36 protein-coding genes, 1 tRNA gene and 1 riboswitch (2 of these 38 only partly in view) are annotated in these 57,671 nt (G+C 38.7%); of the genes, 16 read left to right on the top strand and 21 right to left on the bottom strand.

Annotated elements, in window-relative coordinates; genetic code table 11:
* From ACMFKV_RS02230 to ACMFKV_RS02195, 8 genes are all read right to left on the bottom strand, one after another.
* Positions 1-994, bottom strand: partial view of an autotransporter outer membrane beta-barrel domain-containing protein gene (locus tag ACMFKV_RS02230; protein WP_413154406.1) — the 5' portion only. It extends 1,781 nt beyond the left edge of the window; only the first 994 of its 2,775 coding nucleotides appear in the window; it begins with the start codon at positions 992-994; the stop codon falls past the left edge of the window.
* Positions 995-1,437: 443 nt separating this feature from the next.
* Positions 1,438-1,713 (bottom strand): autotransporter outer membrane beta-barrel domain-containing protein, encoded by a 276-nt coding sequence (locus tag ACMFKV_RS02225; RefSeq protein WP_413154405.1) that lies wholly within the window; start codon positions 1,711-1,713, stop codon positions 1,438-1,440.
* A 181-nt stretch (positions 1,714-1,894) separates the two neighbouring features.
* The gene (locus tag ACMFKV_RS02220; RefSeq protein WP_413154404.1) at positions 1,895-4,210 is read right to left on the bottom strand and encodes an autotransporter outer membrane beta-barrel domain-containing protein; all 2,316 of its coding nucleotides are present in this window, start codon (positions 4,208-4,210) and stop codon (positions 1,895-1,897) included.
* 1,176 nt (positions 4,211-5,386) lie between these two features.
* Positions 5,387-5,460, bottom strand: a tRNA-Gln gene (locus tag ACMFKV_RS02215).
* Between the two features lie 87 nt (positions 5,461-5,547).
* Entirely contained in the window at positions 5,548-6,306 is a 759-nt protein-coding gene (locus ACMFKV_RS02210) for an iron ABC transporter ATP-binding protein (RefSeq protein WP_336288112.1), read from the bottom strand.
* Entirely contained in the window at positions 6,303-7,253 is a 951-nt protein-coding gene (locus tag ACMFKV_RS02205; protein WP_336288111.1) for an iron chelate uptake ABC transporter family permease subunit, read from the bottom strand. The genes ACMFKV_RS02210 and ACMFKV_RS02205 overlap by 4 nt, the downstream gene beginning before the upstream one ends.
* The gene (locus ACMFKV_RS02200) at positions 7,246-8,202 is read right to left on the bottom strand and encodes an ABC transporter permease (RefSeq protein WP_336288110.1); all 957 of its coding nucleotides are present in this window, start codon (positions 8,200-8,202) and stop codon (positions 7,246-7,248) included. The genes ACMFKV_RS02205 and ACMFKV_RS02200 overlap by 8 nt, the downstream gene beginning before the upstream one ends.
* A gap of 96 nt (positions 8,203-8,298) precedes the next feature.
* On the bottom strand, positions 8,299-9,234 hold the full coding sequence (locus ACMFKV_RS02195) for a siderophore ABC transporter substrate-binding protein (protein ID WP_413154403.1): 936 nt from the start codon (positions 9,232-9,234) through the stop codon (positions 8,299-8,301).
* Between the two features lie 222 nt (positions 9,235-9,456).
* Here ACMFKV_RS02195 and ACMFKV_RS02190 point away from each other — a divergent pair, with 222 nt between their 5' ends.
* The 5 genes from ACMFKV_RS02190 to ACMFKV_RS02170 all read left to right on the top strand — a co-directional run bounded on the left by ACMFKV_RS02190 (position 9,457) and on the right by ACMFKV_RS02170 (position 29,512).
* Positions 9,457-20,178 (top strand): autotransporter outer membrane beta-barrel domain-containing protein, encoded by a 10,722-nt coding sequence (locus tag ACMFKV_RS02190; protein ID WP_413154402.1) that lies wholly within the window; start codon positions 9,457-9,459, stop codon positions 20,176-20,178.
* A 713-nt stretch (positions 20,179-20,891) separates the two neighbouring features.
* Positions 20,892-24,119, top strand: a complete 3,228-nt coding sequence (locus ACMFKV_RS02185; protein WP_413154453.1) for an autotransporter outer membrane beta-barrel domain-containing protein — start codon at positions 20,892-20,894, stop codon at positions 24,117-24,119.
* A 371-nt stretch (positions 24,120-24,490) separates the two neighbouring features.
* Positions 24,491-28,147: an autotransporter outer membrane beta-barrel domain-containing protein gene (locus ACMFKV_RS02180; protein WP_413154401.1), complete on the top strand. Its 3,657-nt coding sequence runs from the start codon at positions 24,491-24,493 to the stop codon at positions 28,145-28,147.
* 200 nt (positions 28,148-28,347) lie between these two features.
* The gene (locus tag ACMFKV_RS02175) at positions 28,348-28,683 is read left to right on the top strand and encodes a hypothetical protein (protein WP_336288105.1); all 336 of its coding nucleotides are present in this window, start codon (positions 28,348-28,350) and stop codon (positions 28,681-28,683) included.
* A 499-nt stretch (positions 28,684-29,182) separates the two neighbouring features.
* Positions 29,183-29,512, top strand: a complete 330-nt coding sequence (locus tag ACMFKV_RS02170) for a hypothetical protein (RefSeq protein ID WP_413154400.1) — start codon at positions 29,183-29,185, stop codon at positions 29,510-29,512.
* 226 nt (positions 29,513-29,738) lie between these two features.
* Here the strand turns inward: ACMFKV_RS02170 and ACMFKV_RS02165 are convergent, their stop codons facing one another.
* From ACMFKV_RS02165 to ACMFKV_RS02155, 3 genes are read right to left on the bottom strand one after another with little or no spacing between them, the layout of a single operon-like run.
* Positions 29,739-30,710 (bottom strand): WD40 repeat domain-containing protein, encoded by a 972-nt coding sequence (locus tag ACMFKV_RS02165; protein WP_413154452.1) that lies wholly within the window; start codon positions 30,708-30,710, stop codon positions 29,739-29,741.
* 10 nt (positions 30,711-30,720) lie between these two features.
* Complete coding sequence (locus ACMFKV_RS02160; protein WP_336288103.1) at positions 30,721-31,749, bottom strand: CobW family GTP-binding protein; 1,029 nt, start codon at positions 31,747-31,749, stop codon at positions 30,721-30,723.
* Positions 31,750-31,760: 11 nt separating this feature from the next.
* The gene (locus ACMFKV_RS02155) at positions 31,761-32,504 is read right to left on the bottom strand and encodes a creatininase family protein (protein ID WP_336288102.1); all 744 of its coding nucleotides are present in this window, start codon (positions 32,502-32,504) and stop codon (positions 31,761-31,763) included.
* 1,468 nt (positions 32,505-33,972) lie between these two features.
* On the opposite strand from ACMFKV_RS02155, the gene ACMFKV_RS02150 reads away from it, so the two are divergent.
* A complete protein-coding gene (locus ACMFKV_RS02150; protein WP_336288101.1) occupies positions 33,973-34,311 on the top strand; it encodes a hypothetical protein in 339 nt (112 codons plus the stop codon).
* A 269-nt stretch (positions 34,312-34,580) separates the two neighbouring features.
* Here the strand turns inward: ACMFKV_RS02150 and ACMFKV_RS02145 are convergent, their stop codons facing one another.
* Positions 34,581-35,912 carry an NAD(P)H-dependent oxidoreductase gene (locus tag ACMFKV_RS02145; protein ID WP_413154399.1) on the bottom strand — a complete coding sequence of 444 codons (1,332 nt, stop codon included), beginning with the start codon at positions 35,910-35,912 and terminating at the stop codon, positions 34,581-34,583.
* Between the two features lie 181 nt (positions 35,913-36,093).
* On the opposite strand from ACMFKV_RS02145, the gene ACMFKV_RS02140 reads away from it, so the two are divergent.
* Positions 36,094-36,582, top strand: coding sequence for a MaoC family dehydratase (locus ACMFKV_RS02140; RefSeq protein ID WP_336288099.1), 489 nt, complete (start codon positions 36,094-36,096; stop codon positions 36,580-36,582).
* Here the strand turns inward: ACMFKV_RS02140 and ACMFKV_RS02135 are convergent.
* From ACMFKV_RS02135 to ACMFKV_RS02125, 3 genes are read right to left on the bottom strand one after another with little or no spacing between them, the layout of a single operon-like run.
* Positions 36,579-37,238: a methionine ABC transporter permease gene (locus ACMFKV_RS02135; protein WP_413154398.1), complete on the bottom strand. Its 660-nt coding sequence runs from the start codon at positions 37,236-37,238 to the stop codon at positions 36,579-36,581. The genes ACMFKV_RS02140 and ACMFKV_RS02135 overlap by 4 nt on opposite strands.
* Positions 37,231-38,265 (bottom strand): methionine ABC transporter ATP-binding protein, encoded by a 1,035-nt coding sequence (locus ACMFKV_RS02130; protein WP_413154397.1) that lies wholly within the window; start codon positions 38,263-38,265, stop codon positions 37,231-37,233. Before ACMFKV_RS02130 ends, ACMFKV_RS02135 begins: the two co-directional genes overlap by 8 nt.
* Before the next feature lie 6 nt (positions 38,266-38,271).
* Positions 38,272-39,090 (bottom strand): MetQ/NlpA family ABC transporter substrate-binding protein, encoded by an 819-nt coding sequence (locus ACMFKV_RS02125; protein WP_413154396.1) that lies wholly within the window; start codon positions 39,088-39,090, stop codon positions 38,272-38,274.
* Positions 39,091-39,605: 515 nt separating this feature from the next.
* On the opposite strand from ACMFKV_RS02125, the gene ACMFKV_RS02120 reads away from it, so the two are divergent.
* On the top strand, positions 39,606-40,235 hold the full coding sequence (locus tag ACMFKV_RS02120) for an SH3 domain-containing protein (RefSeq protein WP_336288095.1): 630 nt from the start codon (positions 39,606-39,608) through the stop codon (positions 40,233-40,235).
* 75 nt (positions 40,236-40,310) lie between these two features.
* On the opposite strand, the gene ACMFKV_RS02115 is transcribed toward ACMFKV_RS02120, so the two are convergent.
* From ACMFKV_RS02115 to ACMFKV_RS02105, 3 genes are all read right to left on the bottom strand, one after another.
* Positions 40,311-41,342, bottom strand: coding sequence for an aspartate-semialdehyde dehydrogenase (locus ACMFKV_RS02115; protein WP_413154395.1), 1,032 nt, complete (start codon positions 41,340-41,342; stop codon positions 40,311-40,313).
* Between the two features lie 591 nt (positions 41,343-41,933).
* Positions 41,934-42,140: a Trm112 family protein gene (locus tag ACMFKV_RS02110; protein WP_336288093.1), complete on the bottom strand. Its 207-nt coding sequence runs from the start codon at positions 42,138-42,140 to the stop codon at positions 41,934-41,936.
* A 13-nt stretch (positions 42,141-42,153) separates the two neighbouring features.
* Positions 42,154-42,816 carry an LON peptidase substrate-binding domain-containing protein gene (locus tag ACMFKV_RS02105; protein ID WP_336288092.1) on the bottom strand — a complete coding sequence of 221 codons (663 nt, stop codon included), beginning with the start codon at positions 42,814-42,816 and terminating at the stop codon, positions 42,154-42,156.
* 436 nt (positions 42,817-43,252) lie between these two features.
* Positions 43,253-43,352, top strand: a riboswitch (glycine riboswitch).
* A 138-nt stretch (positions 43,353-43,490) separates the two neighbouring features.
* Between ACMFKV_RS02105 and gcvT the strand changes: the two genes are divergently transcribed.
* Genes gcvT through gcvP form a run of 3 tightly spaced genes read left to right on the top strand, consistent with a single transcriptional unit; the run spans position 43,491 to position 47,786 of the window.
* A complete protein-coding gene (gene gcvT / locus ACMFKV_RS02100) occupies positions 43,491-44,609 on the top strand; it encodes a glycine cleavage system aminomethyltransferase GcvT (RefSeq protein WP_413154394.1) in 1,119 nt (372 codons plus the stop codon).
* A gap of 6 nt (positions 44,610-44,615) precedes the next feature.
* Positions 44,616-44,984: a glycine cleavage system protein GcvH gene (gene gcvH / locus ACMFKV_RS02095; RefSeq protein WP_336288090.1), complete on the top strand. Its 369-nt coding sequence runs from the start codon at positions 44,616-44,618 to the stop codon at positions 44,982-44,984.
* Between the two features lie 6 nt (positions 44,985-44,990).
* Complete coding sequence (gene gcvP, locus ACMFKV_RS02090) at positions 44,991-47,786, top strand: aminomethyl-transferring glycine dehydrogenase (RefSeq protein ID WP_413154393.1); 2,796 nt, start codon at positions 44,991-44,993, stop codon at positions 47,784-47,786.
* Positions 47,787-48,090: 304 nt separating this feature from the next.
* Here gcvP and alr read toward each other — a convergent pair whose 3' ends face one another.
* A complete protein-coding gene (gene alr / locus ACMFKV_RS02085; RefSeq protein WP_413154392.1) occupies positions 48,091-49,212 on the bottom strand; it encodes an alanine racemase in 1,122 nt (373 codons plus the stop codon).
* A gap of 722 nt (positions 49,213-49,934) precedes the next feature.
* Here alr and ACMFKV_RS02080 point away from each other — a divergent pair.
* The 5 genes from ACMFKV_RS02080 (at position 49,935) to ACMFKV_RS02060 (ending at position 54,841) form a co-directional block, all read left to right on the top strand.
* Positions 49,935-50,765, top strand: a complete 831-nt coding sequence (locus ACMFKV_RS02080; protein WP_413154391.1) for a ferredoxin--NADP reductase — start codon at positions 49,935-49,937, stop codon at positions 50,763-50,765.
* Between the two features lie 87 nt (positions 50,766-50,852).
* The gene (locus tag ACMFKV_RS02075) at positions 50,853-51,089 is read left to right on the top strand and encodes a hypothetical protein (protein ID WP_336288086.1); all 237 of its coding nucleotides are present in this window, start codon (positions 50,853-50,855) and stop codon (positions 51,087-51,089) included.
* A 399-nt stretch (positions 51,090-51,488) separates the two neighbouring features.
* Positions 51,489-52,406, top strand: coding sequence for an oxygen-dependent tRNA uridine(34) hydroxylase TrhO (gene trhO, locus ACMFKV_RS02070; RefSeq protein WP_413154390.1), 918 nt, complete (start codon positions 51,489-51,491; stop codon positions 52,404-52,406).
* A 672-nt stretch (positions 52,407-53,078) separates the two neighbouring features.
* Positions 53,079-54,212 carry a type III PLP-dependent enzyme gene (locus ACMFKV_RS02065; RefSeq protein WP_336288180.1) on the top strand — a complete coding sequence of 378 codons (1,134 nt, stop codon included), beginning with the start codon at positions 53,079-53,081 and terminating at the stop codon, positions 54,210-54,212.
* A 44-nt stretch (positions 54,213-54,256) separates the two neighbouring features.
* Entirely contained in the window at positions 54,257-54,841 is a 585-nt protein-coding gene (locus ACMFKV_RS02060; protein ID WP_336288083.1) for a GNAT family N-acetyltransferase, read from the top strand.
* A gap of 843 nt (positions 54,842-55,684) precedes the next feature.
* Here the strand turns inward: ACMFKV_RS02060 and ACMFKV_RS02055 are convergent.
* On the bottom strand, positions 55,685-57,256 hold the full coding sequence (locus ACMFKV_RS02055) for a DHA2 family efflux MFS transporter permease subunit (RefSeq protein ID WP_413154389.1): 1,572 nt from the start codon (positions 57,254-57,256) through the stop codon (positions 55,685-55,687).
* Between the two features lie 35 nt (positions 57,257-57,291).
* On the bottom strand, positions 57,292-57,671 hold the end of the coding sequence (locus ACMFKV_RS02050; protein WP_336288081.1) for an HlyD family secretion protein. 703 nt of this gene lie beyond the right edge of the window; the window shows 380 of its 1,083 coding nt (coding positions 704-1,083); its start codon lies off the right edge, out of view; the stop codon is at positions 57,292-57,294.

Genomic DNA, 57,671 nt, shown 5'->3' with positions numbered 1-57,671 from the left:
AATCCTTAAGGTCAACTGCACCATCTGCCAGTGTTGCATAAATACCAATACCATTTTCAACAACAAGTTTCGTATTGATTAGTCCCACTTTATTGGTCACAGTTTCTTTTGGAGGGGCACCTTCAGCATTTTGTGCATTTTGGTTTCTGAAATTATAAAAACGGTCTCGGAAAACCATACCACGAGCGTGGTGACTTCCTGTAACAGTTATAGTCGAATCTTTAAGATTGATAGTACCTTGTGCGTTTAGCAAACCAGTTACTGGAGATGATACAGTAATACCTGCACCATCAATATTTCCACCATCTATTGCACTTAGTGCAACAAAACCTGAGCTTACAGTTCCATTTATTATCTTTATTGCTGAATTTTCTCCCTGTGCATGTACAGCAAAAAAACGGTTGTAAACTTTAACATTATGATGAGTTACAGTTTCACCATTTACAGATTCAATCGCAGATTGTGCACTCTCAGCTTGTGGAGGATTCGTTTGATTTGGATCATCTTGCTTAATGGGTTTATCCTCTTTTTGGTCAGCTCCTTCAGGCTTTACAGGTTTTTCAGACATATTTTTTTTAGGTATGGAATCTGCGAGATCTGGACGTTTTCTAGGCTTAGCTCTTGAAGAATCCGTAGATGCAGGTGAAGAGTCCGTAGGTGCAGATTCCGTATCTAGAGGAGATGTCTCTCCTGTTTCTGGAGTTGAGGAAGTTTCAGATTCAACAAATATATAAAATGGAGGATGAGAACCTGTAATTTCAATTGCATGCTCTCTAGAAGATCCAGTCGTTGTACTTTCTGACACAGGTTGTATATTGCTTGGAGGTTTAGTCACAGATACACGCGATGCAGGCTTTTCCTCTTTTTCATCCGATGCTAAAGTTGCAGTTATAGATGATGGTGATGTCGTCGTTTCATTAAGGGCATAAGACAGGCTGGAATAGGAGAAACAAAGAACTCCAGAAACGGTGGATAATAAGAAGCTTTTTTTCATAAAATATATTCCTAAACACTTATCCCCCTCTCTTTAATAAAAGATCTAAAAAAGATTTAATACATTATGTATTTTTGTAAAGAGCAAAGCAAATTACATTTTAGTGCTTCATATAGCTGCCTTGCTTTTGTTTTAAAGAGATTGGTCAAGATTTTTTTTTAGAAACGATAGGTATTTTCACCAGAAAATTTGATCTAGATATGCTCGCTTTTTGAAGTTTATGATGATCGTTAACATCACCATGAAGTGCGGTATTCTGAGTGAATTTGCATAAATACCAAGTTTACACTCAATCGAGTAAGCGAAAAGTATCACCAATCTTGATTGTGTTTTTATCATTGAAATCTTTGGCTACCTTCAATTTTTCATAAAAGGAAACAGTACGTTCTTTTCATCAGAAATCATCGTTTGTGCTAAACGCCTGTCATTATGTATAAGACCCATTATGTATCTAACCATTGATGAGAGATACCCATATTCACTTCAAAGTTATCAATGTCGTCAATAACATCAAATATTAAGTGCTGATAAATAAGTTGTGCTTGTGGTTCAAAGATCAACTCTTCAGTATTTGTTAGCAATTTTTTACCAATGGTGGCAGATACGCCGAATATTTTCGTATTCTCCACCTTTGCGGTATTTTCGATGAGATTTGCTGAGATATTTTCTGCCAAGGTGCTATAAGCAAAGAGCGTATTTATATATACATCCATTATCATATTGGATTTTGCTCTATGCAGTGAGCAACCATTTATCAAGCGTACTTTTTTTAGAGCCTTTCATATCCTCTGGGAGAAAAGCGTATTTTAAAGCTTTTAAGATATTGTACATTTCAAAAAAAGCAAAGCAGCCCATATGGACTGCTTTGTTTTCATTTTAAAGATATTGATTAAGATTTTTTTAGAAACGGTAACGTATTCCGCCAGAAAAATTGATCCCAGATGCACCAGCTTTTTGAAGCTTATGACGATAGCTGACATCACCATGAAGTGCGATATTATGAGTAAATTGTGCACGAATACCAAGCCCACCTTCAATTGAAGAGCCCATAGAATCTAAGCGGAGAGTATCAGCAACCTTGATTGTGTTTTTATCACTAAAAGCTTTGAGCACGTTCAATTTTCCATAGAAAGAAACAGTACGGTTCTTTTCATCAGAAATCATCGTTTGTGTTAAACGTCCACCAAAACGTACTACCCATTGATGAGGGGTACCCATATCCACTTCAAAGTTATCAATATCATCAATAATATTAAACATTAAACGCTGATAAATAAGTTGCGCTTGTGGCTCAAAGACCAATCCTTCAGTTCCGGTTGCCAATTTTTTACCAATGGTGGCAGATGCACCGAACATTTTTGTATTTTCTACCTTTGCGGTATTTCCTATAAGATCTGTGGTGATATTTCCTTGCAAGGTGCCATAAGAAAGGAGCGCATTTATATACACGTCATTATCATATTGGATTTTGCTGTATGCAGTGAGCGACCATTTATCAAGCGTACTTTTCCCAGAACCTTCCATATCTTTTGGGGTAAAAGCAAGTTTGCTGTATGTTCCCAAAAGACCAAAATTTGTAAAGATATTTTGACCTTCCATTGCAGCCAATACAATACCTGCTTGTAATGCCGCATAGCAAACATCAGCACCGTAGCCATATTGTAATGGCGTGCGGTTGGATGATAATGTGACTTTATTGCCATAGGAGGAAAATAAAACTCCTCTCTTTTTATTATTTCTTGCTTCAGATGCGGTTGTTTGCATATCATCTAATAACGCGTTTTGATTACTTACATCAGTAAATCCCGCAGAAAATATAGCATTAGGCATCACTAAATAGCTTGCTACTTGTGGCACAAAAGCCTTAATTTTTGCATCAGGATCAAGAGTGACACTTTGTAAACGGAAGTCCCAAAAATCCTCATTTTCTCCCAAGAGACTTTGCTCAATATCCGCTTTTCCATGGCTTGATGTTGGTCCAAAGGCATTGAGCGTATATTTATAAGGTGAACCCTTCATTGTGGCGTAACCATTTACCAACTTGAAGCTGGTTTCATTTGCTTCCCCAGACACTTGAATGAGCGAAAGACCACGCGTATTTACAGGAATAACGCCTTCTGCTTGTTTATCTTCACCATTTAAAAAACTTTTCAAATGAATTGTTGTATTGCCTGATACATTACCGTGAATGAGAAGCCGATCAGCTTTTTGCTCTTCTTTTGCTGCACCATCGCTCCATTTAAGATTGAAATAAACATTTGCATTGCCAGTTGCATTATAAACATTTTGCGTATCAGGTTCTTGATGCTCATCTGCTAACCCTGGTATTTGTAATGCTGGAAGTATAAGCGCATCAGCTTTTTGCTCTTGCTTCCCTATATACAGGGTTTGATATTGACCTTCTGTCGGTTCGTTAAACATGATAGTACTATCGTTGAGATTAAGTACTGAAATGTTGGAGTGGGCTCTTTCATCAATGCTGCGCAGCGCATAGCTGAACATGTTGAGATCATTATCTACCTCGCCTTCACTAATTTTTAAAAACCAGTGACTGTCATTGTTCAAAGTCAAAATTGTTTTCTTATCTGATGATGTTTTTGCTTTTCCTTTTAAAACTGAATGGTCGGCAGTTAATACAAGAGTTGAGGAAATAGGCAAAAAGGATGAGCTTACATTTTTCAATAACATATCAGCATCAATTTCTGAATTTTTCAGATGGACACTACCACCTGCTGCTTCTCCTAAAATACCGATACCATCCACAATAGAAATTTTTGTATTGGTAAGTGTTGCCTCACTTTTCTTATCTCCTGTTCCTTTTACAAGAGAGATACCATAGCCTTTATGATCGCCTTTAACTGTTACGACAGAATCTTCAAGGTTAATTGTAGAGCTTCCGATTTGTAAACCCACTTGCAATGCTGTTATATCCATTTTTTTAGCATCAATGAGCGCGCCGTTTGATGCGCTAAATGCAGCAAATCCTGAAAAGACCTTCCCTTTTTCAATTGTGAGTACTGATTGTTGACCATCTACAATTACTGCAAAAAAACCATCGCGAATACTAACATTATTGAGAGTTTGATGCGTTTCTCCTTTCGCATTAACATTAACTTGCGCGTGCTCAACAAGGGGAGTATTTGCATAAGCCAAACTAAAATGAGAGAAAATCAAAGTTCCAGCAACTGTACATAATAAAAAACTTTTCTTATACATAAGATATACCCTTAATGTTGATATGTTCTCCATGCTCATTCCATCTCGTTGATGGCGCAAGTAACCGAAACGGCTTTTAATCTATAGTGTGTTTTTTGTAAAGATCAAAACAAGGCATTTTGTAGAATTTGATACTTCAAATATATACTTCAGAGAGTTTTTAGAAACAGCAATGCAATACACTGAGAAGTTAATGCTAAAGACACTGATTTTGGGGAGTTATCGTCGATAAATGGTAGAATATGTGGGCAATATTGGCACTACGTAAAAAACAGCAATTAAATTTCACATATTTTTTAAATTATTTTTTATCATTTTATCTTATTTGATAGCATTCTCATTTGACAAATTATTAAATCTCATATAGACACAAATTCGAACATGAATTTGTACATTATGTATCTTTTATGTAAAGCGTGAAGTTGCGGATTTTGTCATTTTTTACCTCTTGTTATATCCTTTTATGAGAAGGACGCAACTTTACGCACATAAAGGATATTTTGTATTTCAATTTATAAAATAATGATACACATGTTACAGGTAGTAATGGGGGAGATGTGTGCCAAGTAAATCTATAAGGCACCATTGAAATAGGGGAGGGCATTTGCTTCACTCATTGTGAAGTGCAGTATTTTGAGATAACTGCGCATTTATTTCTCTGAGAAATTTCATAAAATCAAGATGGAAGGCATTTTAAAGAGCTGCTGGAGTGGATTATTGTGGTTCTTGATACATTATCATCAATAAGAAGTTGGTCAATTTTTTGTTTTTTGCGTTTTTTTGAGAAAATGCGTAATGACATGTGCGGCTAATGCAAAACTCACGGTTTGACACATGAGAGCGTTTTTGCATTAAAAATGATATAGCATTGCTTTCATTTCAGGAAATGGATGGGAAGTGGTTGGCAGTGAAGGGGGCAAAACTCCCAGAGAAATTGGAGAGTGACCATACAGTAAAAGAATAGAAAAAGAGTAGAGCCAAAAACGTTCAAATTTTCACTATAATCACTAATAGGTAATAGCGCAAAGGGTTTTGTTAGTGAATATTCTACAATAACAATAGATAAGGGGAGGAGTTGCAAGTCGTGTAGAAATTTACTCGAGTCAGAAACCAAAAGTTGCTTTAAAAAACACGAATATTGATGGGTCAGTAAATAATAGCGTATTGATTGAAGATTGGCTGGGGAACCTGGATTCGAACCAAGATTGACGGAGTCAGAGTCCGCTGTTCTACCATTAAACTATTCCCCAGCAAGTAGACGTTGCCATTTTTAGCAGATTTTATAGTGCACGCAAGCGCAAAAAAGAGTTTTTGTTATGATGAGAATTAAGAAAAATTCATTGATAATAAAGGGCAATTGGTACGCCTTGGATTGTTTGTATCTGAATATCTATATCATAAATATCTTTAAGAATTTCTGGCTGCATAATTTCTTTTGGTGTTCCACAATAAGCTGCTTTACCATTTTTGAGTGCAACGATCATATTTGAATAAGATGATGCGAAATTAATATCATGCATGACAATGAGAATGGTCTTTTTAAGTTCATCGGCTGTGCGGCGTAATTGCTTCATCATGGAAACGGAGTGTTTCATGTCAAGATTGTTCAATGGTTCGTCCAACAGAAGATAATCGGGATCTTGGCAGATAACCATTGCGATAAAAGCGCGCTGTCTTTGTCCTCCAGATAGTTCATCCAAAAAGCGGTCTTTTAAGTCTTGTAAGCCGAAATATCGAAGTGCACTATCAATAAATTGTTTATCTTCGTTGTTATAGCGACCTTTGGAATAAGGATAGCGACCGAAACTTACTAAATCATGCACAGTGAGACGAACGGATAAAGGGTTATCTTGACGCAAAAGTGAAAGCTTTTGAGCCAAAATATCGTGAGGCATTTTGTAAATGTCAAAGCCGTCGATACTAATTGTACCATGATGACTTGGTAGAAGACGTCTTATCATCATTAAAAGGGTTGATTTTCCAGAACCATTGGAACCAATGAGAGAAATGATCCCCCCTTTGGGGAGATGAAGGCATAAATTATCGATAATCAATCTCGCTCCATAGGCTTTGGAAAGGTGGCTAATTTCAATCATTTTAGTTTTCCCTTCATCAGTAAAGTTAAGAAGAAGATCCCACCACAAAATTCAATAATGAAACTTAAGCGTCCTGCCATATTGAAAATTTGTTCTAAAATAAATTGTCCACCAACTAAACAAATGATAGCCAGTAATATTGCAATCGGCACGACAACACTGTGTTTTGCTTGAGGAGAAAGTTCATAGGCTAGATTAGCAACTAACAGTCCAAAAAAGGTGACAGGTCCTACAAGTGTTGTGGAAATGGATACAAGAATAGAGACAAAAATAAGAATAATTGTAGCACTTTTATGATAATCTACTCCAAGGTTGAGCGCCGTCTCGCGTCCAAGAGCGAGAATATCAAGAAGGCGATGCAAGCGCCAACTAACCAAACTTACGATGAAAACAATGATTGTGGCAAGGCTTATTAATGATGTATTAAATTTATTAAAATTTGCAAACATGATGTCTGTTAAATTCATCATTTGATCTGGATTTAACTGTAATTGCATAAACATGCGTAAGCTAAAGAAAAAGCCGCCAAAAATAACACCAATCAAGAGTGTTAAGTGGAGTCCTTTTAGATTGCCTGAAAACAGCCAGCGAAAAAGGCTTATTGCAAAGATAATGAGAATGAAAGCTTCAAGAATTAACTGTCCTTCTTCATTTAAAAAGGGTAAAGCAAGAGAGCCGAGAAAATAAAGCGTGACAGTTTTGATTAAAATATAAAGCTGATCAAATCCCATAATAGAAGGAGTAAGAAGGCGATTGTTAACGATTGTTTGAAATAAAACAGTCGAAACTGCAATGGTATATGCAATGAGAAGCAGTGAAACAAGTTTCGTTAGACGGAATGTCCATGTATAAATATTGATATTCCATGTCATATAAAGACTGATGACTGTGCACGCCATTATGATAAGAGTTGTCAGTACAAGTATTGTTGCTTTCTTTTTACCCAAGATGCTTTCTCCAGCGTAAAAGAAGCATAATGAAAATAAAGCTTCCGATAATTCCCATCATGGTGCTGATAGGAATTTCAAGAGAATGATGGATTATTCGTCCCAAAAGATCACAGATCAAGACCAGCCCTGCACCACTGATTGCTACCCAAGGAGCTGTATGACGCATATTATCACCCATGAAACTTGAAACAAGGTTTGGAATAATCAGCCCAACGAAGGGAATTCGACCGACTGTACAAATTACAGCGGCGGTGATTGATGCGACAATAAAAAGACCAAAAAACATGACTGTACGATAATTTAGTCCGAGATTGTTGGTTAAATCTTCTCCAAGACCTGCAACTGTGAAGCGATCAGCAGTGAAATAGGCAAGAATACATAGGGGAAGAGACAGCCATAAAAGCTCATAATTTCCATCAAGAATCATTGCAAAACTGCCAAATAAATAGGCTTGAAGAGAAGGGAGAAGCATTTCATAGTCAGCAATAGCGTTGGTTAGAGAACCAAGAACATAGCCCAGCATAATCCCAGTGAGTGGTACAATGAGGACAGATTTTAGCGGAATTTGGCGCAATAAAAGCATAAAAAACAATGCACCAACCATGGCAAAAATTGTTGCGACAACCATTTTCCCTAAAACAGGGATATCAGGGAGGAAAATCATGACAAAAAGAATGCCAAGAGATGCGGATTCAACGGTTCCAGCAGTTGAGGGTTCAACAAAGCGATTGCGTGTAAGCAATTGCATAATCATGCCTGAGAGTGCAAGTGCTGCACCTACCAAAAGTACAGCAACGGTACGGGGAAGGCGTGTTTGCCAGAAAATAAGCCATGCGTGGGGATCACCTGATAAAAGATGAGAAGGTGTGACGTCAGAATAACCAACAAAAATACTCAAAATTGACAGCGAAATAAGAACTGTTATGGCTATCCAGTAATTTTTCACGTTGAATCATTTCTTAAACAAAAAAGAGTAGAGATCATTTATGAAAAAACTCCACTCTTAAATTTGACTGTATGACAAATAAGTTAATTTGTGCGCTTATTTGCTTTTTGTAAAGGCTTCATTGATTTGCTGAGTTGCTTCGTTAAGCCCAGTAAGACCGCCACCTGCTCGATACCAGCTCCAAGAATCCAAATAAATGATTTGGCTTTTTTTCCCAGCTGTTGTACGCTGAACAAGTTCATTGTTGAGCAGTTGTGCTGCAGATTGTCCTTCTCGTCCAATTGCTGCATCTCGGTCAATAACCAATAACCAATCAGGATTGGTTTCGAGAATAAATTCAGGGGAAATGAGTTGTCCATGTTTTTGCACAGTGAGTTTATCAGTTGCAGGGGCAATTCCAAATTGAGAGTGCAAGATATCAAAACGTGATTTAGAACCCAAAGCACTTATTTTTCCACCAGAGGTCATCAATATGAGTCCCGTACCTTTTCCTTGGGTATTTTGACGAACGGTCGCTAAATTTTCCTTGAGTTTCGCAATCTCTTCTTCTGCTTCCTTTTCTTTGCCAAAAATTTTTCCAAGAAGAATCATATTGCGTTCAATATCTTCAAGAGAATTTTGGTTTTTAACGGTTAAATCAATAGTTGGAGCAATTTTAGATAAATCTTTATATTTGGTTTGAGTCCGCGAAGAAATGATAATCAAATCGGGTTGAAGTGCGGCAATTTTCTCATAATCTGGTTCAAAAATAGTACCAATTTTTTCATATTGTGCATTATCAAATTGTTGTAAGTACACAGGCTTTTTCCCTTCAGGGACACCAGCAACTGTTTTGATACCAAGACGATTCATATTATCAAGTGATGCAAGGTCAAACACAACAACCTTTTGAGGCGAAGTGGGAACAGTGGCAATGCCTGAGACATGTTCTACTGTTATAGTTGAATTAGCACTCACACTTGCCCATGAAAATGTTGCAAAGCTCATTGCAACAATTAAGACGGAAACTATCCGTTTCAGATATTTGACCATGATTACTACATCCTTTTATCTTGGAAATATTACAGGGAGTTTCTCTGTTTAAATAATTTAATTTAGGCATTTTTATGCACAATACGATAAATTAATAAAAAACATTATGTTGTAATATTGTTTATCTTATGTTACGAATTCGTATTATGTCTCGTTTTGTACTTAAATTTATGTTTTTGCAAACCATTGTTTTTGCAATTTTTTATTGGGAAAGTTAGATCTATGATTAATGTGTTGAAGAATCATACGCGTTTGTGCGCTATCACAACAAGTGTTTTCTTTTTCTTACAAGGGGTGAATGCTGGTATAGGGAAACCTTCAGGTGGAGAAGGGTATCCGCAGGTCTGTTATCCTTTTTCGGCAAATATCAAGCCTCGCTCTTGTCAGCAACATGTTGTGCGAGATGGTAAAAACGGTGTAGAATATACGTTAGAGGAATCTCAGTTTCAGATAGATGGGAGCAATGCGGCTACTAACGCGGGTACTAGTGCTGCTATAAGTGTGGGGGTCAGTTTTTCGGATCAACCATCGACGACGCGCCTTAATCTTCAATCGCAGACTCAAAAATATTCTCACATGTATTATGTTCGGCCTGTAAAGGATTCAGATGAGGCATATTTTATAGCAAAAGGCGTGTCTATTACTGGTGAAAATTTCACTGTGAATGCGGAAGATGTTAAGCAAGGTAATCTATCTTCTTTTAAGGGTGTTGCTGTGCAAGCGGGTGCAAGATCATATATTACTTTAGAGAAAAGTGGTGAGACTCCGTCAAAGATTGATGGTTTCCTAGTTGGGCTTAAAGCTATAGAAGGTGGGAAAATCACGATAAAAGATGGAGCGATTGGTGCTCTTGCTGTGGGTGCGAGTACTACGGGTGCGTCATCATCTATTGAGTTGCAAGATACAGTGATTAATATGAAGAATACAGACGCTGTAATCGGTCTTTTGGGAGAGAGCGGTGCAATAACAATGAGCGGTGGGTCGATTTCTGCGGGCGCGGCAACGGGAGTAGGAGCACAATCAAATGCAGGAGCGACCATTACTTTAACTGGCACAGAGATTCAAATGAGGGGCAAGACATCTGATGTTGCTCTTATGAGTGCGGGTGGTGCAATAAACATGACAAATGGGTCAATTGCTGCAAAGAACAGGGCGGTTTTAGCGTCGAATGCAGGATCAATCATTACTTTAAGTGGCACAAAGGTTCAAGAAGGGGGTGATGCGGGTGATGTTGGTCTTGAGAGTAAGGCGGCCGGTCAAATAAGCATGACAAATGGGTCAATTGCTGCAAAGGAAAAAGGGGCTAAAGTGTCGGGTGCAGGAGCGACCATTACTTTAACTGGCACGCAGATTCAAATGGGGGGCAATACGAGCAGTGCAGATGCCATTGGTTTAGAGGGTGAACAGGGTAACATAACAATGACAAATGGGTCGATTGTTGCAAAGAAGGTGGGGGCTAAAACGTTGACAGGTGCAACCATTACTTTAACTGGCACAAAGGTTCAAGAAGGGACAGATGCGGGTGATGTTGGTCTTGAGAGTGCGGGCGGCACAATAACAATGACAAATGGGTCAATTGCTGCAAAGAAGGTAGGGGTTAAAACGTCGGATGATGCAAATGTTACGTTAAACAATGTACAGATTCAGATGGGGGGCAGTACAAGCGATTCAGGTGCTATTGGTCTTGAAAATGAGAGCGGCAGAATAACAGTGACAGATGGGTCGGTTGTTGCAAAGGGAGTAGGGGCTAAAACATCCAGTGGAAACGCAACCATTATTTTAACTGGCACAAAGGTTCAAGAAGGGGACGATGCGGGTAATGTTGGTCTTGAGAGCGCGGGCGGTCAAATAAATATGACCAATGGGTCAATTGCTGCAAAGGAGGTAGGGGCTAAAACGTCAGTTGCAGAAGCGACCATTACTTTAACGGGCACGCAGATTCAAATGGGGGGCAATACGAGCAGTGCAGATGCCATTGGTCTTGAGAGTGCGCGCGGTAAAATAAATATGACAAATGGGTCAATTGCTGCGAAGAAGGTAGGGGTTAAAACGTCAGTTGTAGGGGCAACTATTTCTTTAACTGGTACAAAGGTTCAAGAAGGGGCAAATGCGGGTGATGTTGGTCTTGAGAGTGTGGGCGGTCAAATAGCCATGACCAATGGGTCAATTACTGCAAAGAAGACGGGAGCTAAAGTATCAGGTGAAGACGCGGTTATTACTTTAACCGGTACACAGATTGAAATGAGCAAACACGCAGGTTCCGTTGGTCTTTTAGGTGAGGAAGGGGGTGTAATAAATGTGCAAGGTGGAACGATTTCTGCAGATAATATAGGAGTTAACACATCGGACGATGGTACAAAAATTATTTTAAATAACGTACGGATTCAAAAAGGGGATGGTGCAGGTAAGTATGGTCTTATGAATGCGGGCGGCCAAATAAATATGATCAATGGGTCAATTGCTGTAAAGAATGTAGGGGTTTTCTCGTCGGGGGTATCGGACAAAAATGCGGAAATTACTTTAAATGGCACACAGATTGAAATGGGGCAATACGCAAATTCCGTTGCTCTTGCCAGTGCAAATCGCGGTAACATAAGCGTAACAGGTGGGAAGATTTCTGCAGGTAAGGTAGGAGCTAAAACGTCAGCTGCAGGAGCAATTATTACGTTAAGTGATACACAGATTGAAATGGATCAACAGCACGCAAATTCCATTGGTCTAGAGAGTGTGGGTGGTACAATAACAGTAACAGGTGGAGGGGTTTCTGCAGGTAAGATAGGCGCTAAGACGTCAGCTGCAGAAGCAACTATTACGTTAAGTGATACACAGATTCAAATGGTTGAACATGCAGATTCCATTGGTCTTAAGAGTGATGGCGGTCAAATAAACATGACAAAAGGGGCAATTACTGCAAAGAAAGTAGGGGCTCAATCGTCGGCTGCAGGAGCAACTATTACGTTAAGTGGTACACAGATTCAAATGGGTCAATATGAAGATTCTACTGGTCTTATCAGTGAGGGTGGTGGTGCAATAACGATGACAGGTGGGGAGATTTCTGCGAAGAAGATAGGAGCTCAATCATCAGGTCAGGGATCAGAAGTTACTTTAAGTGATATGCAGATTGCGATGGGGGATAGTGCAGATGCTATTGGTCTTATCAGTGAGAGCGGTGGTAAAATAGAGATAACAGGTGGATCAATTTCTGCAGGTAAGATAGGTGTTAAGGCGAAGGATCAGGGGTCAACTGTTATTTTAAAAGCTACGACGCCTGCTGTGCAGGTAAATGTGAGTGCTGTTGGTCTTGAGAGTGAGGGCGGTGGTGCAATAACAATGACAAATGGGGTAGTTTCTGCAGTTGAAGTAGGAGCTCAATCATTGGGTCAAGGATCAGAAGTTACTTTAAGTAGTACACAGATTCAAATGGGGCAACATAAAGATTCTATTGGTCTTAAGAGTAAGGGCGGTAAAATAATAATGGCAGATGGGGAAGTTTCTGCAGGTAAGGTCGGAGCTCAATCATCAGGTCAAGAATCAACAATTACTTTAAGTGGTGCACAAATTACGATGGGGGATAGTGCAGATGCTATTGGTCTTATCAGTGATGGTGGTGGTGCAATAACAATGACAGGTGGGGAGGTTTCTGCGAAGAAGATAGGCGCTCAATCATCAGGTCAAGAATCAAAAATTATTTTAAGTGGTGCACAGATTACGATGGGGGGTAGTGCAAATGCTATTGGTCTTAGCAGTGATAGTGGTGGTGCAATAGATGCTGAATATGGGTCGATTTCTGCAAATAAGGTAGGCGCTCAATCGTCAGGTCAGGGATCGAGAATCTCTTTGCGCGGTATCACGGTTGGTGAGAGGGCTAATGCGGTTGCCATTGGTCTTAAGAGTAGTGATGGCGGTGCAATAGAGATGACAAATGGGTCATCAATTTCTGCAAGTGAAGTAGGCGCTCAATCATCGGGTGCAGATGCATTTATTACTTTAAGTGGCACACAGATTCAAATGGATCAACATGCAGATTCCATTGGTCTTAAGAGCAGTGATGGCGGTGCAATAACAATGACAGGTGGAACAATTTCTGCGCAGAAATTGGGAGCTCAATTGTCGGGTCAGGGATCAGAGATTACTTTAAATGGTACACAGATTCAAATGGAGCGACATGAAAATTCCATTGGTCTTAAGAGTGAGGGCGGAAAACTAACAATGACAAATGGGTCAGTTTCTGCAGGTAAAGTAGGAGCTGAATCGTCAAATGCGGCAGAGATTATTTTGACAGGCACAACGGTTAGTGCAGGGAAAGTTGGAGAAACGACCGGTCTTAAGAGCGCGGGTGGTAAAATAACAATGACAGGTGGGTCGATTTCTGCAACTGATAGGGGAGTTGACGCGCAGGGTAGTGGGTCAGAAGTCACTTTAACAAAGACGAAGATTGGTACTTTAGCAAAGACGGAGATTGATGCTTTAAAGAAGACTGTAAAAAAGGCTGTAGAAAGGACGGAGCTTGTTACTGTAACAAAGATAACAATTGCTGATGAGCCGACGAAGAAGATTGATGTGGAGAAAAATTTCCCTTTAATTGGTATTTATTCTACTTCTGGTACAATCACAGTGACAGATGGGTGGATTTTTGCGAAAGGGACAGGAGTTCAATCAACTCTGCAGTCAAATGTTACTTTAAGCAATACAGTGGTTGATATGGGGGATAATGTAGGCGCAACTGGTATTATAAGTGATAGCTCTACTTTAGCAATGACAGGTGGATTGATTGTCGCAAATGATACAGGAATTAGCGCTGATGATTCAATTGTTACTTTAAATGGTACAATGATTGAGATGGGAGATAATGCAGCTGCGATTGGTATTGTTGGTACAAATTCTACCATAACAATAAAAGATGGGCTGGTTTTGGCAAATAATCTGGGGGTTGCAGCAAAACAAGGGTCAAAGGTTACTTTAATAAGAACAGATGTTGATATGGGTGATGGTGTAGACGGAATTGGTATTCTTGTTGAAACCTCTAAGGTCGAGGAAGTGTATGGCAAGCCGTCAGCTTTAACAATGGAAGGGGGATCAGTTTTTGCAAATAAAGTAGGAATTAAAGCGCTGAATAAGGACGCAACTGTTACTTTAAAAGGCACAGTGATTGAGGGAGGGAACAGTGCAGACACAGTTGGTCTTATTGGTGAAGAGGGCAGTATAATAAAAGTAGATAGGGGAGAGATCTCTGCAAATGGTGTAGGAATTAAAACTCAAGATTCAACTGTTACTTTAAGTGGCACACGAATTAAGATGAAGGACAATGTAAGCGCAAAGGGTCTTGTTAGTGAGAATTCTACCATAACAATGGAAGATGGAGCAATTTTGGCGAAGGGGGTAGGCATTGAGTCGAGTAAAAAATCAACTGTTACTTTAAATGGTACAGAGATTATAATGGAAAGCAATAAAGACTCAATTGGTCTTATCAGTGACGACTCTACTATAGACATGGATCGTGCGTCTATTTTTGCAGATAAGGTAGGAATTGAGTCGCGTCAGAAATCAATAGTTTCTTTAAACGATGTAAAAATTGATATGAGGAAAAATGGGGACTCAATAGGTCTTGTCGGTGACAACTCTACTATAAAAATGGATGATGGGTCGGTTTCTGCTGGTAAGGTAGGGATTCAGTTAAGTAAGATATCAACTCTTACTTTGAGCGGAACAGAGATCCAGATGGGGAAAGATAAAGACTCAACTGGTATTGAGAGTGACAACTCTGTCGTAACAATGGATGGTGGATTCATTTCTGCAAGGGGAGTAGGAATTAAAGCGGATCAGGTGTCGACTGTTACTTTAAATAACGCAGATATCAGGATGATTGATAATGAAGATGCAATCGGTCTTGTTAGTGAAGGCCGCAGTACAGTAACAATGACAAAAGGGAAAATTTCTACTCAAGGGGTAGGAGTTCAATCAGGTCAGGATTCAACTGTTACTTTAAATGGCACAGATATCAGGATGGGCAAAAATAATAAAGGCGCAATTGCTCTTTTGAGTAAGAGTGGCACAATACAAATGACAGGTGGGTCAGTTACTGTGGATGGGGTAGGGGTTCAGTCTGAAGGATCTGAAGGACGTGTTACATTAGACAGAGTTAAAATCGCTAATGCGAGTTACTTTAGTTATGAGCAAAACGATACGCGTTCAGCTTTCCTATTAAAGGATGGTGGTTCTGTTACATTTATTAATGGGAACGTTAATGTTACAGATTTCACTGGGTTGCGTGTAACTGGCGGTAACGGTGATGTTTATAACAGTCTTGATCCGATTGATGCAGAAGGTCCAAAACAGGCTAATATTGAAAAATCAGATATTACAGTGAATGGCCAAGGTTCTTATGGTATGTATTTTGGTGAATTCCAAGCAGATCATTTGAGAGTGCGCAGAGCTGCGCAAGTGCAGGCTCCTGCAAAAAATCTAGGATCCGTTTTGTTAAAAAATGCTACATTTAGGGTTCCAAATGGTACAGCTGTTTATGCTGATAATTTTGCGGGACATGTCTTTTTAAAAGAAGGTGCAATGCTTTCTGGTGAGTTCTTGTTAAAATCTAAAAACGGGTCTGATGTCTTCATTTTGTCTAATGGTTCTTCGATTTTGGGTGGTGCTGATACGGATAGCACTTCTCTAGCCAGAATTCATTTATCTAATTATTCATCATGGTTGTTAACACAAACTGGACAAAACGTTTCATGTTTGAATAATATGAGTGCATGTGTTTCGTCTGTGGATATTGAGAATAGTAATATTCAGTTTTCTGGTGAAACAGGTCAGGGATACAAGTATCAAACACTTTATATTGGAAATGGAACAGGTGGTGTAGTTTATAATGCGCGTGATCGTGCTGTGCTTTATTTAAAAGCGCAACAGGATCTTAGCGGTGTGGGTGACGAACAAGTCATTGATCGACTTTTCATTGATGGTGATGTTTCTGGAACAACTACAGTAAATGTGCAAGGCGTTAAGGGAAGTAAAAGAAGCGGTGCTCAAAATATCCGAAGCGCTTCCAGTGTTTCCGTTATTCAGGTTTCTGGAGCAGCACAGCAAAATTCCTTTAAACTGGGTAGTGAGTATATTACGCTAGGAGATGCTCCTTATTTATATGTTCTTCGTGCTTATGCTCCAACCGATGAAATCGTGCCAGTCGATGCGGGTTTTGTAAAGGTGCGTTTCGATGGTGAAACTGACACAAATAGAAAAATTTGGGATTTCCGCTTAGAGAAGGAAGTGATAAATAATGAAATTGTAATTGCTTCTAGTACTAAGCCTGTGATTCCTAATCCTGCAGACGTACTTTCAACTCCTTCTGCAGATGCACCTGTAGCTTCTGAAACTGCAGCTGCTGGGGGTATTTTGCCTACAGATCCTTATATAATTCCATCTAGCTCTTCTAGCATTATTTCGTTTGATCCAGTTACTGGAGAGAGTATAACTATTGTAAAATTACTTGACTCTGATTCTACGATTTCAGGTTCTGAAGTTGAATATAGCATTGTACCTTCTGTAGATGACGTCGCATATGGTTTAGATACTGGAGAGAGTATAACTATTACAAAATTGCCTGACTCTACGTCTTCAGGTTCTGAAATCGCATATGACATTGCGCCTTCTGTAGATGGAAGTGAAGCAGCTCCTGCTCTGAGCGATAAGGTTACTGAAGATGTTACTCGTAGTGATACAACTGATGCAGCTGCTAAAAAACCTGTTCAAGAAGATGCAACAGCTTCTTCTGTAGAAACTGCTTCTGGTGATCCTACAGTTATTAAGCTTGTTTCTGAGCCTAAGTATCTTCAAAATGGAGATGTATTTAGATATAGTGACGGTTCTAAATTTATTATGAATCTTATTTCTGATGACGTAATTATTAATAATCCGCCTCCTGCTCCTTCTAAAACTGTTACGCATCCCGTTTATTTTGTAAGCGTTCTATCTGATGCGTCTGCGCGTACTGGTGATGCTGATGAAAAACCTAGTAATTCTGCATGCGGTACTGATGCGAATGAAACAATTTCGAAGGGAAATTCTGTTTGGTGTCAAGATGGTAAATCATACACAATAACGGATAAAGTTATTCAAATGAGTGATCATAATCAGCATGTTGTGCGTGTAAAAAGGGCGCAGACAAGTGCTGATGCAGGCAATGGGGAGGAAGTGGATAATAATAAGACAACTGTTACCATGGAAAAAGTGAATATCATTGGTGCAGGTCTTGTATCTGAGAGGCGCGACAGGATTATATTGAAAAAGCTTGTGAGTGCTGTTCTTGCAGAACAAGATGGAGAAGCTATTATAAAGGAATCAAAAATTATGTCTGTTCCAATTGGCGTGGAAGCTCAGTCAGGTGGATCGGTCAAAATGACTGGTGGGATGATTGACGCCCTTTATGTAGGTGCTCTGGCTGATTCTGCATCGTCTATTCGCTTAGAAGATGGTATAGAAATTAATGTAAGAGGACCTTTGGCTGTTGCTGGTCTGAGTAGTAGTAACGGTAGTACCGTGTCAATGAATGAAGGGTTTATTGACTTTACAAATGGGGTAGCGGTAAGGTCAGCATCGGGAGGGCATGCTACATTAAAAGGTGTGAGCATCACTGGAAAGAGAGAAGGTGTAGATCCGAACTCTTCGTCACTTGCTGATGGAGCAGCCATTTTATTAAGTAATGGTGGTTCTATTGATTTTGATCACGGGACTGTCGATACCGATAGCCATGGTTTATGGGTTGTGAATAGTGGTACTGATAGAGCTCAGAATATAGCTACTATTGAAGGTTCAGTTATTGAAGTGAGTGGTGACAAATCTTACGGTATGTATTTAGATGGGGCGTTACAGGAAAACGTCGAGCAGTCAGGTTTAAACAAGATACCAGAAGGAAAAGAGAAAGAAACGCTGGTATTAAATGTTGAAAATGATAGTGTACAAAAAGACGTTAGTGAGCCAAGTACGACGCCAGAAAAAGCAAACCAAGTAGTGTTAGTATCAGAGGCTCAAGGTGATAGTGCTACTAAATCAGTACGGGCGAAGCGAGGTTTGGTATTGCCACAGGAAAATCTTGCAGGTGAAGTAACGACGATTTCATTGAAGGGAACGCGTTTTGAAGCTCAAGATAGTACTGCTGTTTATGGTGATAATTTCAAAGGTCGTATCTCTTTAGAGGAGAAAACAACACTCTCTGGTGATTTACTGTTGAGATCTGAGAATAACTCTGACCTATCGATTTCAGCTAATAACTCTATACTGATAGGGGGAGCTCGTGTTGACAGCAATTCTCATGCTAAGATAGATTTATCTAATGGATCGGAATGGCATTTAACAAAGAGTAAGAAAGCTAGTGACACTGTTTCAAGTATTTCATCTATCAGTCTTAAAGACAGTGCTATTAAGTTTATATCTTCAGCGTCTGAAGGAGGATCACCATATCAAACACTCCGCATTGGCAATGGAAGTGGTACTGTCTATAGTGCGCACGAGAATGCTTCAATTCACTTAAATGCGCGTTTGAACCCTGAAGATTTGAGTAGTGATCAAGTAACAGATCGTCTCTTAATTCATGGTGGTGTTTCTGGACAAACTATAGTGCATGTACACGCTGTTTCAGACAGTGTAGAGCAAAACAAAGAAAGCGCTAAAACTGCTCATGGTGTTTCAATTATTCAGGTTTATGGAACAGCAGAGGCAGATTCTTTCAAATTGAATGGTGATTATGTTGCGTTAGGAAATTCACCTTACCAATATGCTCTTCGTTCTTATGGTCCGACGGCACGCTCACAGACGGTGTACTTTGATGAGAAGTTGGTTGAAGGTGGTAAAGATTTTTGGGATTTCCGTCTAGAAAATCAATTTGTTGATGTGACTGATTCTGCACATGCTTTACCTACACCTTCTGTAGATAATACGTTCGAATCTACACTTCATCCTGAACGTGATGTAAGGTTTAAGGTTGTTCCACAAGTTCCAACTTATCTGCTTACTCCAAATAGCTTATTCCATGTTGGCTTAATGGATATTAGCAATCAAAATAAGCAATTAGAAGCTATGCGGACTGCTTCTAGTGGAATATCGGAAGCTCACGAAAATCCTGCTTTGTTCTTGCGTGGCTATAGTGGTAGTTACCGTTATGCTTCAGATCTATCTAAACTTGAGTATGGTTATGGAGGAGATTTGAGTTATAACGCTGTAGAAGCAGGCATTTTGCTCCAAGAAATCGAGAATGTATATAGCACTGTATCCTTTGGTGTTATGGGAACTTATGGAAAACTTTCTCTGCAACCTTTGGAAGTTGAAAGAAGTCAAGAAAGCGCATTGGATAAATGGTCCGTTACAGCATATGGTAGCATGCAGCATGACGCAGGTTTCTACGTAGATGGTCTTTTATCCTATGGTCTGTTTAAAGGTGATGTTCTCACCCTTGCACGAGGCAAAACTGCAACGTTGAAAGGAAATCCTTTAAGTGTTTCATTGACTGGAGGTCAAGCATTTGTGACAGGATATGAAGGTTTTGTTCTTGATCCACAAGTTCAGGTTGTTTATCAAAATCTTCAGTTTAATGAAGCACGTGATGTTGACAATTTTGACATTAATATGGGCAAGCTTGATCAATGGGTAGTGCGTGTTGGTGGGCGTTTGACTAAAAATCCTACTGGCTTTGAAATTGGAGATGCAAGTGCTGTCTTCTTCTATGGTAAGCTTCATCTTGCTCATAGTTTCGAGAAAAAGCAGTCTGTTCACTTTAAAGATGCTTTCCAGTTGGGTGCCTTTGGTTCTTCTGTAGAAGCTGGATTAGGTATTAATGCTCGATTGTCTCCAAATCTTGCGCTTCATGGAGACTTGATGTATCAGCACAAGCTTACAAAAGCTGGTTTTTCTGGAACTACTTTTTCTGGCGGAATGCGTTATCAGTTCTAATAAGATACAAAATATGCACTTTGAAAAAAGGCAGCACGCTGTGCTGCCTTTTTTGTTCATAACAGTCTGTGCTCTCTTATAAAAAATTCTCACCTTATTTGATACTAACGAAAAAGATTCTCAAAGTTAGCTTTCTTTGGAATTTGTGAGAAAAAGTACTTGGTTGTCGTATCATTTTTTTTGCAATACAGCGCATTTTTTGAAATTTTTTTTTGATATATGACACATTAGCCAGTTTTCTTTTAAAGGGATCTTGAATGGCGGGGGAAGTTTGGTGTTAGTGCTGCCATGTCTTAAAATATTTCGCTTTATGGTAACTTATTTCATCAGTCATTTTCATGAGCCATATGTTTGCTAAAATTTAGTTTTTTAGCATCAGTTTTTCTATTGGTTGAGGCTATCTTTTCTTATTCAGATCTTTGAGTAATTTTGGAAAATTACTAAGGTAAACTACAACTTTAAATTGTACTATTCGTTCCTATTTTCACTTTACACGAGATACAGAATGTATTATACACGTATTGATTGTGTTTAATGATTATTCTCTTATAAGTAGTTATTGTATTGCTAATAGAATTTCAGCTGAGTTTAATTTGAATAATTCATGTTCCAGTCAAGTGAGCGGTAAGCTCATCCTTTTTGTCTTGATATATGAGGATGTTTTGCTGGTGCTTTTGTTTTTAACGGAGGGGAAGGGAAATTTCGATGGAGCTATGATTAAAGTGTTTAGAAATCATGTATATTTATGTACTCTCGCAACGGCTGTTTTTACTTTTTTACAGAGTGGAATAGGGAGTAGCGTGAGCGCAGGGGAAAATGGATCTACTTATGGTGATGCCAACAGTGGTCCTTATGTCATCAAGGTTTATTCTTCTGGCGAAAATGAGGATGGTAGTATCGTCGAAAGTAATATTGTCGAGATTGACTATAATGCCCATGGCAATAATGGTAACGAGAGTAAAAACCTCTATACCATTACAGTTCAGCATCCTAACTATGGTATTGATAGTAATCCTGTCGACTATAATATCGAAAACTACCTTATCAAAACCACCTATAATAGTAGGCCAACAATAATTTATGATAATGATGTTAGCGACTATAATAACTCTCGCGAGAAAGATGATACCTCTACAGCATATACATATTATGTATGCGACACAAGTAACTGTACAAAAAAAGTAGTTCACAATCAAGTTTATAAAATTACTCCGAGCAATGTTTCCACAGTTCCTTCAGGATCTCCTGTTGCTATAACGATAAAGGGAAATGCGGAGAAAGAAAAAGATGATATGGAGATGGGAGATAAAGAAACGAAAGTAAGGGGGAGAAATGTATCTATTATAAGTGAAGTTTTAGAGAAACCTTTTACCCGTGGCGTGTCTGTTTCAGAGGGGGGGAAGGGTATTTTTTCTAATTTAATCATTAAAAACGCAATTCAAGCTCTTTACGCGAGTGGAGGATTTCTTAGGGTAAAAAATGGGGATATTGAGGAGAGCAAAAATGGTGTTCAAGCACTAGGGGAAAAAACGCATATTCTTTTAATCAATACAAAGATTAATACGGATGGTGGACGGACAAGCCTTTACAGCCATGGCGGTTCAAAAATTAGAATGAAAGGTGGATTAATTAATTTTAGGGAGAGCCATGGAGTTCATTCAATAGTGAATGGAGAAGTGAGTCTTAGTGGTGTTGCGATTACTGGAACAGGCAAAAAAAACAATGAAGGTGATCATACGACCTTTCTTTTAGATTATGGTGGGATGGTTAATTTAAGCGGAACTGTCAGTGTTACGGATCTCCATGGCATAAAGATAGAAAACACAATCAACACTCCTAATTCAATTCCATTTTTGGGGAAAAATGTAGGAGGCAATATTGTAACAACCGAAATCAATATTACAGATTCTTTTTTTGAAGTACATGGTAAAGAATCTTACGGTATATATTTTCAAGGAGATGAGCGGTGGAGGAAGCTCGACCTTGGAGAGACTTTGGAGAGGGAAGATTTCCCACATAAATTGCAGTTTGTTAATTTGCATAAGACGATGTTTTCAGTTTCAGGGAGTCCAGCTGTTTATGGTGTTGAAGATTCTTATGGGGTTGTTAGTTTATTGCAGAGCTCTCTTAGTTCAACAGGGGTATTATTAAAAGCTGAGAGAGGTGCTAATTTAATGGTTTTTGTTGATGCTTCTAACCTTGAAGGAGGTTCTTATGTTGATAACGATTCTACTGCTGAATTTTATTTGAACAACGGTTCAGAATGGGTTTTACAACCAAAGAAACAGAGAGATTCATATGAATCTCACACTGCAAAAGATCGTTTATCTGCGTCATTTGTAAGTCTTATGAATGATAGTATTATTCGTTTTAAACAATTAAAATCTACTTCGGATTATGATTATCAGACACTTCACATTGGAAAAGGAGAGGGGCAGGCTTATAGAGCGCAGGATGGTGCACATTTTTATCTTAACGCATATCTGGATGATGGTAGTTCGCTTAATAAGCAACAAACCGATCGTGTTTTGATTCATGGTGATGTTTTTGGAAAAACTGTGGTTCATGTCGCTGCGGTTTCAGGAAGTCCAGGGGGAATCACGGGAAATGGTAATGATAAAGGTTTTTCTATTATTCAGGTTTTTGGAAACGCAGAGCAAGATTCTTTTTTGCTAGATGGTGATTATATCACACTGCATGAGGCGCCTTACCAGTATGAGCTTTATGCCTATGGATCAACATCTGATTTAGGAAATTCCAATCCTGAGCAAAGATTAGTTGATGGTAAAGGGGGATTTTGGGATTATCGCCTTGAAAGTAAATTTGTTGATCCTAAACCTAAGCCAGAACCAAGCCCTAGCCCAGAACCTCCTGCACCTAAGCCTCATCCAAGTCCAGAGCCAGGTCCTAGCCCAAAACCTCCTGCTCCTAAGCCCCACCCAAGTCCAGAGCCAGAACCAAAACCAGAGGTGAAAGCTGTTGTCCCGCAAGTTCCGACTTATCTGCTTTTACCAAATGCTTTATTTCAGACTGGTTTAATGGATATTAGCAATCAAAATAAGCAGTTAGAAATTATGCGGACTGTTTCCACTGGAATGTTGGGAGAAGATGAAAATCCTGCTTTATTTTTGCGCGGTTATGGTGGAAATTACCGTTATGCTTCAGATTTGTCTGCGCGTGAATATGGTTATGGAGGCGATCTTGATTATAATGCTTTAGAAGCAGGCATTTTACTGAAAACAATTGAGAATGCGTACAGTACTGTATCCTTTGGTGTCATAGGGACTTATGGGAGGTTATCTTTACAGCCTCTGGATGTTGAGAAAAGTCAAAAAAGTGCATTTGATAAATGGTCAGCTACAGCGTATGGCAGCATGCAGCATGATGCAGGTTTCTATGTGGATGGTCTTTTATCCTATGGTCTGTTTAAAGGTGATGTTCTCACTCTTGCACGGGGCAAGACTGCAACTTTGAAAGGGCATTCTCTGAATGCTTCGTTGACTGCTGGTCAGACATTTGCAATAGGAGATGAAGGTTTTGTTTTTGATCCGCAAGCTCAGGTTGTTTATCAACATCTTCAGTTTAATAAGACACGTGATATTGATAATTTTGACATTAATATGGGAAAACCCGATCAGTGGGTAATGCGTGTCGGTGGGCGTTTAACTAAGACACTTAGTGCGACTGATGAAGAAGCACGTGTTGTTTCTGTTTATAGCAAGTTACATTTTGCCCATAGTTTCGGGAAGAAACAGTCTATTCACTTTAAAGATGCTTTCCAGTTGGGTGCTTTTGGTTCTTCTGTAGAAGCTGGATTAGGGGTTAATGCTCGATTATCTTCAAAGTTTGCACTTCATGGTGATTTAGCATATCAGCATAAGCTTACAAAGGCTGGTTTTTCTGGAACCACTTTTTCTGGCGGATTGCGCTATCATTTTTAGTCAAATTATATATTTTGACAATTTTAAAAAAGTCACAAGTTATGCTTGTGGCTTTTTTTTAACGGTTTTGTCTTGTTATTATTTTGAAAATAGATATCATACTTTTCTATAATGGTGCCTTTAGTTTTGTTATTTTTGAGAGACTAAAGGAAGCTTTTACGCTTAATATTTTGCAACTTTTATGTTTGCGCTAATTTACTAAAGCTAGTTTTTAAATAATTGCTTTTTTAGTTTTAGTAAGTTTTTCTATCGTTTTTTTAGCATCTTCCCATCATTTTTTTGTGAAAGTTACAAACTTGGATTGCGACTTTTTTCGTAATTTTTTTACTTTAGCTTTACATAAAACACAAAATGGATTAATAAAACACAAAATGAATTATATATGCGCACAGCTTAACCAATTAAGCCAAATGCGTATTTTTGTTTTTAATGCGAAGGGGAAGAAAGTTTGTAGTAGAATTATGATTAAAATATCTAAAAATCATCTACCTTTATGTACTTTTACAACGGTTGTTCTTTTTTTTGTGCACAATGCTAATGTGCAATCTTCTGGGCAGAACAAATTCTCATGTAAAACAAGTGACCCATTTTATAGATGCAATGATGGTGCAGCACACGACATTGCTGATAAAAACTACCTGTTTGTTGATGATAGCACTGATGTAGCCATAGAAGCAGTTGGAGCAGGTACATGGATTAGAGCGAAGGATATAACTGTCAGCCCTGCTACGGGCACAAATGATGACCCAGAAAAAGGTTCTTGGAAAAATGGCGTAAAGATATCAGAGGGAGGAAAAGTTTCTCTCATCAATTCGACTTTAAAGGGTGTATTAATAGGTACGGCTGCTAATTATGGCACGATTGACATGCAAGGCGGATTGATTGATGCAGTCCGCATAGGTGTTAGTGTAGCTGATAAACGATCGGCTGTTATTTTAACTAATACAACAATTCAGACGGGTGCTGATGCGATTAGTCTTTTTAGTCATGGTAATGCGAAAATTGAGATGGTGGCAGGGACAATTAATTTTATAGGTGGCATTGGGGTTCAAACAGGAGGAGAGGGAAAAGTTATTTTAGATGGCGTTTCCATTACCGAAAATGGCACTCAAATGACGAAAACAAGCCATAATAATAAAAGTACAGCTTTTCATATGCTCCAAGGTGATGGTTCTATTGATTTTCAGAAGGGTACAATTAATGTTATCAATGCTCATGGTATTTTATTGGAAGGGATGAATAATCGTGTTGATATTAATGATTCCCATGTTGAAGTGCGCAGTAATGCATTTTATGGCATGCGCTTTTTTTGGGAAGAAGCATATACAGGAAGGTCAAAAACAACTGCGCACGGAAAAGGAACCGTCCATTTGCAAAATACGACTTTTATAGTTCCAGAAAGTACGGTTATTTATAGCACAAATTTTGATAATTTGATTCAATTTTCAAAAGATACAAAAGTTTCTGGAAATGTATTGCTAAAGGCTGAGAAAGGGTCTTCTGTAAAGATTATAGCAGATGCTTCTACCCTTGCAGGTGGGGTTCGTGTTGATGAACATTCTACAGCTGATCTTCATCTAAAAAATGATTCAAAATGGATTTTATCTCGACCAAGACATAAAGATTTACGAGATTCTCATATTATGGGAGTTTCATCTATTTCATCTGTAGATCTTATTAATAGTTCTATTTTTTTTGAAAAGGTCACAACCAACACGGTTCATAATTATCAAACACTTCGCATTGGAAAAGGGGCTGGCAAAGTTTATAAAGGGTCTGGCAAGGTTTATAATGCAGAAGGCAATGCACGCATTTATCTCAATACATATTTGGATGAAGGGGGAAAAATTAGCGATCAAAAAACTGACCGTGTTTTGATTCATGGTAATGTTTTTGGAGAAACGAAAGTACATGTGCAAATTGTTCCAGAAAGTCGAGGGGGATCAACGGGTGTCGGAAATAGCAAAGGTATTTCCATTATTCAGGTTTCGGGAATAGCAAACTCAAATTCTTTTCAACTCAATCGTAATTATGTTGCAGCGAAAAATTCACCTTATCAATATCATCTTGTTGCTTATGGTCCACAATCTACTTTCGGGTCAGCAGATATCAATCAAAAGCTAGTAGATCATGGAGAAGCGTTTTGGGATTTTCGTCTTGAAAGTAAATATGTTCAGCCTATTTCTCGTCCTGACTATGGCTCTTCTTCTGTTTCTGATCCAGTGATACCTATGCACACTCCTAACGAAAATGTTTTTCATTCTGTTACAGAGGTTGATTCTAAGCAAAATCCTGAGACGCTGCATCCCCCTGTCTCCGTTACGCCACCTATTGTTTCTGTTGTGCCTGAACAAAGTTCTCCTGTCACTCCACCTGTTTCCTCTGTTCCTTCTACACCTGAGAAAGATATTGTTCTTTCTACGCCTCAGCCTCATTCTCCTGCTGTTCCTTTTCCTGATTTAGCTATACGAGAAACTGTTCCTCTTGAGCCTAAGCAAGATGTTGTTTTTGTGAAACCTCAGCCTGAATCCACTGTTGTGGCGCCTGTTCCCCCTGTTTTTCGTGTCCCTGAGCAAGCTATTGTTCCTTCCACGCCTCCACCTTATTCTCCTGCTGTTCCTTCTCCTGATTTAACTATACGCGAGACTGTTCCTCCTAAGCCTGAGAAAAATCCTATTGCTGTAAAACCTCAATCTGAATCTACTGTTGTGGCACTTGTTCCTAGCGCACCTGAGCAAGATCCTGCTTCTTCCACACCTCCGCCTCGTTCTCCTGCTGTTCCTTCTTCTGATTTAGCTATACGCGAGACTGTTCCTCCTAAGCCTGAAAAACATCCTATTGCTGTAAAACCTCAATCTGAATCTAGTGTTGTGCCACTTGTTCCTAGCGCACCTGAGCAAGATCCTGCTTCTTTCACGCCTCCACCTCATTCTCCTGTTGTTCTTTCCTCTGATTTAGTTCTGCGTGAAACCATTTCTCCTGAGCCTGAAAAACATCCTATTGCTGTTCCGTTGAAGGTTATTCCTGCTTCCGAAATTATTCCTTGTTGTGAGAAAAATGTGAGAGCTGTTGTTCCACAAGTTCCGACTTATTTGCTTTTGCCAAATAGTTTATTTCATGCTGGTTTGATGGATATTAGCAATCAAAATAAACAATTGGAAACTATGCGAACTTCTTCCAGGGGAATGTTGAACATTGATGAAAATCCTGCTCTTTTTTTGCGTGGTTATGGTAGCAACCACCGTTATGTTTCAAATTTATCTGCACTTGAATATGGTTACGGAGGTAATCTTGATTATAATGCTATAGAGACGGGCATTTTATTGAAAACAATCGAGAGTGCGTACAGTACTACATTTTTTGGTGTTATGGGGAGTTATGGAAAACTTTCTCTGCAGCCTCGGGATGTTGAACAAAGTGAAAAAAGTACATTTGATAAATGGACTGTTACAGCGTATGGTAGCATAGAACATGATGCGGGCTGTTATATAGATGGTCTTTTGTCTTATGGTTTGTTTAGAGGTGATGTTCTCACTTCTGCATGGGGAAAAACAGCAACATTAAGAGGTAAGTCCTTAAGTACTTCATTGACTATTGGTAAAGCATTTATGACAAGAGTTGCTGATGTTGTTTTTGATCCGCAGGTTCAGGTTGTTTATCAAAATCTGCAATTTAATAAGGCGCATGATATTGACGGCTTTGATGTTGAAATGGGCAAACCTGACCACTGGATCATGCGTGTTGGTGGGCGTTTAACAAAGACACTTACTGTAACCGAAGATGCACGTGTTATTTCTTTTTATGGCAAGTTTCATTTTATTCGTGATTTTAGTGATAAGCAATCTGTGCATTTTAAAGATGCTTTTCAATTAGGAGCTTTCGGTTCTTCTTTAGAAGCTGGAGGGGGGGTCTATTCGCAATTGTCTCCCAACATTATACTTCATAGTGATTTGGTCTATCAGCATAATCTTACCAAAGCAGGTTTTTCAGGAGTTCGTTTTTCTGGTGGGTTCAGTTATCGTTTTTAGTTGTATTTTTTCGCAAATCATAAATATAAATCTGATTTTATGCTATTTTTATATTTTATCTTTACATAAATACATAGTGTGCTATAAATTGACATAATTTAATGAATAGAACATAAAGAAACCATATTTTAAAATGTTTATTTGGGTATTTTTAAGTTCTTTTCGTATTTTAAGGGGGGGAGGTAATGTGAGGTGACGCTATGCTTAAAATATTTAGAAAGAACGTGTCTTTAGGTATTTTTGTAGTGGCTATTTGTTCTTTTTTGCAGGTTGCAGGTGCTAATGCAAATTTTAAGAGAGAGTACTCTCAGCAGGCCTCCTTTGTTTCTATGATTGTACAAGAAAGTATTAAGCCAGTGGATATGACAGTTGCTAATGCTTTGGATGAAAGTATTGAACAAACAGAAGGTTTTGTGATTACAAATGTTCATAGAGCAAGCTTGACTGTTGTTATTGCGTGTGGTGTTATTTCTGGTTTACTTTCTAGTTTACTTTGGGAAGCTATAAATTACATATGGACAATTCTGAAACGGTAGTTAACCCTTATGAAGGACGATTTGAGTCTCATTATTTTGTTATTGACAATGAGCATATAATATTCATGGCAAGCCGTTTTTACTGGAGTTTTTGAAGGTAAGCGGCTTGTCATTTTTGAAGGGGGTGTGATTTGGTGCTTTTCGTTTTTTAAAGATGGGTTGGGATTTCATTCCCAACGGTTCTCGTAATTACACTTTGACAGTTATTTGATCTGTTAGCATAAGCTTATAGAAGCTGATTTTTTTTAGAATTTATTTTTCCTACAATTTACATTATCAATTTTATACCACATTTTTGATGTATTAAAAAAATATGCAATCTTTGGTTGTAAATTTTAGTTGTAGCTTTGTGTTAGCTTAATAAAAATACAAAATGTTTCATGTGTTTACGTACATAATTTAATAAGTGCATCTCCGTTTTTTTTTGGATGTTTAGGGGAGTGTTTTTTGAGCTAATGCTTATTTTTTGAATGGAGGGGAGAAAATTTGAGGTGACATTATGCTTAAAATGTTTAAAAAAAATGTGTTTTTGGGTGTTTCTGCAGCAATTGTGAGTTTTCTTTTGCAAGTTGTAGATGTTAATGCAAATGTTGAAAGAGAGCAATTTGAGCAGAATATTTCTGTTTCTATGGCAGTACAAGAAGATATTAAGGCGATGAATGTGGCGGTCAGCAGCGCTTTAGGTGAAAATGTTGAAAAAACAGAAGGTTTTGAAAAAGTAAGTGTAAGTGCTGTTTCGTATAACATATTTTCTGGTTTCTGGTCTGGTTTATGGAATACCGTTATGAGTTATTTTTCAAATATTGCGAGAGTGATAATTAAGCTGTAGAGGGGACAATTTTGGGTTTCATTATTTTTTCATTGGGGATGAGTGTATTAATATTCGTGGCAAGCCGTTTTGCTGGAGTTTTTGAAGGCGAGCGGCTTGTTATTTTTGAGAGAGTTTGTGGTTTAGCGCCTTTTTTAGAAAAGGGGCGGGGGTTTTATGCCAAGTCACAAGGGGAGGTATTTTTTACCTTCTTTAAATAAATATACCGTTATTGTTGGTGCTTTTTTTAAGCCCTAACGTTTATAATACCACATTCGCCATTTTCGCTACCGAAGGCGAGTCGATGTCCTGTTTTATCCCAGCTTAACGCTGAAATAGCGCTTTTTCCACAATTTTTGAGAAGGGCTTCTTTTCCATCACGAAAATGCGAACAGAGGATCATTCCATCATTGAAGCCTATTGCTACAATATCTTCGCTTGGGTGGCATGAGACTGTGGTGACAAGTGCATTTGCTCGTGTGCCGAGTTCTAGCGGTGCTTTCCCCATGGGTCCATCTTTTGTATGAAAAGGCCAAACAATTGCTGCGGATGCACCTGATGTTGCTAACCATTTTCCTTTTTGGCTCCAAGACCAGCTTTTGACTTTGCTTGGGTAGCCACTCATGCGTAAATGTTGATTATCTGTGAGACGCCAGCCATGGAGAGCATTTTCTTGCATAGTAGAGATGACATAGCGGTTGTCTGGTGAAAAGGTAACATCAAAATGTGCGCCTTTCCATATCAACGTAGTTGGAGCTGTTTTCGTTGATAACCAATGAAGGGTAACACCATTGTAATGGGCAATGGCAAGGCGTAAACCTTTTGGGGCAAAAGCAAGACCTTCTACACTGCGTTCATGTGTTAGTTGTTGTTGTTCTTTGCCGATATTTACTGATGTTAAGCGTGAAGAGGCAAAGGCAAAAATTTTCTGTGGTCCAAAAGCAACATGGCTTATCCATTTGCGCTCTTGTTTCCCTAGCACTTTTGTTTGACCATCTGATGTGGTTTGGCAAGCTTTTCCATCTTCGCCACCTGTGATGATCGCTGTGTTGTCATGGGAAAAATGGCTTGAAATGATTCCTTGGTGAACTTCAATAGTTTGTGGGGTTGGATTGAGAAAAACAATTAAACCCTCCACTGAAATGAAAGCTGGTTTATTGTCAATAAAACCACAAGAAAGGCAATAATTTTGGAGATTGTAATTGGTAATGCTTGGCATTGTTACTCGCTTATGCGCAATTTTCAAAACCCGTTTTAAGTTTTTCAGCGTCAAGGGTACGACCAATAAATACAAGTCGGCTTTCCCGCTTTTCATTTTCACGCCATGGGCGCTGATGTTGTCCTTCAAGGATCATGTGTATACCTTGAATGACATAACGATCAGGATCCCCTTGGAATGCGATAATGCCCTTTAAACGCAAAATATCAGGACCTTGTTGTTGGGTCACTTGTTGGATCCACGGGAAGAACTTTTCTGGTTGAAGGGCACCTGTTTTTAAACTCACAGAAGTTATTGTAATGTCATGAATGGTGGCTGTATGATGATGTTTATGATCATGATGACAATCGGCGTCACATTCATGATCTGCATGCTGGGGATCAAGAAAATGGGGATCATTATCTAAAGTGCGTTGTAGGTCAAATGAACCACGATCGAGGAGTTTATCAAGAGGGATGTTCGCGCGTTCTGTTGCATAAATTATAGCACGGGGATTAATCGCAAGAATGAGCGATTCAACATGTTTGCGCTCTTTTTCACTGACAAGATCAATTTTGTTGAGGAGAACGATATCACAGAAGGCAATTTGCTCTTCAGCTTCACGGCTTTTTTTAAGTTGGAGTGGAAAATGTTTTGCATCAACGACTGCTATAACACTATCAAGCGCTGTTTTTTCATGTACGGCATCATCCATAAAAAAAGTTTGTGCAACAGGAACAGGATCAGCCAATCCTGTTGTTTCTATAATAATAGCATCAAATCGATGAGAACGTTGCATCAAGCTTTCCAAAACGCGAATAAGGTCGCCGCGCACAGTGCAGCAAACACAGCCATTATTCATTTCATAAATTTCTTCATCCGATTCAACGATAAGATCATTATCAATACCAATTTCACCAAATTCATTGACAATGATTGCGTAACGTTTGCCATGATTTTCACTGAGAATGCGATTAAGAAGAGTGGTTTTGCCTGATCCAAGATAGCCTGTAAGAACCGTAACGGGAAATTTATGAGGCGTATTTTGTATCTTTTCCATGGCTGCACCTTTTATTGTAACGCGCTTATTTTAAATCGATTAATATCATCAAGTAAACCACGAAGCCCACAAAGAACATGAGAAAAAATTGCCTCACCTGCTTGTGCTGTTGCTTTACTTGCATTGCCTGCTGCTCCCTGCGGATTAATGTCTTGCATTTTCCACCCAAAGGCATGGGAACCGTAGGCGCGTAAATATTGATAGCTGTCAATCATGTCAGCTTGCTTATTATGGAAATTTTCTGCCTTCTCCATATGCACTTTTTCTGGTGCTAAATAAAGCATTAAAGAGGTTTCAATAAACCCTCCATGAATATCAAGATGATGTTGAGATGGCTTCATTAAGCCTAGCGGTAAACCAAAGCGACTCCAGCTTGTTGCCACTGCAAGCATTGAAAAACGTCTTCGTAATTCGGTGATGACAATGTTCATTAAAGGCGAATTACCTCCGTGCGCGTTGAGAAGAAGAAAACGCTTGATCCCTTTACGATAGCAGTTCTCGCCAATGCTTATCCACCGTTCTATGGCATCAGAAAAAGTAAGCGTTTGTGTGCCACTCATATCCATATGTTCTACAGAATAGCCAATTTTTTCAACGGGTAAAAGTGCGATATGAAATTGCTTTTTCATTTGTAAGGTGAGTGCTTCTGCAAAAGCTTGTGCAATGATCCAGTCGGTTTCAAAGGGGAGATGATTTCCGTGATATTCATGTGCGCCCAAGGGCAAAAGAGCGAGGAAAGGTGTGTTGGATATCATAAATTTATTGTCAAAAAAGAAGTCAATAGATGCAGCAGAGTCGTCAAAAATGGTAGAATTATTTTCTTTAATCTTAATCTATATATGAGAGAAACGCAAATAAAAGCAGTTTTATATCAAATTTGTGTGTGACAAAAAGAAGAGATTTATTAAAAATGGTAGAGATATCATGCAAAAAATTATCTAAACTTTTGATTAATAGCAAATTTCCAATATTTGAAGATTAAATATATTTTGTAAGATTGTCCGATGAGTAATATTATTTTTGAAAAGCTGTTTTCAAGAACTATTCAATAGTCCATAACATAGAATTTAAAATAAATATTTTTATCTTTTCATTCAGAGCTCAAGTTTAGACAGGGATGCGAACATTCTAGCTTATCTTGTTGCTATTGAGGTAAAAGAACAAAATATGATTGTTGAGGTTAGGAATGTGGGTATCACGAATTTTGACTTCTCATCAAGCTTGCGAAGAGTTATTTTGTTAAAGACTTTGGGAGCCATTTTATTGGGATGTTATCATTGTATTTCAAAGGTGAAAATGTTGAACAAAGCTTCCTTTCAAAGTGTGTCAGACAGTTTTTTTGTTAATGATGGGAAATTGACGTAATGCGTGGGATTTTAAAGAAAGTTTGGTAGAGCATTAATGCTATAGAAAGGCAAGCACGTATTCATTTACACGATATAATGGTTCAATGTGTAATAAGGGGAGAGGTTCTTTATGTTATCATGGTGCAACTATTAGACTTATTGGTTGATTTTATAAAAGCGGTTTATTGCAGGGTGATGTAGTTTATACGGTTTATATTGGGGAACGGATAGATCTACTCCTTTAAGTGGCTGTATATACCACAAAAGTTAGAAGAGAGATGGAGAATGAAGGGGGGAGGCTAAAAGACAGTAGAGTGTACGAGCCTTTCTCGTTAATGGCAATTTATACCATAAAGAATTCTTTTCTTTTGATATTCATGAGTTCATTTTTTGATGTATGCTTATTTTGATATATTCTTATAAAGCGTTGACAAACATATTGTTGTTTCCATATTGAAGCATCTTCTCAAAATTTATGGCAACGATGATGTAATACTATGGGTGAGCGATAAAGTATAGTTTGATCCTGTAGCACTTTAATAATGTGGGATTAATAGTTTACACTCAAGTGCTTTTCAATATCCGTTATTACGGTAATTTGACCTTTAGACAAGCTTAGTTAACTTGGTAATACATGATGAGGGAGAATTCCTCGATTATTTATAATTCATTTTTTTTGCTGAATCACTTTTTATTTTGAAAATTCAAATTATGGCTTTTTTATGTCTTTACATATAATACATAATGTATTATGATGTATTATGTTATTCATATAGAGAGCCATATTGTAGTTTACGTTTAATATAATTTTTGATTTTTCTATAATGTAAATATTCTTTTACTTTTTCAGTAAAGAAAAAGAGGAGCAAAGAAAGCTATGTTGAAATTATTTAAAAATCATATATGTCCATGTTTTTTTATCGCGTCTATTCTTTGTTTTACTCACACTGTAGAGAGTCATGCGATTATTACGAATGCTTGGTATCAAGAGGGGATAGTTCTTGTTGAACGAGGAAAAAATACAGTTATACAGGGGAGCGATATGGCTGTTATCCGTGATGTTGGGGCATTAGCTTTTGGGAAAACTGAAGATGTGTCTGCATCTACAGCATTTTGTGGTTTTGTGAGTATTGTCTCATTACTTTATGCTTTTATTACAGGGAATTTAGTTGGTATTGTGATAGCTATTGCGTCGCTTGTGTTTCAAGCTCGCTAAATATTTATCTATTTCATTTTGTGTTTTATTCATCATTTTTTTGCAAAACCAATATTTGAAGTGGTTGATGCTATTGGGAGGGGGGAGGAGGCTGGTGGATTATATGACTGAAAAGAATATAAGATGTTTTTTCGATATATATCGGGTAAAAATTTACAACTCTTCAATTTAAACTCTTCAGTTTGTGCTTCTTTTTTTACAAAAGAGAAAGTCTAAGCCTTCTTTTACAGAGCTTGTGATTATTTTACAGGAAAAAGGCAAAAGGTTTTTTATACGTGGGTGGCTGAGCAATTAAGCAAAAGGTCTTGTTTGCTCCGAAGCTGCGCAATCCATTGGTTTTCTCGAATGGCAGTATTATGCACTGTGATAAGTTCATTTTTTTTAATTTCAGCTGTCACTGTTGCTTTTTCCAGAAGACCACAAGGAATAGCTTGATGAGCGCGTGCTTCTGCAATGTTCATTATCCAAGCGCGATAACTGTAAAGACCGATAAAATCTAATTGATCCCCTGGATGTAAATCTTTTTTAGCAACAGCACAGACTTCTGCTACGGGGTGACTAAGTGGTACCATGTCTTTTTTTCCATAAAGCATAACACGTGCGCAAGTTAGTGGAACTTCCATTGCTGTTAAATGATAGGGGCGATGAAAGGTGAAGTAAGGTCCCTGACCAATTTTTAAATCTTCCATACGCTCGCGTAGACGTGGGTGTGCTATTTCTGCGATGACAAATACACCAGGGGAAACCCCTTGACCTGTTGAATAATCCACAACACCATATTTATTTAAAATCCCACCATCCTGTTTGGGGACAAGCACTTTGTTTAAATCTTGGAGCGCCGCTTGTGGACCATGCATTCCTGAGCAATCGGGGAGAAGTCCAGTTGCATTTGCAATTGCTGCCATTTCAACCATTGTTTTGGAGCCATCAATAAACTCAACTAACATGCGTACATTCATATTACGTCGTAATGCTTCTTCTTCGTAAAGATCAGGCGTGGCATCAAAGATCAGCGGATTGTTTTTACCTTTCCCAGCTGCAACAATTTTGTGCCCGAGGGCTGAAACAAACTCGATAAGCTCCATGCAGGAAGAGGGTTCATCACCAGCACCAAGTGTATAAATGAGACCTCGCCTGTCTGCTTCATGTTTTAAATAAGTACCAATGGTAACGTCTGTTTCAACATTCATCATAACAAGATGTTTGTTATTTTCGAGCGCTTTGAAGCCAATTTCTGCACCAGCTTCAGGATAGCCTGTTGCATCAACGATAATATCGATTTGCTCATGGCGCAAAACAAGGTCAATATCATCTGTGGCAGCAATCAAACCTTTTTCAATAGTTTGGGTTAAAGCAGTGGTATTTTCAATTTCGCGTGCATGCCCATCTTCTCCATAGGCTAGAGTTGCGGCATCAAAAACACGTGATGGTGTTCGGGTGGCAACGGCTGCAATCTTTATGCCATCCATCTGTGCAACGCTTGAAAGCAAATCTGTTCCCATTTCACCACAACCAACCAGTCCAATGCGGATAGGTTGGTGGTTTTCTGCACGCTGTTTCAAATCACGCGCTAAACCGGTTAGGCTCACATTGCTTGCCATTATTTTTTCCTATTTAAAAATTTTCCGCTGCTAAAAAGATACTTTCCTCAATTTATAAAATATGTTTGCTCATGAGATTATTAATCTTTTATTATTGATGCTCTAATCAATGGATTTTATAAAAGCAAGAGGGTGAGTGCGCTTTTGTCAAATAAATAAGGAATGATGTAGGAATGATATTATGCAGCGAAAGATGGCAGTACAAGATATAGCGGGCTTTATTGGGAAAGAGGTAGGGTTGTCGCAGTGGCGTTTTGTTACACAAGATATGATTAATCAATTTGCATGTGCAACAGACGATCATCAATGGATTCATGTGGATGAAGAAAAAGCAAAAGAAACACCCTTTGGTGGCACGATTGCTCATGGTTTTTTGACCTTATCGCTTTTGTCTACGCTGGCTTATGAAGCACTTCCAGAGCTGGAAGGTACAACGATGGGGATTAATTATGGTTTTGATAAAGTGCGTTTTATGAGTCCTGTAAAGACGGGTGCGCGGGTGCGTGCCCGCTTTGTTTTAAAAGATGCTGAAATTCGTCCCTCTGGTCGGGTTATTTTTCATTATGAAGTGACGGTAGAAATCGAAAATTTAAAAAAGCCAGCTCTTATTGCTCATTGGATTATCATTACTATGATTGGGGAGAAAAATCACATTCCTAAAATGTCTTAATGTTTTGTTTTATCAAATTTTTGTACAATTTTATCAGAAGACCATTGGACAATAACATTAAGAATGATCAAAAGGATAATAACGATTGTCATGATAAAAGTATTATAACGTTGATAGCCATAGCGGATTGCCATATCACCCAAACCACCTCCGCCAAGATATCCAGCAAGTGAAGTGGCTCCGATAAGAGAAATAACCATGACTGTGAACCCAGTAGTCAGGTGAGGGAGTGCTTCAGGAATAAGAACATACTTGACAATTTGAAGACGGCTCGCCCCCATGGAGCGAACAGCTTCAATCAAACCATTTTCAACAGTTTTAAAAGAGAGTTCTGCCATTCGTGCATAAAAAGGAATAGCAGAGATAGTGAGAACAAAAATCACTGCAGGCATTCCTATACCACTTCCCACGGCTATACGGGTGAGAGGCAACAGGTAGAATGCAAGAATAATAAAGGGGATAGCACGAATACTATCAATAATAATGCTTAAAGGACAATTGATAAGGCGTGATGCAAAAAGTCCTCCGCGTGCGGTTATATAGAGCAGTAGTCCGAGTGGAAGTCCTACAATAAGTGCTATCAAAGAAGCGCTCATCGTCATCAGCAATGTATCAAAGATAGCATTGGGAAGTTCACGGGAGAGAACATTAAACATAGCCTAACACCTCGCAATATCGCCCTTTTTCGGTCAACCATTTGATAGCTTTTTGCAAGGTTTCTTCATCTTGTCTGGGAAGACCAAGGAAGAGGCGCCCAATGGTTTCACCTTGGATTGTGTCAATGTTGCCATGCAGAATACGCGCTCTTAAACCGATTTCATCTTCAAGAAGATTGAGAAAGGGTTGCTGAGCAATTTCACCTGCAATATTAATCTCAATGACCGCTTCTTTCCCTGTTGATTTAAGGTTTTTCGCAAATTTTTCAGGAAGCTGTGGTGTAACAAGTCTGAGCATAGAAATAGTTGTTTCTTCTTGCGGCGACGTAAAAATATCTTTCACACATCCCTCTTCGATAATACGTCCTTGATTGAGAACAATAACACGGTGTGCGATGGCGCGTACAACTTCCATTTCATGGGTAATGAGCACAATAGTAAGATTGAGACGGTTGTTAATATCGGCAAGAAGTTCCAAAATAGATTGTGTCGTTTCAGGATCAAGAGCAGAAGTTGCTTCATCTGATAACAATATTTTAGGGTCTGCTGCTAGCGCGCGCGCAATACCAACGCGCTGCTTTTGCCCTCCTGAAAGTTCTGCAGGATAACAGTTTTCTTTGCCACACAGTCCTACCAATTCAATGAGTTCAAAAGCACGTTTACGACGTTGTTTTTTGCTGACACCTGCCAGTTTCAGCGGTAATTCGATATTATTAATAACCTTTTGCGACGATAAAAGATTAAAATGTTGAAAAATCATACCAATACGTTGGCGATAAGGTGCCCACTCTGTTTCTGAGAGGTTTGAAATATTGACACCTTCAAAAAAAATAGATCCTTCATTAATGCGTTTTAATCCATTTAAGCAGCGCATGAGTGTGGATTTTCCTGCACCACTGCGTCCGATAATACCAAGAATTTCACCTGCATGAATATCGAGAGATAAACGATTTATTGCTGGAGTATCCGCTGCTTTTTTAAAATGGCAGCTAACGTTTTTTAAAGAAATAAGAGCAGGATTTTCCATTTGCAATTACCAAGATGTTTGGGCTGTTATGCCAAAAATTTCTTTTATTTTTGCACGGACAAGCTCACTATTGTAGGCAGCAACCAATTTTTGAACCCATGGCTCACCCTTGTCAGCAGTACGCACGACGATAATGTTATTATAAGGGTTATTTTCTGCGGTTTCCCACGCAATGGCATCTTTTTTTAAGTCTAATCCAGTTGTCAAAGCCCAGTTTGTATTTACAAGTACGATATCGAAATCATCAATTGCACGCCCTAAAATGCCAGCATCTAATTCACGAATTTTCAAATTTTTAGGATTTTCAATAATATCAAGTGGAGATGCAAGAATATTATGTGGATCTTTTAATTGAATAAGACCTAGAGAATGAAGAAGAAGTAAAGCTCTTCCACCATTTGACGGATCATTAGGAATGCCAATATTGGCACCATTTTGTAGTTCTTTTATCTCTTTGATTTTATGCGAATAGATACCCATTGGGGTAACAAACGTGTATCCTGCAATTGAAAGTTTGTAGCCATGCTGTTCAATTTGATTGTTAAGATAAGGCGTGTGCTGAAAGGCATTTGCATCAATATCTCCTGCATGGACAGCATCATTTGGTACGGTGTAATCAGAAAAGTAAATAAGTTCAATGTTTAAACCATTTTCTTTTGCTTGCTGAACGGCAACTTTCCAAATGATAGCTTCCTCTCCTTCCATAACACCGAGTTTGATGTTTGATTTGTCCTTTGCTATGCAAAGGGCAGCAGACAAAAAAAGTGCAAAAAGGGAAAGGAGTAACCCGATAGTAGCACTCTGGAATAACTTCTTTAATGTCATGTGCGTTTGTCTTTTTCTCCAAGGGATTTTTTAAGAGAAGATTCAATATATTCTGTACGATTTTGGAGAGGTGCAAGAGTATAAAAGCTTCAGAAAATATTCAATCATTTTTATTCTCAAAATATTATTTTCCCTTAATTTTGCGTGCGCTTTTTATATACAGCAATATATCAGTTAGAGATTATTTTTCCAAATTCAGACAATAAATTTTTGTGTTGCAATAATTTTTTTGGGGAACCAATGGCAATTTCAAAACTTCCTTATGTGATGATTGTCTGAATAAACAGACGATCAGATTACGTTGTTGAAAGCAGTAAATTCATAAAGGGAACACTGCAATCAAGAAAAATAGACCGTGTCAGACAAAGCGGTAGGGGAAAGAGTAAGAGAGTTTTTCTCAAAATGTGGTGGGGTTTCAAGAAGATCAAGAATTGATTCCCACTCTATTGAAATGCGGCAAATTTTTGCAAAGGCAAATATTTTGTCTCTCACATTATGGAGAGGAAGAAAAGAGAATGTTAAACAAGAGTTTTTTATCAACCACAATGATTTCGTTGTTTTTGGTCGGGTCAGGACTTGGAATGTCTACATCTCATGCGGTTGCTGGAACCGTTGCCTATATAGAATCGGGTCATGTGGTTTTACGTACAGGTCCAGCTACAACTTACAAAGCTATAGCAACAGTTCCAACTGGAGCAAAAGTAAAAATTAATGGCTGTTTATCCAATAAAACTTGGTGCTCAATTCATCATAATGGGAGAGATGGCTGGGCATTTGCACGTTATTTAAATGTCAACAATGTTCCTACGATTTCTTTCGCACCTATGCGTGTGCAACCAAACGCTATGATAAAAATACAAAAGGAAAAAGTAAATCAGATCGTTCCCCTTTTAAAAACAACCACAATGCCTAAAAAAATGCGAAAACAAGTGCAACAATACAGAGTGGATGTGGTTGTTGATGCTACAGGCGTAAAGAAGAGGGATGAGCGAACAATTTTGAATCCGTCACCAAAAGCACAGGGTATATCTGTGGAGCACGTGACCGCTTATAACCCGTTGTTCTCTGAGGATGTTAATTTTAAAAATTTTGAACGCAATGAAACACGTTATCGTGTTATAACTTACCCTGCTCCATCAAGATAAAGAACACACACTATTGTTGAGCTACGGAAAAGACGGCAGCGGGAGGCATTTTTTGCTTCACGCTGCTTTTTTTGCTTAAGGCGCTGACTTTGGGGTTATCAAACTATGATAAATAAGTAATTCAGCAATTTGAATTGCGTTCAATGCTGCTCCCTTTCTTAAATTGTCTGCAGCAATCCAGAAAGCGAGACCATTTTCGACGGTAATATCTTCACGGACACGACTAATAAAGGTATCATCTTCTCCAGTGCATTCATAGGGAGTGATATAGCCGCCATCTTCATGTTTATCAATAAGCTGGCAGCCAGGTGCATCGCGCAGAAGGGTTTGTGCATCACTGGCACTTAATGGTTTTTCAAACTCAACATGAACAGCTTCAGCATGACCGATAAAGACAGGCACTCGCACAGCAGTGGCTGTTAATTTGATCTTAGGATCAAGAATTTTCTTCGTTTCAACCACCATTTTCCATTCTTCTTTTGTATAACCATCTTCCATGAAGACGTCGATATGAGGAATGACGTTAAAGGCAATACGTTTGGTAAACTTTTTCGATGCGATTGGATCGGCAACAAAAACTGCTCGTGATTGTTCAAATAATTCATCCATTCCTTGCTTTCCAGCTCCAGAAACTGATTGATAAGTGGATACAACAACGCGTTTAATACCAGCTGCATCATGGAGAGGTTTTAAGGCTAAGACAAGCTGAATTGTTGAACAATTAGGATTGGCTATAATATTGCGCTTAGAAAATCCACCAATAGCTTGAGCATTTACTTCAGGCACAATTAATGGGACATTTGTATCATAACGCCAAGTGGATGAGTTGTCGATCACTACACAGCCAGCAGCACCAATTTTAGGAGCATATTGCTTAGAAATGTCTCCTCCAGCAGACATAAGGCAAAGATCTGTGTCGGAAAAATCGTACGTATCAAGTGCTTTTACTTTTAAAGTTTTATCACCATAAGACACACTTTGTCCTAACGAGCGTCGTGATGCTAAAGGGACGACTTCATGGGCAGGGAAACCACGCTCTTCTAAAATTGTGAGCATTTCACGACCAACATTTCCAGTTGCGCCGACAACTGCAACTTTAAAACTCATTCTTTTTCACTCCTGTCCCTCTCCACTTTTCTTCCCCAAGCTATACTCAAGAGAGGGCGAGTTTGCAAAGGAATATTAAATTATATTGTTGGTTTTCATAGGTTTAGTTTTTATTATAACTCATATCTCAAAAAAGGAGGTGCATCTTGAATGTACCACCCTTTTGTTTTTTTAAGAGTTGAGAAAGCTTGAATATTGATGCCAAGTGGTACGAATACCTCCTTGACAGCATTTCAGTCTAGTGAACTGCTTATCTTTTGTCAATTATTCTCCTTGAGAAGTTTGAACTTTGCAATGATTGTATTTTGTATTTTCAAAATCGGGTTTTATACAAAAAACCAAAATTGAGATTTTCATTTAACATAGGGAATATAAGGGATAGCTTTGCAATATCTTTGTTATGACTTCAATTTCGACATTTTTGCTGGGAAAAGGAATTTTCTTAAGTTAAATCGCGAAAATGCTATAATTTTTCCGCATTCTTTTTCTGAAAGTGAGAAGCGCTGACAAAATGAAATGAACAACGAATATTTATTGAATATAACTCATCGAGAGCAGTTTTTTGCAAAAGACAAATCTCATGAAGCGTGCTTATTTTTTATACGCTTCTTTTTCGTTATGCCGCAAAGGACGTGCTTCTGAGGCAAGCATGATAGGGACACCGCTGCGAATAGGATAAGCAAGCTTTGCTTTGAGTGAAATTAATTCTTGTGTTTTTTGGTTCAAAGAAAGTGTTCCTCCTGTCATTGGACAGACGAGCAGTTCGAGCATTTTAGGATCAGTGATTGTTTTTTTCATATTTTAAAATCCATTAATTGAGATAGCAATGTGCGCCTGTTTGTTTCATGAGTGAGCGTTCAGTTAAAGCAAGAAGAGTTTGGGCGCGAACCTCAATATCTGGAGCTTCCAGTAAGGCTTGCTTTTCTGCTGGTGTAAAAGGAATCAGAGTTGAAAAAGCATTAACCAATATGGGCGTAGGCGTTTGTATGATACTGCTCCAATTATATTCTATTTCATGTGTGGTAAGATATTTTTCAACAATATTTAACAAGTTTTCTCGATTAATGCCTTCTGGAACGTCTGGTTCTTGGAGATCTTTGATATTTGATTTAATAAGAGCAACGCGATAGGGCTTTGTTTGTATCAACTCTTGTTCTAAGGTGAAACGACAAATCCCCTGTAATATAATGAGAAGTCGCCCATTTCCTGTTTCATTATAGTTTGTGATGCGACCTATACAGCCTGTTTTGTAAAGTTGTGTGGGGAGGCAGTCTGTATTTGATGAAAGTGGTTGAATGATACCTAACAGACGATTAGATACCATAACATCTTCAACCAGTTCGAGAGCTTCTGGTTCAAAAATGTTAAGCGATAAAAAACCGCCTGGAAGTAAGAGTGCACCCTCTAAAGGAAAAAGAGCAATTTGTTTTGGTAGATCATTTTCGCAATTATAATAAATATTGCCAGCTTTCATGAGTGTTATGTAACCTTTATTTGATGAGGTTTGGCACATAAATAACCACAGTTTATGACATTGTTAGCGGTAAGAAAAACCAACCTATTGCGCGCGAAGACCATACCTACCTTTAAGTATTTACTGCTAAAAGATACAAATTTTGTAGTTATGGTTGGATCATATAAAAGAGAGAACACTCCTTATTTGATCCCTTTAATCCGCGAAATTTTGCATTGTTCTTAAACAGTGTTTTTATTTGCAGCTTCTACAATTCCTTGTTTACTGAAGCGCTGTCACCTACAGTTTTTATCATGCGCATAAATAATATTATAAGCTCTTTAAAATAATCTATGCAAGTATAAAAATTAAAGTGTTCTCTTCATTTTGCTGATGACAGTATAAAAAAGATAGTTTATAGACAAAAACATGTCAAAAAGAGCATTATTGCTTCTTTTATTCTTTTGCGGGAGAGCGCAGATTGCAAACTTTCGCACCTGCCGCCGAAGGGGAAAACAGCCCATAATCTCTCAGGCTTTAAGGACCGTAAAAGAAGAAAGGCAGATCTGGAAAGTCGGAAAGCCCGCGCCGAAGGTGTAAGCGAAAGTTCTTTTCGCGAGTCTCTCAGGTTTGTGACAGAGGGGTGCAGAGATCAGCCACAATCGTGTGGAAGTGTACGCAACTTTGGAGATATTATGGGCACATCACAACAATTTGAAACATCTTCTTTAAAAAAGCTTCCCTTACACGAATTGCATGAAAACGCTGGGGCAAAATTTGGTGCCTTTGCTGGTTGGAAAATGCCTTTAACTTATCCTCTTGGCGTTTTGAAAGAGCATCTTCATACGCGTGCTCATGCAGGTCTTTTTGATATTTCTCATATGAAACTGATTGCTATTGAGGGAGCACAAGCTGCTGAATTTTTATCCTATGCTCTCCCTGTTGATGCAGCACTATTCAAAATAGGTCAATCACGATATAGCTATTTACTTAATGAACAAGCTGGCATTCTTGATGATCTTATTCTTACGCGTTTGGCAGAGCGTCGTTTTATGTTGGTAGCAAATGCTGGGAATGCACAAGCTGACCTTGCTGAACTTGAGAGGCGTGCTATTGGCTTTGAATGTCAAGTGATTGCTCTTGAAAGGGTGTTGCTTGCTCTTCAAGGCCCAGAAGCTGCAGCTGTTATAGCTGATGCAGGTTTGTCTGGTAATGAATTGTTCTTTATGCAAGGGTTTGAGCCACAACAAGATTGGTTTGTGACGCGCTCTGGTTATACTGGAGAAGATGGTTTTGAAATTGCTCTTCCAGAAGATCAAGCGCGTGCATTGGCAGAAAAATTGCTCAGTGATTCTCGTGTTGCATGGATTGGTCTTGCCGCGCGCGACAGTCTTCGGTTGGAAGCGGGATTGTGCTTGCATGGTAACGATATTACGTCTGATATGACACCCATTGATGCTGCGCTAACATGGGCTGTTCCCAAAAATGTTCGAGAAAAAGCACAATTTTATGGAGCGAAAGCTTTTCTCGAAGCTCTCCAAAAAGGTCCCTCTCGTTGTCGTGTTGGTTTAAAGCCACAAACGCGCCAACCGATTCGTGCAGGTGCGGTACTTTTAGATGATGAGGGAAATCAAATTGGAATGGTTACATCAGGTGGTTTTGGTCCATCTTTTGATGGTCCGATAGCAATGGGCTATGTTCCTGTTGACTGGAAAAGCGTAGGAACGCAAATGTTTACTCAGTTACGTGGTAAAAAGATTGCACTATCTGTTCATTCACTCCCTTTTGTTGAACAACGTTATTTTAAAGGATAATTTTTTATGGCTAAAATTTACTTTACACAAGATCATGAATGGCTCAGCGTTGAAGGGGAAGTGGTCACGATTGGTATCACGCATTATGCTCAAGAGCAGTTGGGTGATTTGGTTTTTGTTGATTTGCCGCAAATTGGAACACAACTTTCTAAGGGAGATTCTGCTGCTGTTGTAGAATCGGTTAAAGCGGCTTCAGATGTTTATGCTCCTCTTGATGGTGAAGTGATTGAAATGAACGAGGCATTGGTAAATAACCCTGAATTGGTAAACCAGAAAGCTGAACAAGATGGTTGGTTATGGAAAATGAAATTACAGGATGAAACGCAACTTGAAGGGTTGTTGGATGAGACTGCTTATAAAGCACTGATTGGATGAGTGGCTATGCAGGAACGTTGTTTTTTTTCTCGACATACTGGAATTCGCTTTGATGAAATACAAAACATGCTTGATGTTTTAGCGCTTGATTCCATTGATACATTAATTTCTCAAGCGGTTCCTCAGTCTATTCATTTAGGGCGTCCACTTAATCTGCCAAAAGCAGCCAGTCAAGAGCAAGCTTTAGAAGAGCTATCCAAGATTATGGGGCAAAATCATCTGTATAAAAGTTTTATCGGGCAGGGGTATCATGGAACATATGTGCCTCCTGTTATTTTGCGAAATCTTTTTGAAAATCCAGCTTGGTATACTGCTTATACACCTTATCAAGCAGAAATTAGCCAAGGTCGTTTAGAGCTTTTGTTTTATTTTCAGACATTGGTTAGTGAATTAACTGGTTTGCCTGTTGCAGCAGCTTCACTTCTTGATGAGGCAACCGCTTTAGCTGAAGCCAATGCTATAGCTGTGCGTTTTGCGCGTGAGAAAAAAACAAAAATTTCACTTCAAAGTTTTTTGCACCCTCAAATTTTGAGTGTTGCGCGAACGCGTGCCGAAACACAGGGCATTCAGATAAGCGAAAAGAGTGAGATTTGTTCTGAGACAGCCGCGATTGTGTTATCTTGGCCAGATACCAAAGGCACTTTTAACGATTATACAAACGTCATTAAGGAAGCAAAAGAAAAAGGAGCGCTGGTGATCGTTGTTGCAGATCCTTTGGCGCTTACTCTTATGGAACCGCCTGCTCAATGGGGTGCTGATATTGTTGTCGGCTCTATGCAGCGTTATGGGGTTCCAATGGGATTTGGTGGTCCTCATGCTGGCTATCTTGCAGTCAGTAATGCTTTAACACGTTTAATCCCAGGACGGATTGTTGGTCAATCAGTGGACACAAAAGGGCGTGTTGCTTTTCGTTTAGCGTTGCAAACACGTGAACAACATATTCGACGTGATAAAGCGACGTCGAATATTTGTACAGCACAGGCTTTGTTGGCAAATATGGCAACAGCTTATGCTGTTTGGCATGGACCGCAAGGCTTACGGGCAATTGCGCAACGGGTTCATCATTTAACATGCTGTTTTGTTGGTGGTTTAGAGGCAGCAGGGATTCCTTGTGAAGGGGAATATTTTTTTGATTGTGTAAGCATTGTTGTGAAAGGAAAAGCTCAAGAGATTGCTGCTCAAGCAAAAATGGGTGGGCGTCTTATCCGGATTCTTGATGATGATACAGTTGTGATCAATTTTGATGAATTGTCAACAAAAGAGGATGCTTGTGCTTTAGCCGAGCTTTTTGGTGCACAATTAGTTGATCAAGTTTCTCCACGATTTTGGGGAAAAGAGCGTGATGCTGCTTTTCTTTCGCAGCCATTTTTTCATGCGGTTCATTCAGAGACAGATATGATGCGCTTTTTGCGTCGTTTATCGGATAAGGATTTGGCATTGGATCGGGCAATGATTCCACTTGGTTCTTGTACGATGAAGCTGAACGCAGCAGCTGAATTAATGCCTATGAGCTGGTCTACAGTTGCTCATATGCATCCCTTTGTTCCTAAAGAGGATGCGGCAGGTTATCAGGAAATGATGAGTCAGTTGAATGCGTGGTTGTGTGAAATCACAGGATTTTCGCAAGTGTCTTTCCAGCCAAATTCTGGTGCTCAAGGCGAATATGCTGGGCTTTTGGCAATACGCCGATATTATCAATCGTGTGGGGAACATCAACGTACAGTTTGTCTTATTCCTGCCTCAGCACATGGTACCAATCCAGCTTCAGCCCATATGGCAGGAATGAAAGTCGTTGTGGTGAAATGCTTGAGCGATGGTGATGTTGATATTGATGATCTCAAAATGAAAGCGCAATTGCATAAAGAGCATCTGGCAGCTTTAATGATTACCTATCCCTCAACACATGGTGTTTATGAGGAAAGTATTAAAGATATTTGCTCTATTATCCATGAAAATGGCGGACAAGTTTATTTTGATGGTGCAAATCTCAATGCACTTGTGGGGCTTGCACGTCCGGCAGATATTGGCGCAGATGTTTGCCATATGAATCTGCATAAAACATTTGCAATTCCCCATGGAGGCGGTGGTCCTGGGGTTGGTCCAATTGGAGTTGCAGCACATCTCAAGCCATTTTTACCAGGTCATGCGCAAGATGGGACGACGCATGCGGTTTCGGCGGCTCCTTATGGAAGTGCATCCATTCTTGTTATTACATGGATGTATATTCGGATGATGGGAGCGGATGGTTTAAAATATGCAACACAAATAGCAATTTTAAATGCTAATTATATCGCTGCGCGTCTTTCACAGGCTTATTCTATTCTTTATCGAGGCAAACATGGGCGTGTTGCTCACGAGTGTATTGTCGATACACGCGTGTTGAAAGACCAGTATGGGATTAGTGTTGATGACATTGCAAAACGTTTGATTGATTATGGGTTTCATGCGCCAACGATGTCGTTTCCAGTTTCTGGAACTTTGATGATTGAGCCAACTGAATCAGAGCCAAAGGCAGAGATTGATCGTTTCTGTGATGCTTTGCTATCGATTGCTGAAGAAGCTAAAAAAGTTGGTGCGGGGGTTTGGTCAAAAGAAGATAATCCATTGGTAAATGCACCACATACATTGGTAGATACTCTAGATGATGCTTGGGCGCAGTCTTATTCGCGACAAGAGGCTGCTTTTCCTAATTGCTCTCTTGATCCAGCGAATAAATATTGGCCTCCTGTTTCTCGTATTGATAATGTCGCGGGGGATAGAATGCTTATTTGTTCTTGTCCGCCATTGGGAAACACATATTAAAATTTATTATTCGTACTGAAGAAAAAACCCACACAGAATGTGTGGGCTTTTTATATTTTTCATATGAATTGGATGATATTACCCTCTATGGATTTGTTCTGTTTTTGGTAATACTCTTAAAGAAAATTGATGATTTTCATTTTTATTGTTCTGTGAAGTGTTTTCATGAAAACGCTGATGAATAAAATATTGAGGAGGGGGTATGAGCAAGAACTGTCGTTGGCTGTCACAAAATATTTTGCGGAAGAATCTATTATGCTACTTTTCAAGATGATGATTTGCATCACTTCATTTTTTGGTGTTTCTAAATGTAAATGCGTTTATAGCGAGAACCTAGAGAAGTGAGAATCTCATAAGGAATGGTATTGGCATCTGCAGATACTTGTTCGACAGTTTGATTTTCTCCGATGAGTTCGACCCAATCACCTCTTTGAAGCTTTTTGCATTCAAGATCGGTAGAATCAACAATAATGGAATCCATGGAAATGTTGCCAACAATGGGGAGTTTGTGTCCATTGAAATAAACGGCACCTTTATTAGAAAGAGCGCGTAGCCAGCCATCGGCATAGCCAACAGAAATGACCGTAAGAATGCTTGGTCTGCGGGTAATAAAACTTCCTCCATAACCGATGGGTACTCCTGCATCACTTTCACGACTTTGAATGACTTGAGCTTCAAGTTTTAAAACAGGTTTAAGAAGTGTTGGATGATTTCCATGGGGATCGATTCCATAAAGTGCGATGCCTGGGCGAACAAGGTCAAAATAAAAATCTGAACCAAGAAAAATGCCTCCAGAATTGGCAAATGAAGCTTTGCAGATGGGCAGTTGTGTCAGTGCGGTTTTGAAAGCTGCCAATTGAGCATAATTTGATGAATGTGTGTTATCATCTGCGTTAGCAAGGTGACTGATAATGTACTTTATTTCCGCTTTTTCAAAAAGGGTAGGTTGTTTGATAAGCTGTTGTAATTCTTTTTGGTCGAGTCCTAATCGATTCATATTGGTATCGATTTGAACAATTGCGGGAAATTTTTTATCCTTTTTTTGACAAAGAGTTTGCCAGCATTCAATTGCATTCCAAGAATTGAGAACAGGGACAATACCAGAGTGTGCTACAAATTCTTCTGCCATGTGAGGAAGTCCGTTCAGAAGGGCAATTGTAGCATCTGATGGTAAAATAGTTTTTAATTGGGATGCTTCTGCGATTTGCGCTACAAAAAAAGTACGGCAACCAGCTTGATAAAGTGCAGGAGCAATTTGGTCAGCACCAAGCCCATAGGCATTTGCTTTTACAACTGCTGCACATTCTGTGGGAGCAACATGTTGGGCGAGAGTGGTATAATTAGCGACAAGAGCACCAACATTAATGGTTGCTACAGCTGCATAAGGAAATGATGCACTTGTTTCATCATGAACGGATTTGTTCATTTTAAAATCCTATCTGTGTCGATAAGACACCAAGTTCCCTTTGGTTATTGCTATATGTTTCTACGATATGCGGAAGGGATGCGAATATTGCTTTTTATTTTCAACATTATTAGCAGTTTATACTCAATTATGCATCATGGAAGCAACTCTTTAACGTAAAATACTTGCTTTCAAATATAGTCGATAGACACCTTATTCTCTATTTGTATCATTTTAGCGATATTATAAGTTTAAGTCATTTCTATTATCAAAAATTTATCACGAAACTTCATTTCCTCTTTTTATAAAAATAAACGCTCTCAAATCATTCATACTGAAATGTTTCATATTTTGATTTTTCAAAATGTTTATGTTGTGTTTTCCCTATTTTTACTAACAATGGTACGATTGGTGTTATGTGCATAGTTTTTCTGGGTTTTGTTGGAGATTTTCTGTCTTATTCGGATATTATGAGAAGCATATTTTAGAATATTCTGAAAAACTGTAGAGTGGTATATATTTTTGAGGAATAACGAGGTTATCCTTTAATAAATAAGGCAATCATTTCTATTATTTTACATGATGTCCTTTTATTTAGGTTCTTCTATTATGGTGAATTTTGATACAAAAATGTTAATTGAGAGGTTGATATTTTAGGAGAAATATTGGCAGATAGTTTTATGAGTATTATATCATTTTAAAGATGTGAGATTCAGTTTAGATAAAAATATAAGGAAAAGTTTATGAATACGTCTGCCACTACAGTTCAGTCAAATATTAGCGACGTTGTATCAAACTTTCCAATTCCTGAAAATGTGTTTGCGTTAACTGTTCAGGAAGTTCGTCATTACACAGATCATTTGTTTAAATTTCGTCTGAATCGTCCAGAAAACTTTCGTTTTCGTTCTGGCGAATTTGTCATGATTGGTTTGCCGAATGCAGAAAAGCCAATTTATCGTGCTTATTCTATTGCAAGTCCATTTTGGGATGAACAGCTTGAGTTTTTCTCGATCAAAGTTTCAGGAGGTCCGTTAACTGAGCATCTTCAAAAAATCAAAATTGGTGATACAGTTTTAATGCGTAAAAAATCTACAGGAACACTGGTTCTTGATGCACTTATTCCTGGAAAGCGCCTTTATCTTCTCTCAACGGGAACAGGTGTTGCTCCCTTTGCAAGTCTTATCCGTGATCCTGAAACTTATGAAAAATTTTCAGAAGTGGTACTTATTCAAACAACCCGTGAGCGAGATGAGCTTACCTATGCAAAAGATCTTGTTGTCTCTTTACAGCAAGATCCGTTAATTGGTGAATATGCACAACAGTTGAAATTTTATCCCATGACCACCCGTGAGCCTTCCGAACATATGGGGCGCATTACTACTGTTATGGAGAATGGTACTTTTTTTGAGAGGACTGGTTTGCCGACAATTCATCCTGATGAAGATCGAGTGATGATTTGTGGCTCCATGGCAATGCTGAAAGATTGTGCAAGGATGTGCGAAGCTTTTGGTCTTATTGAAGGTGCCAATAATGCACCAGCTACTTATGTTGTGGAACGTGCTTTTGTTGGGTAAAAGAATAGTTGTGGTAATGCGTATGCCCATGACATTTGAGCTCTTGTTTGAATAAGTCTATTTAGGAATTATCCAAGAATCGCTCATATGGATAATTGGAACCAATGCGCAGCGTTATTTTATAGAGTGCCATCCCGTAAGACAGAAGCGGATTTGAGAGAAGGAAAGTCACTAAGGCTAAGCTATAAAAGCAATGCCACACTAGCTGTTTTAAGAGAGAAATTTAAGGTGTCAATATTTTTCACAGCTGTTATTCATTTGGCGTTACAGCATGAAAAAAAGGATGATGTTGCGGTTGTTTATATGGCTGATAAATTCTTTTGATAACTTGAATATTTTGATAAATTTTGCTTTTGCGCGTCAAATTTATTTATAACCTATACTGTTAAAATTGTTCCTGCGTCAACGATTAGTTGAGGGATTTTTTAGATCATTGTCTTCATTTTATTGAAGGCATTTGCGATTCACAATATGCTTTCAATTGTTTTTAATTTTTTTTGACGGGATGTGTGTGCTAAATGCACACCACTTTACAGATCATCAATGAAAAAATAAATATGGCTGGTTTGTTTTTGGAAAAATGAAAAAGGTAACCTCTTTTGAGGCAAAGAGTGTGCTTCCTCCAAGAAAATGATATTATCAGTATGGTTTGGTTGAGCACAATGTGTAAAGAATAGTTGAATAAGTCTTGAAATTGAATGAAACGCACGTTATGGCAGAAATATGGAAAAGAATTTTAGAGTTGTTGCTGTTTATTGCTTCGCGGATTTAAAACATTATCGTCAATTACAGAAGCCTTTACTGGATTTATGTCAAGCAGAGGGTATTAAAGGCACTCTGCTTTTAGCAAAAGAAGGCATTAATGGAACTGTTGCTGGTTCTTGCACTGCGATTGAGGCATTAGTAAATTTTATTAATGCTGAACCTGCATTTCAAACGCCAGAGATTAAATATTCATGGGCGTCCAAAATGCCTTTTCATCGCATGAAAGTGCGGTTGAAAAAAGAGATTGTGACAATGGGGGTCGAAGGCATTGATCCATTAAAGGTTGTTGGAACCTATGTGGCACCTGAAGATTGGAATGCCCTTATCCAAGATGAAGAGACACTTTTAATTGATACACGTAATGATTATGAATATGCGATTGGAAGTTTTCAAGGAGCAATTGATCCTCATATTAAAACATTTCGTGAATTTCCTGCATGGGTAGCAAAGCATGAAGCTGATTTAAAAAAGAAAAAGAAAATTGCTATGTTTTGCACAGGTGGTATTCGGTGCGAAAAATCAACGGCTTATGTGCGTGAACTTGGTTATGAGCAAGTTTATCATTTAAAAGGTGGTATTCTTAAATATTTGGAAACAGTTTCAAAAGAAGAGAGCTTGTGGCGTGGCGAATGCTTTGTCTTTGATGAGCGTGTTTCTGTTGGGCATGGTCTTGAAGAGTGTGGACGCGAATTATGTTGTGGTTGTCGCAGTCCTCTCAATGCTGAAAGCAAATTATCGCCTCATTATGAGGAAGGTGTTTCGTGTGATGCTTGTTATAATACGCGCAGTGAAGCTGATAGGCAGCGCTTTCGAGAGCGTCATAGGCAATTCCAATTGTTAAAATTGCGTGCAGCGCATTCTCATCAAGAACAATAAGGGTACTTGTGCCTTAAAGTTATAGATTTTGCTTTTTTTGTTGAAAAGGAAAAGGCACTTTAAGTGTTTTAATCAGGTTAGAGAATGAGTGCTTGATTTCTTGTTTTGCGCACGAAAAGATGAGAGATGAGGATGCTTATCTGTTTGAAAGCAGTGTCGCTTTTTTGCATCATGTTGTATTTTAAAAATAGAGAATCTCTAAAATTCAAAAAAATGATTGAAATGAAGGGGAATTGATCTTATAAGTACCCTTGCCCAAAGTCGCGCGTGCCTGTGGGTGTCCGCTGGTTCTCAAATGGTGAGATTATCCGGTACGGTACCTGGAACTAACCGCTCCAGTCATTCTTACGACCAATCGAAAGAATGAGGACATCTTGAAGCAACGACGGTCGGGCCTTTCTGGTGTCTTCCAGCTGTCCAAATGCTGGGATAACTATAGAGGCACACCTCATTGCCTTCAGTGCGGAAGTCGTTTTCTCAATTCCAATCAAAAAGGCAGACAAAGTAGAACAAGCGCGTTTTCGCGCTGTTTTTTCGCTGCATACAGTGCTGACTTCCTGATTAATCATTGGGGTAAAAGTGGATTGTGTGTGTTTTGTCTTTTGGCTATTGGCAGCTCTGTGCTGTCCACGTACAGAATGGGGAAGCTTATTCCCTTGGGAGAATTGGCAGATGGCAACGCAACGTATTCGTGATTTTCTCGCAGCACATCGTTCTGAAGGTTCGTACTTAATTGTTGACCTTGATGTTGTTCGTAAAAATTATTTAAATTTTAAAAAAGCATTTCCGCAGTCCCGTATTTTTTACGCCATGAAGGCGAATCCAGCACCTGAGATTTTGAGTTTGCTGGCTTCTTTAGGGTCTTCTTTTGATGCAGCTTCTGTAGCAGAAGTTGAAATGGCTTTAAAAGCAGGAGCGACGCCTGAGCGTGTCTCTTTTGGGAATACTATTAAAAAAGAGCGTGATATTGCGCGTGCATATGCACTTGGCATTTCGCTTTATGCGGTTGATTGCGTTGAAGAAGTGGAAAAAATTGCTCGTGCCGCTCCAAAAGCTCGCGTTTTTTGTCGTGTTCTTACCGATGGAAAAGGTGCAGAGTGGCCATTGTCACGTAAATTTGGCTGTGTTCCTGCTATGGCAGTTGACGTGCTGCGTCGTGCACATCAACTAGGCTTACAAGCGTACGGTGTTTCCTTTCATGTAGGATCTCAGCAGACAGATCTTGGTGCATGGGATCGTGCTTTGTTGGATGCGGCAACAGTTTTTAAGTGCTTAGAACAAGAAGGAATTGCGTTGAAATTGGTTAATATGGGGGGTGGTTTTCCAACGCGTTATTTGAAAGATGTTCCTACTGAGCAAACTTATGGTACGGCTGTTTTTGATTCATTGAAAAAATATTTTGGCAATCGTCTTCCTGAAACAATCATTGAACCAGGGCGTGGCATGGTTGGAAACGCTGGTGTTATTCGCACAGAGGTTGTTCTTATATCTAAAAAAGCGGACAATGATAATGTTCGATGGGTTTATCTTGATGTTGGAAAATTTAATGGTCTTACCGAAACCATGGATGAGGCTATTCGCTATCCTATTGAGACACCTCATGATGATAAGGAAATGGAACCTTGTATTTTGGCAGGTCCAACATGCGATTCGGTGGATGTTCTCTATGAAAAAACACCTTATTTGTTACCTTTATCCCTCACAGTTGGGGATGAGTTGTTAATTCATGGAACTGGTGCTTATACAGTGACTTACGCATCTGTTGCATTTAATGGCTTTGAGCCTTTGCGATCCTATGTGATTTGAGTTTTTTTGGTAGCGGCAAAGGTATAGTGGGGTGTGTGACAAAGATGGATATAATTAACTTTCAAACAAAAGATGGTAAATTTTTTACACTCACATCTGAGCAAGAAGCTGATAAACTTCCTCGGGAGCGTTTGCTTGATTTGACTTTGGGTAAGGGGCGTAAGCGTAAATCATCAGAGGCTTTGCGTCGTGGCAGGTTGGCTGCATGTGGGCTTTCTTTTGTCGTCAAAAATATGTTTGGAGAGCTTGTGGGCAGTGTGCGTCTTTGGCATGTTCGGTTTCGTAAAGGACAAAATGGAACACAGCATGCTCTGCTTTTGGGTCCCTTGGCTGTTGCCACAGAATGCTCTGGTATGGGAATAGGATCAGTTCTTATGCGGCACGCAATTGAAATAGCAAAAAAATCAGGCTACGGCGCTATTTTTCTTGTAGGTGATTCTGAATTTTATCAGCGTTTTGGCTTTTCAAGCAGCCTCACAAAAAATTTAGCAATGCCTGGTCCTTATGAAAAACACCGTTTTCAGGCATTAGAATTGATTCCTCACTATCTTTCTTCATGTCATGGCATTTTGGCACCGAGTGGCAAGCGACAAAGATGGGATTCTTTTCAGCACCATAAAGTTGCTTAAAAAATTTGTTGTTTAGTTTTATTTTGTCAATGATGATAGCTTTATTGCGTAGTACAGGCTCTTTCTTTACTGTAAAACGATCTGATTTGATATAGCTTTTTGTGAAATACATGAAAAACTAGAAACCGTTTGGTTTTTTAAGTGTTTTATTCACCGATGTAAGCCAATATTCTGCTTATTTTTTTAAATGAACAATAATCTCTCAACACTTGGTTTAACTCTTGAAGTAATTCAGGGGGGGTAGGATGTCCCAAAAAAAATAGCACAATAAATAAAGCACTAAACCTATAAACAACTTATACAGCAAAATCCATTTAGAATATAGCTCTTGCTTCGATTTTACCAAAACACTAGGTTTGCAAGAAAAAGAATATCTTCTACTCTCTATGTGGACTGAGCGCTCTTCATTAATACAACTAGCTTTGAAATTATGGTAACTTACATTAAAAGATTTGCACTCACGTTTATCGAAATTTAAATGCCGCTTTGATTTTCTCCGTTTAGACTTTTTTAAGCTGCTTCTCTTTCCACTTAATCCAATCTTATCACGGTTTTTTCTCATTCGCTATCCTGCGCACAAAATCTCTAAATTTAAATACAATAAATAAAAACAAAGTATTAAAAAATTTAAACAAAATCAATAGTAATAAACACGAAAAAATATAATAAAAATATACAAAAGGTACTGTATCTGAAACTATAGAACTTAAAATGCAATAAAAGAATACTTGTGTTAATTACACTAAGATAAAGTTTGACGTTTTGCATATAAATCATTGATACTTACAGTGTTCACATAAAGTGATTCAAAAAGGATTTTGTTCAAAACTCATCATATTTTGCTTAGTGATTGGGAGGGGTATCGGTGGATGGTGGTATTTTTTTGAGAAAAATAGACAAGCAAGTTAAGATGCCAAAAAGAACAGTCATCATAAAGAAAATATCACTAAAAGTCATAACTATTGCTTGCATGCGAGCCATGTTAAAAAGTTGCGATAAGGCGAGGGCATGTGGGTCAAAAGTGATAGTGTTAAAATACATGGTGAGCTTTGAAAGTATTTCAGTTGCTTGTTTATTTCCCCAGTGGACTGTTTCAGCTATTTGTCCATAATGAAAATCTGTTCGTTGCATCATAAAAGTGCTGATAATAGCAAGCCCTACTGCACCGCCAAGGTTACGTGTGAGATTAAAAAGTCCAGAGGCATTTTGCAGCTGTTCTGGCGGTAAAGACCCGAGAGCAATATTATTTATGGGAACCATACACAACATAATAGAAACACCGCGAAAAATTTGAGGCCAAAAGAGCTCCCAGAAATCCCAGTTATCTGTAATAGCGGTTGCTAACCATGTTCCCCATGCAAAGCAGGCAAGCCCTAATGCCATCATAAGACGTGCATCGATTTTTGCTGAAAGAAATCCAGCAAGGGGAGCGGTAAAAGCCATGGCTAAACCTGAAATAAAGAGCGTTTCTCCAATCATGAGAGCGTCATAGTGGCGAACTTGGCTTAAATAAACAGGATAAAGGTAAGTAAGACCATAAAGACCTATTCCAAGCATAAAAGAAAAAATGGATGCGATTGAAAAATTGTTATCGGTAAAAGCAGAGAGATTAACAATGGGTTCTTTTGCAGTAAAAACACGCCAGAAAAATACGCTTGCAGATAGAACCATGATAATGAAAAAACTAAAAATTACATTATCCTGTAACCAATCATGACGTGCACCTTCCTCTAGAATATATTCTAAAGACCCCAAAAAGACTGCCATAGAGATAAGGCCAAGCCAATCAAATTTAGCCATTAAAGACGGATCAGCTTTATCAAAATCGATCAGTTTCCAAGTGATAATTGAGATAATAGCTCCAAAGGGCACATTGATGAAAAAGAGCCAATGCCATGATAAGACATGACTGATATAGCCTCCCACTGTTGGACCGATGGTTGGTGCCAATGTTGCGATCAATCCAATGATGGGTGAAACAATTGGTCGTTTAGAAGGAGGAAAAAGTGTATAACAGGCAACAAAGACACTGGGGATAATGCCGCCACCGATAAATCCTTGGAGTGCGCGGTACACAATCATTTGCTCAATAGATGTTGCGGTTGCACAAAGGATAGATGTGATCGTAAAACCAGCAGCCGATAGGCTGAAAAAAATTCGCGTTGAGAGCAAACGTCCCAAAAAGCCGGAAAGGGGTAACATGATGACTTCGGCAATGAGATAAGAGGTTTGAACCCATGAAATTTCGTTAGAACTGGCTGAGAGACCAGCTTGGATTTCAGCTAAAGATGAGGAAACGATTTGGATATCTAAAATAGCCATAAACATACCAAAAGCCATAGCAATAAAAACGACAATCTTTTGTATTCCTATATGCTCTTGGGGATGAGAAGACGCAGGCATGGTTTCTGTCATATTGAGATCACGCATTTATAAATTATAAAAGACTTTTATTGCGACTTTTTACGTGTATCAATTTCTACTGAAACACTCAGTCCAGCTTTGATTCGCCCGCTTTTTAATGTTTCTTCAGGGATAGAAATTCGCACAGGAACACGTTGGGTAATTTTGGTAAAGTTCCCTGTAGCGTTTTGTGGAGGCAGAAGAGAAAAAACAGCTCCTGTTGCAGGAGAAACAGAGAGCACTACGCCTTGGACAACATTTTTTTTGAAAGCATCAATAGAAATATAAGCTGTTTGCCCACTGTAAATATTTTGCAACTGCGTTTCTTTATAATTTGCTTCAATATAGAGTGCGTGAATGGGAACCAATGCTGCCAGATGCTGACCATTAACAACAAAATCGCCAGTTTTTGCTGTTAAATTTCCAA

This window comes from Bartonella propinqua (genome assembly GCF_047263965.1).
In the GTDB taxonomy this organism is placed as follows: Bacteria; Pseudomonadota; Alphaproteobacteria; order Rhizobiales; family Rhizobiaceae; genus Bartonella.
The sequence above is the reverse complement of the archived record's forward strand: the minus strand, read 5'-3'. Positions and strand labels throughout refer to the sequence as shown.

Bases quoted from the DNA above. Each gene is read 5' to 3' on its own strand.
- ACMFKV_RS02225 (WP_413154405.1), bottom strand. From the start codon at position 1,713: ATGATAATGGATGTATATATAAATACGCTCTTTGCTTATAGCACCTTG.
- ACMFKV_RS02220 (WP_413154404.1), bottom strand. From the start codon at position 4,210: ATGTATAAGAAAAGTTTTTTATTATGTACAGTTGCTGGAACTTTGATT.
- ACMFKV_RS02210 (WP_336288112.1), bottom strand. From the start codon at position 6,306: ATGATTGAAATTAGCCACCTTTCCAAAGCCTATGGAGCGAGATTGATT.
- ACMFKV_RS02195 (WP_413154403.1), bottom strand. From the start codon at position 9,234: ATGGTCAAATATCTGAAACGGATAGTTTCCGTCTTAATTGTTGCAATG.
- ACMFKV_RS02190 (WP_413154402.1), top strand. From the start codon at position 9,457: ATGATTAATGTGTTGAAGAATCATACGCGTTTGTGCGCTATCACAACA.
- ACMFKV_RS02185 (WP_413154453.1), top strand. From the start codon at position 20,892: ATGATTAAAGTGTTTAGAAATCATGTATATTTATGTACTCTCGCAACG.
- ACMFKV_RS02180 (WP_413154401.1), top strand. From the start codon at position 24,491: ATGAATTATATATGCGCACAGCTTAACCAATTAAGCCAAATGCGTATT.
- ACMFKV_RS02175 (WP_336288105.1), top strand. From the start codon at position 28,348: ATGCTTAAAATATTTAGAAAGAACGTGTCTTTAGGTATTTTTGTAGTG.
- ACMFKV_RS02170 (WP_413154400.1), top strand. From the start codon at position 29,183: ATGCTTAAAATGTTTAAAAAAAATGTGTTTTTGGGTGTTTCTGCAGCA.
- ACMFKV_RS02165 (WP_413154452.1), bottom strand. From the start codon at position 30,710: ATGCCAAGCATTACCAATTACAATCTCCAAAATTATTGCCTTTCTTGT.
- ACMFKV_RS02160 (WP_336288103.1), bottom strand. From the start codon at position 31,749: ATGGAAAAGATACAAAATACGCCTCATAAATTTCCCGTTACGGTTCTT.
- ACMFKV_RS02155 (WP_336288102.1), bottom strand. From the start codon at position 32,504: ATGATATCCAACACACCTTTCCTCGCTCTTTTGCCCTTGGGCGCACAT.
- ACMFKV_RS02150 (WP_336288101.1), top strand. From the start codon at position 33,973: ATGTTGAAATTATTTAAAAATCATATATGTCCATGTTTTTTTATCGCG.
- ACMFKV_RS02145 (WP_413154399.1), bottom strand. From the start codon at position 35,912: ATGGCAAGCAATGTGAGCCTAACCGGTTTAGCGCGTGATTTGAAACAG.
- ACMFKV_RS02140 (WP_336288099.1), top strand. From the start codon at position 36,094: ATGCAGCGAAAGATGGCAGTACAAGATATAGCGGGCTTTATTGGGAAA.
- ACMFKV_RS02135 (WP_413154398.1), bottom strand. From the start codon at position 37,238: ATGTTTAATGTTCTCTCCCGTGAACTTCCCAATGCTATCTTTGATACA.
- ACMFKV_RS02130 (WP_413154397.1), bottom strand. From the start codon at position 38,265: ATGGAAAATCCTGCTCTTATTTCTTTAAAAAACGTTAGCTGCCATTTT.
- ACMFKV_RS02125 (WP_413154396.1), bottom strand. From the start codon at position 39,090: ATGACATTAAAGAAGTTATTCCAGAGTGCTACTATCGGGTTACTCCTT.
- ACMFKV_RS02120 (WP_336288095.1), top strand. From the start codon at position 39,606: ATGTTAAACAAGAGTTTTTTATCAACCACAATGATTTCGTTGTTTTTG.
- ACMFKV_RS02115 (WP_413154395.1), bottom strand. From the start codon at position 41,342: ATGAGTTTTAAAGTTGCAGTTGTCGGCGCAACTGGAAATGTTGGTCGT.
- ACMFKV_RS02110 (WP_336288093.1), bottom strand. From the start codon at position 42,140: ATGAAAAAAACAATCACTGATCCTAAAATGCTCGAACTGCTCGTCTGT.
- ACMFKV_RS02105 (WP_336288092.1), bottom strand. From the start codon at position 42,816: ATGAAAGCTGGCAATATTTATTATAATTGCGAAAATGATCTACCAAAA.
- gcvT (WP_413154394.1), top strand. From the start codon at position 43,491: ATGGGCACATCACAACAATTTGAAACATCTTCTTTAAAAAAGCTTCCC.
- gcvH (WP_336288090.1), top strand. From the start codon at position 44,616: ATGGCTAAAATTTACTTTACACAAGATCATGAATGGCTCAGCGTTGAA.
- gcvP (WP_413154393.1), top strand. From the start codon at position 44,991: ATGCAGGAACGTTGTTTTTTTTCTCGACATACTGGAATTCGCTTTGAT.
- alr (WP_413154392.1), bottom strand. From the start codon at position 49,212: ATGAACAAATCCGTTCATGATGAAACAAGTGCATCATTTCCTTATGCA.
- ACMFKV_RS02080 (WP_413154391.1), top strand. From the start codon at position 49,935: ATGAATACGTCTGCCACTACAGTTCAGTCAAATATTAGCGACGTTGTA.
- ACMFKV_RS02075 (WP_336288086.1), top strand. From the start codon at position 50,853: ATGGATAATTGGAACCAATGCGCAGCGTTATTTTATAGAGTGCCATCC.
- trhO (WP_413154390.1), top strand. From the start codon at position 51,489: ATGGAAAAGAATTTTAGAGTTGTTGCTGTTTATTGCTTCGCGGATTTA.
- ACMFKV_RS02065 (WP_336288180.1), top strand. From the start codon at position 53,079: ATGGCAACGCAACGTATTCGTGATTTTCTCGCAGCACATCGTTCTGAA.
- ACMFKV_RS02060 (WP_336288083.1), top strand. From the start codon at position 54,257: ATGGATATAATTAACTTTCAAACAAAAGATGGTAAATTTTTTACACTC.
- ACMFKV_RS02055 (WP_413154389.1), bottom strand. From the start codon at position 57,256: ATGACAGAAACCATGCCTGCGTCTTCTCATCCCCAAGAGCATATAGGA.